This is a genomic window from Halarchaeum nitratireducens, assembly GCF_014647155.1.
Lineage (GTDB): Archaea > Halobacteriota > Halobacteria > Halobacteriales > Halobacteriaceae > Halarchaeum > Halarchaeum nitratireducens.
This window is the reverse complement of sequence record NZ_BMOQ01000003.1, coordinates 378878-434472: the sequence shown is the minus strand read 5'-3', so window position 1 is coordinate 434472 and position 55595 is coordinate 378878. Positions and strand designations below refer to the sequence as shown.

The 55595-nt window shown below is 69.5% G+C and carries 56 protein-coding genes (1 of these 56 cut by a window edge); 29 read left to right on the top strand and 27 right to left on the bottom strand.

Going from position 1 to position 55595, the window contains the following annotated elements; translation table 11 throughout:
- The 4 genes in view from pstC to phoU are tightly spaced (at most 41 nt apart) and all read left to right on the top strand, a layout consistent with a single transcriptional unit that may run on beyond the window.
- Positions 1-904 carry the 3' portion of a phosphate ABC transporter permease subunit PstC gene (gene pstC, locus IEX91_RS06850; RefSeq protein WP_188877899.1) on the top strand. The gene continues 161 nt to the left of window position 1, outside the view, so 904 of the gene's 1065 nt are visible here — the last part of the coding sequence; its start codon lies beyond the left edge, outside the window; it ends in the stop codon at positions 902-904.
- Complete coding sequence (gene pstA / locus IEX91_RS06845) at positions 901-2451, top strand: phosphate ABC transporter permease PstA (protein WP_188877897.1); 1551 nt, start codon at positions 901-903, stop codon at positions 2449-2451. The genes pstC and pstA overlap by 4 nt, the downstream gene beginning before the upstream one ends.
- A complete protein-coding gene (gene pstB, locus IEX91_RS06840; protein WP_188877896.1) occupies positions 2448-3323 on the top strand; it encodes a phosphate ABC transporter ATP-binding protein PstB in 876 nt (291 codons plus the stop codon). Before pstA ends, pstB begins: the two co-directional genes overlap by 4 nt.
- Positions 3324-3364: 41 nt before the next feature.
- Positions 3365-4045 (top strand): phosphate signaling complex protein PhoU, encoded by a 681-nt coding sequence (gene phoU, locus IEX91_RS06835; RefSeq protein ID WP_188877895.1) that lies wholly within the window; start codon positions 3365-3367, stop codon positions 4043-4045.
- 106 nt (positions 4046-4151) lie between these two features.
- On the opposite strand, the gene IEX91_RS06830 is transcribed toward phoU, so the two are convergent.
- Complete coding sequence (locus IEX91_RS06830) at positions 4152-4517, bottom strand: hypothetical protein (protein WP_188877893.1); 366 nt, start codon at positions 4515-4517, stop codon at positions 4152-4154.
- A gap of 193 nt (positions 4518-4710) precedes the next feature.
- Here IEX91_RS06830 and IEX91_RS06825 point away from each other — a divergent pair, with 193 nt between their 5' ends.
- The gene (locus tag IEX91_RS06825; RefSeq protein ID WP_188877891.1) at positions 4711-7191 is read left to right on the top strand and encodes a DNA topoisomerase I; all 2481 of its coding nucleotides are present in this window, start codon (positions 4711-4713) and stop codon (positions 7189-7191) included.
- 284 nt (positions 7192-7475) lie between these two features.
- On the opposite strand, the gene IEX91_RS06820 is transcribed toward IEX91_RS06825, so the two are convergent.
- On the bottom strand, positions 7476-7619 hold the full coding sequence (locus tag IEX91_RS06820; protein WP_188872596.1) for a PhlB family protein: 144 nt from the start codon (positions 7617-7619) through the stop codon (positions 7476-7478).
- Positions 7620-7828: 209 nt separating this feature from the next.
- Between IEX91_RS06820 and nreA the strand changes: the two genes are divergently transcribed.
- From nreA to IEX91_RS06805, 3 genes are all read left to right on the top strand, one after another.
- Entirely contained in the window at positions 7829-9100 is a 1272-nt protein-coding gene (gene nreA / locus IEX91_RS06815; protein ID WP_188877890.1) for a DNA repair protein NreA, read from the top strand.
- Positions 9101-9134: 34 nt separating this feature from the next.
- A complete protein-coding gene (locus IEX91_RS06810; protein WP_188877888.1) occupies positions 9135-9464 on the top strand; it encodes a preprotein translocase subunit TatA in 330 nt (109 codons plus the stop codon).
- Between the two features lie 70 nt (positions 9465-9534).
- Entirely contained in the window at positions 9535-10311 is a 777-nt protein-coding gene (locus IEX91_RS06805) for a CPBP family intramembrane glutamic endopeptidase (RefSeq protein WP_188877887.1), read from the top strand.
- Positions 10312-10353: 42 nt separating this feature from the next.
- On the opposite strand, the gene IEX91_RS06800 is transcribed toward IEX91_RS06805, so the two are convergent.
- Positions 10354-10731, bottom strand: coding sequence for a DUF5789 family protein (locus tag IEX91_RS06800; RefSeq protein ID WP_229772813.1), 378 nt, complete (start codon positions 10729-10731; stop codon positions 10354-10356).
- 101 nt (positions 10732-10832) lie between these two features.
- Between IEX91_RS06800 and IEX91_RS06795 the strand changes: the two genes are divergently transcribed.
- Entirely contained in the window at positions 10833-11699 is an 867-nt protein-coding gene (locus IEX91_RS06795; RefSeq protein WP_188877886.1) for a DUF7139 domain-containing protein, read from the top strand.
- Between the two features lie 4 nt (positions 11700-11703).
- Here IEX91_RS06795 and IEX91_RS06790 read toward each other — a convergent pair whose 3' ends face one another.
- From IEX91_RS06790 to IEX91_RS06780, 3 genes are read right to left on the bottom strand one after another with little or no spacing between them, the layout of a single operon-like run.
- Positions 11704-12162, bottom strand: a complete 459-nt coding sequence (locus IEX91_RS06790) for a Mut7-C RNAse domain-containing protein (protein ID WP_188877885.1) — start codon at positions 12160-12162, stop codon at positions 11704-11706.
- On the bottom strand, positions 12162-13913 hold the full coding sequence (locus IEX91_RS06785; protein WP_188877883.1) for a helix-hairpin-helix domain-containing protein: 1752 nt from the start codon (positions 13911-13913) through the stop codon (positions 12162-12164). The genes IEX91_RS06790 and IEX91_RS06785 overlap by 1 nt, the downstream gene beginning before the upstream one ends.
- A complete protein-coding gene (locus IEX91_RS06780; protein ID WP_188877882.1) occupies positions 13910-14398 on the bottom strand; it encodes a DUF5788 family protein in 489 nt (162 codons plus the stop codon). The genes IEX91_RS06785 and IEX91_RS06780 overlap by 4 nt, the downstream gene beginning before the upstream one ends.
- Before the next feature lie 164 nt (positions 14399-14562).
- On the opposite strand from IEX91_RS06780, the gene IEX91_RS06775 reads away from it, so the two are divergent.
- The 4 genes from IEX91_RS06775 to IEX91_RS06760 all read left to right on the top strand — a co-directional run bounded on the left by IEX91_RS06775 (position 14563) and on the right by IEX91_RS06760 (position 18579).
- Positions 14563-15456 (top strand): rhomboid family intramembrane serine protease, encoded by an 894-nt coding sequence (locus tag IEX91_RS06775; RefSeq protein WP_188877881.1) that lies wholly within the window; start codon positions 14563-14565, stop codon positions 15454-15456.
- Complete coding sequence (locus IEX91_RS06770; RefSeq protein ID WP_188877880.1) at positions 15457-16263, top strand: endonuclease V; 807 nt, start codon at positions 15457-15459, stop codon at positions 16261-16263.
- 187 nt (positions 16264-16450) lie between these two features.
- Entirely contained in the window at positions 16451-17272 is an 822-nt protein-coding gene (locus tag IEX91_RS06765) for an SDR family oxidoreductase (RefSeq protein ID WP_188877879.1), read from the top strand.
- Positions 17272-18579 carry a glycerate kinase type-2 family protein gene (locus IEX91_RS06760; protein ID WP_188877877.1) on the top strand — a complete coding sequence of 436 codons (1308 nt, stop codon included), beginning with the start codon at positions 17272-17274 and terminating at the stop codon, positions 18577-18579. The genes IEX91_RS06765 and IEX91_RS06760 overlap by 1 nt, the downstream gene beginning before the upstream one ends.
- A gap of 6 nt (positions 18580-18585) precedes the next feature.
- On the opposite strand, the gene IEX91_RS06755 is transcribed toward IEX91_RS06760, so the two are convergent.
- From IEX91_RS06755 to IEX91_RS06740, 4 genes are all read right to left on the bottom strand, one after another.
- Complete coding sequence (locus IEX91_RS06755) at positions 18586-19947, bottom strand: GntP family permease (protein WP_188877875.1); 1362 nt, start codon at positions 19945-19947, stop codon at positions 18586-18588.
- Between the two features lie 49 nt (positions 19948-19996).
- The gene (locus IEX91_RS06750; protein WP_188877874.1) at positions 19997-21058 is read right to left on the bottom strand and encodes an ArsA family ATPase; all 1062 of its coding nucleotides are present in this window, start codon (positions 21056-21058) and stop codon (positions 19997-19999) included.
- An 831-nt stretch (positions 21059-21889) separates the two neighbouring features.
- A complete protein-coding gene (locus IEX91_RS06745; RefSeq protein WP_188877872.1) occupies positions 21890-22987 on the bottom strand; it encodes a pyridoxal phosphate-dependent aminotransferase in 1098 nt (365 codons plus the stop codon).
- 25 nt (positions 22988-23012) lie between these two features.
- Positions 23013-23297: a DUF7571 family protein gene (locus tag IEX91_RS06740; RefSeq protein ID WP_188877871.1), complete on the bottom strand. Its 285-nt coding sequence runs from the start codon at positions 23295-23297 to the stop codon at positions 23013-23015.
- A gap of 167 nt (positions 23298-23464) precedes the next feature.
- Between IEX91_RS06740 and IEX91_RS06735 the strand changes: the two genes are divergently transcribed.
- The 3 genes from IEX91_RS06735 (at position 23465) to IEX91_RS06725 (ending at position 24923) form a co-directional block, all read left to right on the top strand.
- A complete protein-coding gene (locus IEX91_RS06735; RefSeq protein ID WP_188877870.1) occupies positions 23465-23824 on the top strand; it encodes a nuclear transport factor 2 family protein in 360 nt (119 codons plus the stop codon).
- Positions 23825-23898: 74 nt separating this feature from the next.
- Positions 23899-24414: a CinA family protein gene (locus IEX91_RS06730; RefSeq protein WP_188877869.1), complete on the top strand. Its 516-nt coding sequence runs from the start codon at positions 23899-23901 to the stop codon at positions 24412-24414.
- Positions 24411-24923 (top strand): metal-dependent hydrolase, encoded by a 513-nt coding sequence (locus IEX91_RS06725; protein ID WP_188877868.1) that lies wholly within the window; start codon positions 24411-24413, stop codon positions 24921-24923. Before IEX91_RS06730 ends, IEX91_RS06725 begins: the two co-directional genes overlap by 4 nt.
- Before the next feature lie 16 nt (positions 24924-24939).
- On the opposite strand, the gene IEX91_RS06720 is transcribed toward IEX91_RS06725, so the two are convergent.
- The gene (locus IEX91_RS06720; protein WP_229772812.1) at positions 24940-25695 is read right to left on the bottom strand and encodes a PHP-associated domain-containing protein; all 756 of its coding nucleotides are present in this window, start codon (positions 25693-25695) and stop codon (positions 24940-24942) included.
- Between the two features lie 91 nt (positions 25696-25786).
- On the opposite strand from IEX91_RS06720, the gene IEX91_RS06715 reads away from it, so the two are divergent.
- The gene (locus tag IEX91_RS06715) at positions 25787-26071 is read left to right on the top strand and encodes a hypothetical protein (RefSeq protein ID WP_188877866.1); all 285 of its coding nucleotides are present in this window, start codon (positions 25787-25789) and stop codon (positions 26069-26071) included.
- A 109-nt stretch (positions 26072-26180) separates the two neighbouring features.
- Complete coding sequence (locus IEX91_RS06710) at positions 26181-27287, top strand: zinc-binding dehydrogenase (protein ID WP_188877865.1); 1107 nt, start codon at positions 26181-26183, stop codon at positions 27285-27287.
- A 60-nt stretch (positions 27288-27347) separates the two neighbouring features.
- Here the strand turns inward: IEX91_RS06710 and IEX91_RS06705 are convergent, their stop codons facing one another.
- The 3 genes from IEX91_RS06705 to IEX91_RS06695 all read right to left on the bottom strand — a co-directional run bounded on the left by IEX91_RS06705 (position 27348) and on the right by IEX91_RS06695 (position 28496).
- Positions 27348-27785 carry a transcription elongation factor Spt5 gene (locus IEX91_RS06705; protein WP_188872009.1) on the bottom strand — a complete coding sequence of 146 codons (438 nt, stop codon included), beginning with the start codon at positions 27783-27785 and terminating at the stop codon, positions 27348-27350.
- A 3-nt stretch (positions 27786-27788) separates the two neighbouring features.
- A complete protein-coding gene (locus IEX91_RS06700; RefSeq protein ID WP_188877864.1) occupies positions 27789-27965 on the bottom strand; it encodes a protein translocase SEC61 complex subunit gamma in 177 nt (58 codons plus the stop codon).
- Positions 27966-28040: 75 nt separating this feature from the next.
- The gene (locus IEX91_RS06695; protein ID WP_188877863.1) at positions 28041-28496 is read right to left on the bottom strand and encodes an MGMT family protein; all 456 of its coding nucleotides are present in this window, start codon (positions 28494-28496) and stop codon (positions 28041-28043) included.
- A gap of 94 nt (positions 28497-28590) precedes the next feature.
- Here IEX91_RS06695 and trpC point away from each other — a divergent pair, with 94 nt between their 5' ends.
- From trpC to IEX91_RS06665, 6 genes are all read left to right on the top strand, one after another.
- Complete coding sequence (trpC, locus tag IEX91_RS06690) at positions 28591-29358, top strand: indole-3-glycerol phosphate synthase (RefSeq protein ID WP_188877862.1); 768 nt, start codon at positions 28591-28593, stop codon at positions 29356-29358.
- A complete protein-coding gene (gene trpB, locus IEX91_RS06685; RefSeq protein ID WP_188877861.1) occupies positions 29355-30623 on the top strand; it encodes a tryptophan synthase subunit beta in 1269 nt (422 codons plus the stop codon). Before trpC ends, trpB begins: the two co-directional genes overlap by 4 nt.
- The gene (gene trpA / locus IEX91_RS06680) at positions 30620-31453 is read left to right on the top strand and encodes a tryptophan synthase subunit alpha (protein ID WP_188877860.1); all 834 of its coding nucleotides are present in this window, start codon (positions 30620-30622) and stop codon (positions 31451-31453) included. Before trpB ends, trpA begins: the two co-directional genes overlap by 4 nt.
- Positions 31454-31479: 26 nt before the next feature.
- Positions 31480-32259 carry a 2-amino-3,7-dideoxy-D-threo-hept-6-ulosonate synthase gene (locus tag IEX91_RS06675; protein ID WP_188877859.1) on the top strand — a complete coding sequence of 260 codons (780 nt, stop codon included), beginning with the start codon at positions 31480-31482 and terminating at the stop codon, positions 32257-32259.
- Between the two features lie 43 nt (positions 32260-32302).
- On the top strand, positions 32303-33091 hold the full coding sequence (locus IEX91_RS06670) for an SDR family NAD(P)-dependent oxidoreductase (RefSeq protein WP_188877858.1): 789 nt from the start codon (positions 32303-32305) through the stop codon (positions 33089-33091).
- A gap of 83 nt (positions 33092-33174) precedes the next feature.
- The gene (locus IEX91_RS06665; protein WP_188877857.1) at positions 33175-34293 is read left to right on the top strand and encodes a 3-dehydroquinate synthase II; all 1119 of its coding nucleotides are present in this window, start codon (positions 33175-33177) and stop codon (positions 34291-34293) included.
- 24 nt (positions 34294-34317) lie between these two features.
- Here IEX91_RS06665 and IEX91_RS06660 read toward each other — a convergent pair whose 3' ends face one another.
- A complete protein-coding gene (locus IEX91_RS06660) occupies positions 34318-34749 on the bottom strand; it encodes a DUF7575 domain-containing protein (protein WP_188877855.1) in 432 nt (143 codons plus the stop codon).
- A gap of 102 nt (positions 34750-34851) precedes the next feature.
- Entirely contained in the window at positions 34852-36897 is a 2046-nt protein-coding gene (gene lonB, locus IEX91_RS06655; protein WP_188877854.1) for an ATP-dependent protease LonB, read from the bottom strand.
- 178 nt (positions 36898-37075) lie between these two features.
- On the opposite strand from lonB, the gene IEX91_RS06650 reads away from it, so the two are divergent.
- Positions 37076-37603, top strand: a complete 528-nt coding sequence (locus IEX91_RS06650) for a nicotinamide-nucleotide adenylyltransferase (protein WP_188877853.1) — start codon at positions 37076-37078, stop codon at positions 37601-37603.
- A 43-nt stretch (positions 37604-37646) separates the two neighbouring features.
- Positions 37647-38408, top strand: coding sequence for an SAM hydrolase/SAM-dependent halogenase family protein (locus IEX91_RS06645; RefSeq protein ID WP_188877851.1), 762 nt, complete (start codon positions 37647-37649; stop codon positions 38406-38408).
- Here IEX91_RS06645 and IEX91_RS06640 read toward each other — a convergent pair.
- The gene (locus tag IEX91_RS06640) at positions 38405-40237 is read right to left on the bottom strand and encodes a flippase-like domain-containing protein (protein ID WP_188877849.1); all 1833 of its coding nucleotides are present in this window, start codon (positions 40235-40237) and stop codon (positions 38405-38407) included. The two genes, IEX91_RS06645 and IEX91_RS06640, sit on opposite strands and share 4 nt — an antisense overlap.
- A gap of 224 nt (positions 40238-40461) precedes the next feature.
- Between IEX91_RS06640 and IEX91_RS06635 the strand changes: the two genes are divergently transcribed.
- A complete protein-coding gene (locus IEX91_RS06635; RefSeq protein WP_188877847.1) occupies positions 40462-40710 on the top strand; it encodes a DUF7123 family protein in 249 nt (82 codons plus the stop codon).
- A gap of 1 nt (position 40711) precedes the next feature.
- Here IEX91_RS06635 and IEX91_RS06630 read toward each other — a convergent pair whose 3' ends face one another.
- The 5 genes from IEX91_RS06630 to pyk form a co-directional block, all read right to left on the bottom strand.
- Positions 40712-41308, bottom strand: a complete 597-nt coding sequence (locus tag IEX91_RS06630; protein WP_188877846.1) for a winged helix-turn-helix transcriptional regulator — start codon at positions 41306-41308, stop codon at positions 40712-40714.
- Positions 41309-41352: 44 nt separating this feature from the next.
- The gene (locus IEX91_RS06625) at positions 41353-42561 is read right to left on the bottom strand and encodes an SPFH domain-containing protein (RefSeq protein ID WP_188877844.1); all 1209 of its coding nucleotides are present in this window, start codon (positions 42559-42561) and stop codon (positions 41353-41355) included.
- A 370-nt stretch (positions 42562-42931) separates the two neighbouring features.
- Positions 42932-43531, bottom strand: coding sequence for an NfeD family protein (locus IEX91_RS06620; RefSeq protein ID WP_188877843.1), 600 nt, complete (start codon positions 43529-43531; stop codon positions 42932-42934).
- Between the two features lie 494 nt (positions 43532-44025).
- Positions 44026-44250, bottom strand: a complete 225-nt coding sequence (locus tag IEX91_RS06615; protein ID WP_188877842.1) for a DUF7312 domain-containing protein — start codon at positions 44248-44250, stop codon at positions 44026-44028.
- Positions 44250-46004 carry a pyruvate kinase gene (gene pyk / locus IEX91_RS06610; protein WP_188877840.1) on the bottom strand — a complete coding sequence of 585 codons (1755 nt, stop codon included), beginning with the start codon at positions 46002-46004 and terminating at the stop codon, positions 44250-44252. The genes IEX91_RS06615 and pyk overlap by 1 nt, the downstream gene beginning before the upstream one ends.
- Before the next feature lie 109 nt (positions 46005-46113).
- On the opposite strand from pyk, the gene IEX91_RS06605 reads away from it, so the two are divergent.
- Both IEX91_RS06605 and IEX91_RS06600 read left to right on the top strand, forming a co-directional pair.
- Positions 46114-46359: a hypothetical protein gene (locus tag IEX91_RS06605; RefSeq protein WP_188877838.1), complete on the top strand. Its 246-nt coding sequence runs from the start codon at positions 46114-46116 to the stop codon at positions 46357-46359.
- A complete protein-coding gene (locus IEX91_RS06600; protein ID WP_188877837.1) occupies positions 46356-46598 on the top strand; it encodes a hypothetical protein in 243 nt (80 codons plus the stop codon). Before IEX91_RS06605 ends, IEX91_RS06600 begins: the two co-directional genes overlap by 4 nt.
- Positions 46599-46601: 3 nt before the next feature.
- On the opposite strand, the gene IEX91_RS06595 is transcribed toward IEX91_RS06600, so the two are convergent.
- From IEX91_RS06595 to proS, 5 genes are all read right to left on the bottom strand, one after another.
- Positions 46602-47660 (bottom strand): NAD(P)-dependent glycerol-1-phosphate dehydrogenase, encoded by a 1059-nt coding sequence (locus tag IEX91_RS06595; protein ID WP_188877835.1) that lies wholly within the window; start codon positions 47658-47660, stop codon positions 46602-46604.
- A gap of 67 nt (positions 47661-47727) precedes the next feature.
- Positions 47728-48717 (bottom strand): NAD-dependent epimerase/dehydratase family protein, encoded by a 990-nt coding sequence (locus IEX91_RS06590; RefSeq protein WP_188877833.1) that lies wholly within the window; start codon positions 48715-48717, stop codon positions 47728-47730.
- Positions 48718-48764: 47 nt separating this feature from the next.
- The gene (locus IEX91_RS06585; RefSeq protein WP_188877831.1) at positions 48765-49328 is read right to left on the bottom strand and encodes a hypothetical protein; all 564 of its coding nucleotides are present in this window, start codon (positions 49326-49328) and stop codon (positions 48765-48767) included.
- 66 nt (positions 49329-49394) lie between these two features.
- Complete coding sequence (gltB, locus tag IEX91_RS06580; protein WP_188877830.1) at positions 49395-53873, bottom strand: glutamate synthase large subunit; 4479 nt, start codon at positions 53871-53873, stop codon at positions 49395-49397.
- Between the two features lie 142 nt (positions 53874-54015).
- Positions 54016-55521: a proline--tRNA ligase gene (gene proS, locus IEX91_RS06575; RefSeq protein WP_188877828.1), complete on the bottom strand. Its 1506-nt coding sequence runs from the start codon at positions 55519-55521 to the stop codon at positions 54016-54018.
- Positions 55522-55595 lie beyond the last annotated feature (74 nt).

The following is a 55595-nucleotide window of genomic DNA, read 5'->3' as shown; positions in this document are numbered from 1 at the left end:
CGCCGTCGCGCTCTACGGCTGGTTCACGTATCAGGCCGAAACGGCGCGATCGTTGACGTTCCTCGCTACGGCCTCGACGCTCGTCATCCTCGGGGTGATCACCGTCTATCTGTTCGTCCAGGCGGTGCCCATCGCCCGACGAATGGGCGCCTCGCTCCTCACGAGTTCGACGTGGGACGTGCACGCGAACCGATACGGGCTCGCGACGATGATGTGGGGCACGCTCATCACCACCATCATCGCGACGCTCGTCTCCGCGCCGCTCGGCGTCGCCGGGGCCGTCTTCATCAGTGAGATCGCACCCAAATCAGTCCGAGAAGCAGTTAAGCCAGCGATCGAGCTACTCGCCGGTATCCCCTCGATCGTGTACGGATTCATCGGGTTCGTCGTCCTCAACTCCTACATGATGGATCTCTTCCGGCTCCCGACGACTGGGAGCCTGTTTATCGTCGGGCTCGTCATCGGCGTGATGGCGCTCCCGACAGTCATCTCCGTCTCCGAGGACGCGCTCAACGCAGTCCCGAACGCGATGAAAGACGGGTCGGTCGCGCTCGGCTCGACCGACTGGCAGACGACGAAGAGCGTCTCCATTCCCGCGGCGATCTCCGGGATCTCCGCCGCCGTCATCCTCGGGGTCGGACGTGCGCTCGGCGAGACGATGGCCGCCACGGTCATCCTCGCCAACGTTACGACGCTCCCCGAACCCCTGTACGACGTGTTCGGCAACACCATCACCCTCACGTCCGCGATCGCCAGCCAGTACGGGGTCGCGGCCGGCCGGCCGATGCAGCTCTCCGCGCTGTTCGCCGCCGGCGTCGTCCTCTTCATCGTCGTGCTCGCGCTCAGCATCGTCTCCCAGACCATCGAACGTCGGATGCAACAGACGCTGGGGGGTGAGCAATGAGCGAGAGCTACGGGGACGAGCGTGCGAACATCGTCGCCGAGACCTCCGCAGTCGATCAGCTCGCGGTCATCCCGGCCACCTTCGGCGCCATCGCGTTCGTCGTCGGGTGGGCGATCGTCTTCCGCTGGATCAGCGTCACCGACACGCTAGCGGGCATCGAGTACGCGACGCTGCTTTCCATCGGTCACCTCCTCGCCGCGGCCGTCCTCTGCGCCGTCGGAATCTTCTCGACGACCGGTATCGTCGACACCGAACCCGACGACTCCACGGGCCTGTTCACCGCGCTCGCCTTCGGCGCGATCGCGTTCATCGGTGTCGGGCTCACGGCCTCACAGACGCTCGGTACGGGAGCCACCGTGTGGTTCCCCACGAGTCTCGTCGCTGCCGTCCTCGTTGCGGGCGTCGTCTTGGGCGTTCCCGAGGATCTCGGCGTCACCCTCCCCGTCGCCGCGTTCGAACTCGTCGTCGGACTCGTCGTCCTCACCGACGTCATCGGGCCGTCGTGGGTGTGGAGCCCGAACGGGTTCTCGGCTTCCTTCGTCGGTCCCATCGCCATCGCGGCGTTCGCCATGGTCGGTAGTCTCCTCTGTGTCTGGGCCGGAACGAACGCCTCGAAGGGGTTCGGATCGCGCGGCCGCGAGCTGGGAGCGTACGCCCTCATCTCTACCTACGCGGTCGCGCTTCTCGCCATCCTCGCGCTCCTCATCATCTTCGTGGTACAGAACGGTCTCAATCAGGTGCTGAAGGGCGCCCAGCTCTGGCCGTTCAAGCTCCCGTTCGTCCTGAACGGCTACGGGCTTCAGTACGACGTCAACGGGATCTTCCCGGCGATCGTCGGCACCGTCTGGCTCGTCGTCGGCGCGGTCGTCTTCGCCGTCCCGCTCGCGGTCGGCGCGGCCGTCTACCTCACCGAGTACGCCGACCAAGGTCGCTTCACGCGGATCGTCGAAACCGCGACCAACGGCCTCTGGAGCACGCCGAGCATCGTCTACGGCCTCTTCGCGTTCGCGTTCCTCCTCCCGCGTATTCAGAACGACGTCACGCTCCTCACCGGGCAACTCGTCTTGGGGTTCATGCTCCTCCCGCTCGTCCTCATCACGAGCCGTGAGGCCCTACAGAACGTCCCAGACGAGTACCGCGACGCCAGCGCCGCGCTCGGTGTCACTCAGTGGCAGACGATCCGGAGCGTCGTCCTCCCCGCCGCGATACCGGGCGTCCTCACCGGGATCATCCTCGGTATCGGTCGGATCGCCGGCGAGACCGCACCGATCCTGCTCGTGCTCGTCCGCGAACCGTTCTCCGCGTCCACGCCGAGCGTACTCGGATCGTTCCACTTCACCGCCACCGCGCCGTTCATCACGAACGACGCGCTCCTCGGCCCGGCGACCGCGCTCCCCTACCAGCTCTTCGCCGTCATCACCGCCGGCGTCGGTGCGAGTCAGGAGTTCGGCTGGGGGACCGCCCTCGTCCTGCTGTGCGTCGTCATGTTCTTCTACGCCATCGGCATCACCACGCGTATCTACTTCAGGAAGAAACTCCGCCAATGAGCCAGATAGAAACGCAAACCACGACCGGAGAGACCGAAGAACAGATCCGCGACGAGTGGCTCGAATACGAATTCGACGGCGAGACCGCCCTCTCGGTGGAGGACCTCGACGTCTTCTACGGGAACGATCAGGCGCTCCAGTCCATCGACATGGACATCCCGGAGAAGTCAGTCACCGCTCTCATCGGCCCCTCCGGCTGTGGGAAATCGACGTTCCTCCGGTGTCTCAATCGGATGAACGACCGCATCGACGCCGCGCGCGTCGAAGGTACCGTTGAGTTCGCCGGCGAGAACATCTACGACGACGACGTCAACCTCGTCGAGCTGCGCAAACGCATCGGGATGGTCTTCCAGAGCCCGAACCCCTTCCCGAAGTCAATCCGAGAGAACATCTCCTACGGGCCGCGCAAGCACGGCGACATCGACACGGGGCTCGTCGCCCGCCTCCTCGGCCGCGACGACCGCGACGAGGAAGAAGAGCTCGTCGAGCGCTGTCTCCGCGGGGCCGCGCTCTGGGACGAGGTCCACGACCGGCTCGACGACAACGCCCTCGGGCTCTCCGGCGGGCAACAACAGCGTCTCTGCATCGCCCGCGCGCTCGCGGTCGGCCCGGACGTCCTGCTCATGGACGAGCCGGCGTCCGCCCTCGACCCCATCGCCACCTCGAAGATCGAGGACCTCGTCGAGGACCTCGCCGAGGAGTACACCGTCGTGATCGTCACGCACAACATGCAACAGGCCGCGCGTATCTCGGATCAGACGGCCGTCTTCCTCACCGGCGGCGAGCTCGTCGAGTACGGCGACACCGACCAGATCTTCGAGAACCCGCAGAGTCAGCGCGTCGAGGACTACATCACCGGTAAGTTCGGGTAATCCCCCGAACGCTTTACAAGACCCCACGCACACCCACAGCCATGCCACGCGAAAGTTACCAAGCGCAACTGGCGGACATGCAAGAGGACGTCCTCTACATGAGCGAGGTCGTCATCGACCGCCTCCGGCTCGCGCTCGAAGCGATGGAGCAAAAGGACGAGGAAGCCGCGATGGAAGTCATCGACGGCGACGACGAGATCAACGACCTCTACCTGGAGTTGGAGCAGGACTGCATCGACCTGCTCGCGCTTCAACAGCCCGTCGCCGGGGACCTCCGTCTCATCGCCTCCTCGTTCAAGATCATCACCGACCTCGAACGCGTCGGGGACCTCGCGGTCAACCTCGGCGAGCACACCCTCGACTCCCAACAGGACATGTTCCCCGAGGTCGACATCAACGCGATCGGCGACCTCACCGTGGAGATGCTCGAGGACGCGATGGCGGCCTACGAGACCCGCGACGACGAGGCCTGCTACGACATCGCCGCGCGCGACGACGAGCTCGACCAGCTCTGCGAGCGCGCCTCCCAGACCGTCGTCCGCGACCTCATCGAGACCGAACTCGACGCCGACGACGGCGAGGACGACGTCGAGGCGCTCATGCAGGACGTCTCCCGGATGCTCCTCACCGTCCGCGACCTCGAACGCGTCGGCGACCACGCGGTGAACATCGCCGCGCGGACGCTCTACATGGTCGAGAACGACGAGGAGCTCATCTACTGATCCGCCGGGTTCGCCTCGGGGCCGCCGGCGCGGCTCCTCTACTATTCGTACTGCGTTCACACGCAGGCGGCGACGGGGACGTCACTAGCACGGCCTCCGGGGCGGCCTACGCTTCGGGCGTCTCGAAGTAGGTGCCGCCGCGGAGGTAGTCGACGCCGAAGGCGACGAGGACGAGCCCGGAGAGCGCGAACAGGCCGCGAAAGAGCAGTCCCTGACCGGTGAGCGCACCGAGGCACATCGACGCGCCGAGACAAACGTGACCGACCCCAACGAGCCGGAGCGCGCCGACGCGTTCGCGGATCGGGTTCGGGACACCGCCGAGGAGTTCGAAGACGCCCGCGACGACGAAGACGGCGAGCTGGACGCCGGTGGCACCGTCGAGGGCTGGTGCCCCGAAGACGGCGAAGAACGCGGCGGCGAGGACGAGGAGGAACGCGCCGAGATAGCCGAAGCGGCGGAACGTGAGGGCCATGGCGTCCCCTGGGTCGGCCGTCCCCAAGTATCCATCACCTCGCGGGCGCGCGATCGAGTGCGCACACCGGCGTACGCGGAAGCGCGTACACGCCCTCAGGCGCGCGAAAACGCGCGTTTCGGGCCCGAAAGGTTTAGAAGCCCGTCCGGCATACCGGTGAGTATCGACCCGCCGCGAGGGCGGGATACCCACCGTGGAACTCATCATCACAGAGAAGGACAACGCCGCCCGTCGCATCGCCGACATCCTGAGCGACGGCGGCGCGTCCACAGAGCGTAGCGGGGGCGTCGACGTCTACGAGTGGGGCGGCCGGCGGTGCATCGGCCTCTCCGGACACGTCGTCGGCGTCGATTTCCCCCCGGAGTACAGCGATTGGCGGGACGTCGAGCCGGCGGAGCTCGCGGACGCCCCGGTGACGAAGACGCCGACGCAGGAGTCCATCGTGAACGTCCTCAAGCGCCTCGCGGGGGAGGCCGACTCGGTCATCATCGCCACCGACTACGACCGCGAGGGCGAGCTCATCGGGAAGGAGGCCTACGAGCTCGTCCGCGAGGCCAACGAAGACGTCCCGGTCTCGCGAGTGCGCTTCTCCTCGATCACGGAGAACGAGGTGAAGTCGGCGTTCGCGGACCCGGACGACCTCGACTTCGACCTCGCGGCGGCGGGCGAGGCCCGACAGATCATCGACCTGATCTGGGGGGCGGCGCTCACGCGCTTCCTCTCGCTCTCCGCGCGGCAGGTCGGCGACGACTTCATCTCCGTCGGTCGGGTCCAGTCCCCGACCCTGAAGCTCATCGTCGACAAGGAGCGGGAGATCGAGGCGTTCGATCCCGAGGACTACTGGGAGCTGTTCGCCGACCTGGAGAAGGACGAGGCGAGCTTCGAGGCCCAGTACTTCTACCTCGACGAGGACGACAACGAGGCCGAGCGCGTCTGGAACGAGGACGACGCCGACGCGGCCTTCGACGTCCTGCGCGAGGCGGCGACGGCGGTCGTCGAGTCCGTCCGACGTCGCACGCGGACGGACGACCCGCCCGCGCCGTTCAACACGACGCAGTTCATCCGCGCCGCGAGCTCGCTGGGGTACGCCGCGGGCCGCGCGATGAGCATCGCGGAGGACCTCTACACCGCGGGGTACATCACCTACCCGCGCACCGACAACACGGTCTACCCTGAGGACCTCGACCCCGCCGACCTGTTGGACGCCCTCTCCGCACAGCGCGATTTCGCCGAGTCGGTCGAGCTGCTCGAAGGGCTCGACGAGCTGACGGCGACGCGGGGCGACGAGGAGACGACGGACCACCCGCCGATCCACCCGACGGCCGACCTCCCGAGCAAGGGCGACCTCTCGGAGGACGAGTGGGAGGTGTACGAACTCGTCGTGCGGCGCTTTTTCGCCACGCTCGCCGAGCCCGCGGAGTGGGAGCACCTCCGCGTGGTGGCGGACGCGGACGGCGAGCGTCTGAAGGCGAACGGCCGCCGCCTCGTCGAGGAGGGGTATCACGCGGTCTACCCCTACTACGGAACGGACGAGAACCACGTCCCGGACGTCACGGAGGGCGAGGAGCTGGCCATCGCGGACGCCCGAATCGAGGCGAAGCAGACCCAGCCGCCCCGGCGGTACGGCCAGTCGCGGCTCATCGAGACGATGGAGGAGATGGGGATCGGGACGAAATCGACCAGACACAACGTGATCGAGAAGCTCTACGACCGGGGGTACATCGAGAACGATCCGCCCCGACCCACGCGGCTGGCGATGGCGGTCGTGGAGGCCGCCGAGGAGTACGCGGACCTCGTCGTCTCCGAGGAGATGACGGCCGAACTCGAGGCCGACATGACGGCGATCGCGGAGGGCGAGACGAGCCTCGATTCGGTGACCGAGGAGTCCCGCGAGATCCTGGATCGCGTCTTCGAGGCGCTCGACGAATCGCGCGAGGAGATCGGCGAACACCTCCGCGAGTCGCTGAAGGCCGACAAGCGCCTCGGGCCGTGTCCGAAGTGCGGCTCCGACCTGCTCGTGCGCCGGAGCCGACAGGGGTCGTACTTCGTCGGTTGCGACGGCTACCCGGAGTGTCGGTTCACGCTCCCGCTCCCGTCGACGGGCGAGCCGGTCGTGCTCGACGCGGAGTGCGAGGAGCACGGCCTCAACGAGGTGAAGATGCTCGCCGGGCGGAACACGTTCGTCCACGGTTGCCCGCTCTGCGCGGCGGAGGAGGCCGCGGAGACGGAGGACCGGATCATCGGGCCGTGTCCCGCGTGTAACGAGGAACACGGCGGCGAGCTCGCCATCCGGAAGCTCCAGTCGGGGTCGCGCCTCGTGGGCTGTACGCGCTACCCGGACTGCGAGTACTCGCTCCCGCTCCCGCGGCGGGGCGAGATCGAGGTCACGGACGAGTACTGCGAGGAGCACGACCTCCCCGAGCTCGTCGTCCACGACGAGGGCAGCGAGGAGCCGTGGGAGCTCGGCTGTCCGATCTGCAACTACGAGGAGTACCGGGCGCGACGGGGCCTCGACGGGATCGACGGGATCGGCCCGAAGACGAAGGAGAAGCTCGCCGAGGCGGGTATCAAGGACCTCGCGGATCTCGCGGACGCGGACGCGGAGGGCGTCGCCGAGACCGTCGAGGGCGTCAGCGCCGAGCGAGTCCGCGACTGGCAGGCGAAGGCGGACTGAGACTGAGCACGCGACCCCCGCGTGGGGGTCGCAGCATGGAACCGGAAAACAATGGCAGGGTAGGGCGCGTCGAGGCGCCCGGCGCAGGTCACCGACTGCTCGACTGACGTCGCGTCGGTGATCGTCGTACCGCCGTGGTTGATCAGTGACGACTCACCTCCGCGGATGGGCGGCGTGCGGGTGCCGCGTGGGCGGCCCGTCGATACGTGGGAGTCGATGGTCGATATGGCATCGGTCGGTGTGCGGTTCTGTCGGTGTGTGTCTCGTTCGACTCCATGAGTGTCTCAACGGGCCTCGATGTCGAGGCTCCCGCAGGCCGGGCAGTTCTCCCGCGGCGCTTCGTACGCCTGCCCGCAGAGCCGACATTCGAAGTCGTGATCCGTGGGATCGGACAGGAGTTGCGTCGCGAGGTGTGTGATCGTAGCCATCGTCCTTCACGACGTACTGTGTGCCACACCCACTAATAACTATCGGCTGTACGTTCGGTAATTTGATCGTTCTCATGGTGTACTAGCGTAGTATTCCCCCAATTACCGTACGATTTGTGTATATTGTCCCGTATATCGCCACGTAGATCCAATCCGACAGTCGCGTGCGGGCCGTGGGCTTAAGCCCGCCGCGGCCCAACCCCGTCGCGATGCGGCTTGACGACTACGTCGAGGGGCTGAAGCCCGACGAGGAGTACGAGCGGCGGAAACTCGCCGAGGAGAAGTCCTACGCGATCACGGACTACCTCGACGACGCGCGCGCCTCCTTCGAGGCCGTCAAACAGGGCGACTCGCTCTACGGGGCGACCGCCCCCTCGGTCTTCGTCGGCCGCTCGTCGTACCCGAACGTCTCCGCCGGTATCCTCTCGCCCGTCGCCGAGGAGTCGGGGGCTGACGCGGACGACTACGCGACGAGCGGTGCGTGGTACGAGCGCGGCCTCGGCATCGACAACGTCCTCCAGTACCGGACCGGGTTACTGAACTCCCGGCGCTCGGCGGACGTGAACGTCGAGGACGTCTGGGACGGCTTCGTCGGCACGCAACGCGAGGTCGCCATCGCGGACCGGCCGGTGGACGTCGAGATCGGCCTCGCCTCGACGCCCGACTTCGATCCCGACCAGTACGCCCAGCCGACGGCGAACGCGCCGAGCGGGCCGAACGCGTCCGTCGAATCGGCCGACCTGACCGAGAACCCTCACGTCCCGCGCGCGGTCGAGAAGACCCTTGAGGACGACGACTGGCGCGCGCAGGGCGCGATGGTCTACCTCTACGAGCACGGTCTCGACGTCTACGACGTCAACCGCGTGCTCTCCGTCGGCGCGCTCGGACAGGGCGAGAACAGGAGACTGGTCCCGACGCGCTGGTCGATCACGGCCGTCGACGACACCGTCGGGCAATACCTCCGCGGGCAGATCCGCGACGCGCCGAGCGTCGACGGCGTCGAGGTGCGATTGAACGAGTACATGGGGAATCGCTACTGGGTCGTGCTCGCGCCCGGGAGCTGGGAGTTCGAGCTCGTCGAGATGAAGTCTCCGGGGAGCGTCTGGAACCCCGATCCCTCGGGGGACGTCTGGATGGCGGCCGCGAGCGAGGGATACGAGGGGCGCTCGGGCTACGTCGAGGAGACGGCGGGCGCGTACTACGCCGCCCGGCTCGGCGTCCTCGAACACTTAGCGGAGCGGGGCCGGCAGGCGAAGGCGCTCGTCCTCCGCGAAGTGAGCGACGACTACTGGGCGCCCGTCGGCGTCTGGCAGGTCAGAGAGAGCGTCCGGCACGCCTTCGAGCGCGAGGCCGCCGACGCCGAGACGCTCCACGGCGCGGTTCGAGACCTCGCCGAGCACCTCCCCGTGAGCCTCGCGGCGCTCCGCCGGAAGTCGACGATGGTCGCCGGCCTCCAGACCGGACTGGACGATTGGGCGTAGAAGACTTACAACGGACGGCGCACTACGGACGTGTATGAACGCCCTCCACGCGCTCGCTCCGCCCGCGCCGGCCTTCCTCGGCGGGTTCCCCGGTGGGATAGAACTGCTCGTGATCCTCCTCATCGCCGCCTGCGTCTTCGGCATCCCGACGCTCCTCCTGCTCGGTGGCGGCGGCTATCTGTTCGCGCGCTCCTCGCGGCGCGACGAGCGTCTCGAAGAGCTCGAACGCGAAGTCGACGCCCTCCGCGATCGCGTGGGCGACGACGAGGACGACGGACGCGATCGCGCCGAGGACGACGGGAGCGACCGCGACGAGAGCGAACGGGCCCCGGGCGACGCGCCGCCGCGAGGGGACGGGCGGTGACGTCGCGCGTCGCGCTCGGGGCGTGCGCAGAGAGGAGTACCTTTGTGGGCCCCGCTCCAACCGCACGCTAATGGCACGTCCCTCCGCAGCCCCCGATCGCGGGGCACAGGCGAAGACGTTCGCGCTGGCGACCGGCGTCGGACTCGGCGGCCTCGCCTTCGGCTTCGCGCTCACGCTCGCCGCGGCCGCCGGCGTCCGGTTCGCCGGGTTCACGCTCACGCCGTCGCTCTCCATCGTCCTCAGCGTCGTCCTCCTGCAGGGCGTCGCGTTCGGCACGGTCGCGTACGCCTACGCGAACTACCGCGACGACCCGGGTCGGTTCATCACCTTCCGCGTCCCGACGATCCGCGAGGTCGGGCTCGCCGTCGCGGGCTGGCTCGGCGCGCTCGGTGCGCTCGTCGTCATCTCGCTCGTCCTCCAGTCGGCGAACGCGCCGACGGCGAGCAACGAGGTGGCGAACTACGGTCTCGAACATCCCGAGGTCCTGTTGGTCCTCGTCCCGCTCTCCTTCCTCCTCGTCGGACCCGGCGAGGAGTTGCTCTTCCGCGGCGTCGTTCAGGGGACGCTCCGCGAGCGCTTCGGACGCGTCCCCGCGGTCGTGCTCGCCAGCCTCATCTTCGCCAGCGTTCACTTCACGTCGCTCTCGGGCGCGCTCACGGGACGGGTCGTCACGATCGGCGCGCTCTTCGTCATCTCGCTCGTCCTCGGCGGCCTCTACGAGTACACCGGCAACCTCACCGTCCCGGCGCTCGTCCACGGCGCGTACAACGCGACGCAGTTCGGACTGCTCTACGTCTCCATCGCGTACGGCGATCAGCTCCAGCAGGCCTCGGGCCTGCTCGGCTGAGACGCGAGAATCGGATCGGATCGGATCGGATCGGATCGGTCGTTACTCCCCGGCGTCGTCGCTTTCCGCGTCCGCAGTGCCGTCCGCACCGTCGTCGCTTTCCGCGTCGGCGTCGGTCGCCGTCTCGTCGCCCGCCGCGCCCGCGGGCACCGGCCCGTCGCCGATCTGTTCGCGCACCGTCTCGACGAACTCGCGGCGCGACTCGAAGTACGGGACGTCGCAGTGCGCGAGGACGTCCGCGAGACGCCGGGGACCCGTCGGCGTCCGAATCGTCGTCTCGCCGTCGCGGCGGACGATCTCGCTCCGCTGGATCCCCCACGTGAAACGCGAGGCGACGCGCGCGATCGGCGCGCCCTCGACGGGAGCGCCCGGACCGAGTTCGACCGCGGGCTCCGCCGCCTCCTCGTCGTCGTCTGCCATACGTGAGGTGTCGGCGGGCCGCCGATTAGGGCTTTCGGTGCGCGCGCCCGGGGACCGGCGTCTGACGTACCGTTTTTACGCTCGGGGTCGTATGTGGAGGTATGACCAGCCTCGCGGACGCGTATCAGCGCGACGCCAACGGCGCGAGCCAGCGTCGCGTCTACGCGGGGACCGCGCTCTTCGGGGCGGGCGCGCTGCTCGTGGTCGCCGGCATCCTCGCCGGGGCGACCCACCTCGTGATGGGGCCGACCCCCTCGACGGCCGCGAAGTTCGCCGCGCGCGAACTCGGCTTGACGCTCGGGTGCCTCGGCGTCCCCGCCATCTTCGTCGGCGTCTTCACCGTCCTGCCAGCGAGTCGGTTCTACCGCGTCGCGGCCGCCGCGGGCGCGCTCGTCGCCGTCGCCGGGACGCTCGTCCTCCGCTATGCCTACCCGACGCGGTGGTACGCGGGCGGCGGCTCCGTCCCCTCGACGACGGCGCTCGCCGGCGCGCTCGTCTACGTCTTCGCGCTCATCGTCATCTTCTGGTGTCTGTTCACCGCCGTCGCCACGTTCAAGACCCGAAACGCCCCCGGCGGAACCGTCACCCTCACCGTCACCGAGGACGGGCGGACGAGGACCGTCGAGGTACCCCGCGAGGACCTCGACGCGCGCACCGCGGTCTCGGGCGACGACACGGGCTCGTTCGGCGGCGTCGGCGTCTTCGGCGGCGTCGAGCGCGAGGACCACGGTCCACGGCCGACATCCGACGGCGGCGCGACGACGCCGGACGTTCGGGACGTCCCGAACGGGGAGCGCGAGGCCGAATCGTCGGAGTCGGAACCCGACGTCGGTCCCGACCGCTACTGCGGGAGCTGTACCCACTTCGACTACGTCCGGACCGACGACGGCGACATCCGACCGTACTGTGGCTACCACGACGAGCTCATGGACGACATGGACGCCTGCGAGCAGTGGACGCGAGAGTAGGGCGTCAGAGCGACGCCAACCGCGCTCGGACGTCGTCCCAGTGGCTCCCCGTCCAGTAGCGTTGTCCGCAGTCGACGCAGCGCCACACGCGCTCCGCGTCGTCGGGGACGTGTTCGGGATGGGGCGGATCGGCGTCCGCCAGCCGGCCGTTGCAGGACGCACACCGCTCGGGTTCGTTGGGGAGCGAGAGGGCGAACCCGCGCTCGTCGAGCTCCGCGAGCTGGTCGTCGACGTGGCGCGTCCGTAAGAGGACGCTCTCCGGCGTGCGCCGCGCCAGCTCCTCGTCGCGCGTGAGGAGCGTGCGTCCCTCGCGGGCCGCGATCTCGCGCAGCCGATCGTCGTCCTCGACGCCGCGATCGAGGGCGTACGCGGCGTCGTAGCCGCACATGCGGAGGACGCGCGCGAGCGTTCCGAGCATGACGTCGAGCAGCAGCGGTCCGTCGCCGTCGCCGTTGCCCGCCATCAGTCGAGGAACGCGCGGAGCCCGTCGGCGTCGCGCGCGTTCAGCACGTCGCCGGCTTCGGCCCACCCGCGCCGGGCGGTGTGGACGCCGTAGGGTCGTTGGGCGTACTCCGCGGGCGAGTGCGCGTCGGTATCGACGGCGATGGTCGCGCCGGCGTCGACGGCCGCCCGGACCGCGGTCCCCCACAGATCGAGGCGGTGGTAGTTGGCGTTCACCTCGAGCGCCGTCCCGGCGTCGGCGGCCGCGGCGGCGAGCGCGGCGGCGTCGAACGCCATCGCCGGCCGCTCGGTGAGCAGGCGACCCGAGGGGTGTCCGAGGACGTCGACGCGCGGGTGCTCGACGGCCGCGACGAGGCGGGCGGTGCGATCGCCGCCGTCGTCTCCCAACCCCGAGTGGGGGGAGGCGATCACGAGGTCGAGATCGGCGAGGACGTCGTCGCTCACCGAGCCCACGTCGCCGTCGGCGTCGACGTTCGCCTCGACGCCGTGGAGCACCTCGACGGCGACGTCGTCTCGGACGTCGTCGACGGCGTCCATCTGCTCGCGGAGGTCGGCGTCGCTCAGTCCGGAGTCCCCGAAGACGCCCGGACCCTCGGCGTGGTCGGTGATGCAGACGTAATCGTGGCCGAACTCGGCCGCGGCCTCGATCATCTCGCGGAGCGAGTGCCCGCCGTCGGACCAGTCGGTGTGGACGTGGAGGTCGCCCCGGAGGTCGTCCTCGGCGACGAGGTCCGGAAGCGCCCCCTCGCGCGCGGCGTCGATCTCCCCGCGATCCTCACGGAGCTCCGGCGGGATCCACGGCAGGCCGAGCGCGTCGTACACGCCCGCCTCGGTCTCGGCGGCGAGCAGGTCGCCGACGCGCTGGCCCGCGTCGGGGTCGTCGACGTCAGCAATATCGAAGGCGCCGTACTCGTTGACCTTCTTGCCCTGTGCGATGGCGTGGTTGCGCAGCGTGACGTTGTGGGCCTTCGAGCCCGTGAAGTACTGGAGCGCCGCGCCGAACTCGGCGTCGACGACGACGCGGAGGTCGACGCGCAGGCCGTCGACGCGCACCGAGGTCTTCGTCTCGCCCGTCTCGATGACGTCGCCGACGCGCTCCCAGTCGGCGAGGTGATCGCCGACGCGCTGACCCGCGTCGCTCGCCGCGAGGACGTCCACGTCGCCGTTCGTCTCGCGCCACCGGCGGATCGAGCCCGCGATCGCCGCGCGCTCCACGGCGTCGTGCGTTTCGAGATGGTCGACCACGTCGTCGGCGAGCGGGCGCGTCTCGCCGAGGAGGGCGCGCTCGCCGGCCTGACGGGCGAACGGGATGCCCTCGCGGATGTTCGCCTCCGTCTTCGCGCCGAACCCCGAGACCCCGCTGATCTCGCCGCTCTCTGCCGCGTCTTCGAGGTCGTCGAGGGTCGTCACGCCGAGCGCGTCGTAGAGCTTCTTGACGGTCTTCGGCCCGACCCCCTCGACGCGCGTCAGGGCGTCCATCTCGACCGGGAGTTCGTCACGCGCGTCCTCGAGTTCCGCGAAGGAGCCCGTCTCGACGTAGTCGACGACGTGATCCGCGATCCCCTCACCGACGCCGTCGATCCGTTCGACCGCGTCGGCCCCCTCGTCGACCAGGTCCTCGATGGCCTCGGGGTGATCGCGGACGTTGTCGGCGGCGCGCCGGTAGACGCTCGGGCGGTAGTCGTCGCCCATCGCCTCCAGCAGGTCGGCGTACTCATCGAGGACGGCGGCGACCTCGGCGTTCCGGCTCACCGTCGCCCCCCGCCGTGTCCGGCACCGCCGACGCCGTTCCCGCGACCGCGGCCGCGGCCCCGCGAGCCGTCGTCGTCGCGTCCGAGCGCCTTCTTCAGGAAGGTGTGCCAGCGTTTCGTGTCGGCGGCCTCCTTCGCCTCGATCTCGCGTTCGATGTCCGCGGTGTCGAGCGATTCGAGCGCGTTGAGCGCGCGATCGATGCCGATGACCTCGTCGGCGAGCGTCTCGCCCTCCGCGTAGTCGATTTCGGCCTCCTCCAAGCGCTCAACGCGCTCGCGGCGCGCGCGTCGGAGCGTGCGTTTCGCGTCCTCGACTTCCTCGCGGCGCTCGGGGGGGATCCGATCGAGCCCGCTCGTCTCGAAGACGAACTCGCGGAGGGGGAACGACTCGCCACTGAGGGCGATCTCGTCGGGGATCGTCGCGCCGACGGTCGCGGACTCGCGTCCGATACGCTCCAAGAGCCCCTTGCGCTCGTACTCCTTCATGCGTCCGTGGACGTCGGGTGTGGCCTTGTAGGCTGGGGGGAGAGCGTGGGGCCGAACGAACGTGAGGGCCCACGAAAACGCGAACGGGGAGCGACGCGACCCGTGAGCGAAGACCGATCGCGGGACCGAAGTCACTAACCGGGAGCCGTCCCGACACGTCGGTAATGGCGACGTGTGACCGCTGCGGAAGACAGGTGGGGATGCCCTATCGGTGTCGGTTCTGCGGCGGCACGTACTGCGAGGAGCACCGCCTCCCGGAGAACCACGACTGTCCGGGCCTCGACGAGTGGGACGACCCGGCGGGCGTCTTCGGGCCGGAGGAGACCGGCCGAGAGGAGAAATCGCGCGTCGAGCGCGCCGTCCAGTCGGTCGGTGCGACGGGCGGGCCGCTCGGCTACCTCCGAGGGAACGTCGCGTACGTCTTCCTCGGGCTGATGGTGCTCACGGTCGGGCTCCAGGGGGTCGTCTCGACGCTCGGGATCTCATCGGTCTCCGCGCAGAACCTCTTCACGCTGAACACGACGAACCTCCTCTGGGTCTACCCGTGGTTCACCTCGATCTTCGCGCACGGCGGGTTCGCCCACCTTCTCGTCAACGGGATCGCCCTCTACTTCTTCGGGCCGACGGTCGAGCGACGGGTGGGATCAGGGCGCTTCGCCGCGCTGTTCCTCGGCGCGGGCGCGCTCGCCGGCCTCGCGCAGGTCGGCACCGCGGCGTTCCTCGGACAGTACGCGGCGGTCCTCGGCGCGAGCGGCGCGATCATGGCCGTGATGGGCGTCCTCACCGTCTTGAACCCGAGCCTGCGGGTGTACATCTACTTCATCCTCCCCGTCCCGCTCTGGCTGTTCACGCTCGGGTTCGCCGCCTACTCCCTGTTCGTCACCTCGGTCGGCGGCATCGGGAGCGGCGGCGTCGCGCAGGTCGCGCACCTCGCCGGCCTCGCGGTCGGCCTCGTCTACGGCGCGTACCTCAAGTCGCAGGGCGGGCGTGCGCCGGACGAACTCACGCTCGGCGGCGGGCCGGGCGGCCCGGGTGGACCCGGTCGGGGGCGCATCTGAATGGAGGTCGTCCGTCCGGCGTACCTCCCGGACCCCGCGCTCGACGCCGCGGCGATGGAGGCGATGCAGCGCGATATCGCCGCGGACGCGACGTTCGCGGACGACCACGGCCTCGCTCCGGACGCGATCCGGGTCGACGACCGGATCGAGGCGGGAGAGTCGGTGGAGCCTGCGCAGGCGACGCTCGACGGCGACGGGCCGGTCGTCGCCGGCGTCGATCAGGCCTTCCGGGAGGACGAGGCCGTCTCGGTCGCGGTGGCGCTCCGCGGCGGGCGGGTCATCGAGCGGGCGGTCGGGCGCGCGCCCCTCGAAATCCCGTACGTTCCCGGGCTGCTCGCCTTCCGCGAGGGCAGCGCGATCGTCGACGCGCTCGAATCGCTCTCGGTCGGGCCGGATCTGCTCGTCCTCGACGGGAGCGGGCGGATCCACTACCGCGAGGCCGGTATCGCCACGCACGTCGGTGTGCTCTTCGACGCCCCGACCGTCGGCGTCGCCAAGAACCTCCTCTGCGGGACGCCGGTCGCGGACGTCGAGGGCCGCTACCTCGACGCGGGCGAGCGCGTCGGTATCGAGGCGAACGAGGAAGTCGAGACGTGTCCGGCGGGGACGACGATCGGCCACTTCTACCAGTCGCGTCAGTACGATCACCCCGAGCGCCGCCACGTCAATCCGCTCGTCGTCAGCCCGGGCCACCGGGTGGCGACGGGGACGGCGACGGATCTCGTCGCCGCGACCTGCGCGGGGTACAAGCTCCCCGAGCCGACCCGCCTCGCGGACGCGGCCGTCGGTGACGTGACGGGAGAGTAGCGTGGCGACGAGGGACTAGCGAGTCGCCACGAGGAAGCGAGCGGGAGCACCGAGAGCGACACGCGAGTAGCGTGGCGACGAAGGACTAGCGAGTCGCCATGAACGCATCGACCGGAGCGGGGCGTGCGGAGCCGCGGACGGGACCGCTTCGCCCACGCTTAACTGCCCGGCGCGCGACCGGACGCGTATGACAGACGAGACCATACTCATCACGGGCTGTTCGTCCGGGATCGGACGGGCGACGGCGGAGGCGTTCCTCGCGGCGGAGTGGACGGTGTGGGCGACGGCGCGCGACGAGAGCGATCTGGCGGCGCTCCGCGAGGCGGGTGCGCGCACCGCCGAGCTGGACGTGACGAAGCCCGCGCAGTGCCAGGAGGTCGTAGAGGAGCTCGTCGCGGCGGAGGGACGCCTTGATTGTCTCGTGAACAACGCGGGCTACGGGCAGATGGGCGCGGTCGAGGACGTCCCGACGCGCCGGGTGCACAAGCAGTTCGACGTGAACGTCTACGGGCCCCACCGGCTCGTCCGCGCGGTGCTCCCGCACATGCGCGAGCGCGAGGCGGGGACGATCGTCAACGTCTCCAGCGTCGTCGGGCGCGTCTCGACGCCCGGACAGGGCGTCTACGCCGCCTCGAAGTTCGCGCTCGAAGCGCTCAGCGACGCGCTGCGCGGCGAGGTCGAACCCCACGGCATCGACGTCGCGCTGATCGAGCCGGGACCGGTGGACACCGAGTTCGGCGAGCGCGTCAGCGAGGAGCTCGAACCGGTCGGCTCCTCGGGTGCGTACGATCGCGTCTATCGGTTCCTAGAGGGCTTCGATACCGTCTCGAACGGGTTCGCGACGAGCGCGCCCGAGGACGTCGCGGCGGCGGTCCTCGAGGCGGCGAGCACGACCCGACCCGCGGCGCGATACCCCGTCGGCCCGGCGGCGAAGGCGATGAGCCTCGCGCGCTACCTCCCGGATCGGCTGCGCGATCGCGTCGTGAACGCGCTCTACGATCTCGCCTGATGGTCGCGAGCGACGCCGAGGCGCGCCGGGACCTCGCGCGCGAGTGCGCGCTGGCGGGATTCGAGGCCGCGCATCCGGCGACGGTGGTCCGCGAGGAAGTCGCGCTGGACGGCGGACGCCTCCGCATCGGCGGGGCGACGATCGACTGCGACGACTACGAGACGGTCGTCGTCCTCGGCGGCGGCAACGCGGCCTCGCAGGTCGCGGCGGCGCTCGAAGACGTCCTCGGAGACGCGCTCGCGGGCGGCGTCGTCGTCACGGACGATCCGGCGGAGACCGAACGCGTCGACGTGCGACCGGGCGATCACCCGGTGCCGAGCGAGCGCGGCGTCGCGTCGACACAGGCGTTGTGCGAGGCGGCCGACGCGGTCGACGAGCGGACGCTCGTCCTCGCGGTGATCACGGGCGGCGCGAGCGCGCTCCTCCCCGCGCCGGCGGCGGGGCTCACGCTCGCCGACCTCCGCGCGACGACGGACGCCCTGCTGGACAGCGGGGCGACGATCAACGAGGTGAACGCCGTCCGCAAGCACTGCTCGGCCCTCAAGGGCGGCCGCCTCGCGGCGCGTCTCGCGCCGGCGCGCGTCGCCACGCTCGTCTTCAGCGACGTCGTCGGCGACGACCTCTCGGTCATCGGAAGCGGGCCCACGGTGGCGGACCCCTCGACGTACGCGGACGCGCTCGCCGTCCTCGACGACTACGACGTAGCGGTACCCGAGGCGATCCGCGGGCACCTCGAACGCGGTGCCGCCGGTGAGCGCGCGGAGACCCCCGGCGCGGACGATCCGGCGTTCGAACGCGTCTCGACGCACGTCTTGGCGACGAACCGGACGGCGGTGGACGCCGCGGTCGGGCGGGCGCGCGAGGCGGGCTACGAGCCGCTCGTGCTCTCGACGCGCGTCCGGGGCGAGGCCCGCGAGGCCGCGAAGACCCACGTCGCGATCGCGGAGGAGGCGCTGGCGACGGGCGATCCGCTCTCCCCGCCTTGCGTCGTCGTCTCCGGCGGCGAGTGCACGGTGACGGTGCGGGGGGACGGCGAGGGCGGGCCGAACCTGGAGTTCGCGCTGTCGGCGGCGCTCGAACTCGACGGGGAGACGGCGCTCTGCGCCGTCGATACGGACGGCATCGATGGCGCGACGGCCGCGGCGGGTGCGGTCGTGGACGCGGCGACGCTCGCGGACCGGCGGGCGGCGCGGCGGGCGCTCCGCGAGAACGACGCGCTCCCCGTGCTCGACGACGCGGACGCGCTCGTCACGACGGGGGCGACGGGGACGAACGTGAACGACCTCCGGGTGCTCGTCGTCGGGTGACCCGCGTCAGGCCACGGCGACGACGATGTTCTTGAGGATGACGATCCAGACGATGCTGACGATCCCGAGCGCGAGCGTGGCGAGCGTCCACGCCTGGTAGGCCGTCGCGGTCTCCATGTCGGAGAACTCGGTGATGATCCAGAAGTAGGAGTCGTTGGCGTGGCTGACCGTCATGCTCCCCGCGCCGATGGCGAGGACGGCGAAGACGCTGCCCCACGTGCCGGCGAGGCCGAGGTTGGGGAGGAGCGGCGCGACGATCCCGGCGGTGGTGAGGATGGAGACGGTCGAGGATCCGAGCGTCGTCTTGAGCGCCGCGGCGAGGACGAAGACGGCGATCAGGCCGAGGCCGAGGCCGCCGAGGGCGTTCCCGACGAAGTCGCGCAGCGGGAGTGCGCCGAGGACGCTACCGAAGGCGCCGCCCGCCCCGGTGACGGCGAGGATGACGGCGGCGTTCGTCAGCCCCTCGCTCACCCACTCGCTCGACATCTCGTCGGTGTACGTGGGGACGGTGGCGAAGCCGACGAACGCGCCGATGATGAGCGCGACCGAGGGGTCGCCGACGAACTGGAGCGCGCTCTGGAGCTGGCCGGTGACGAACGCGGGGTCCTCCGCGCTCGGGTAGGTGGCGACGCTCCCGACGGCGATGAGGACGATGGGGACGACGAGCGGGGCGAACGCCGCGGCCGGCGAGGGGAGGTGTCCGTATTCGGCCTCGATCTCCTCGACGGTCGTCTCAGGTGCGGGGTCGATCTCGTAGTTCGAGGCGACGCGATCGGCCCACTTCGCGGCGGCGAAGATCACGGGGATGCTGACGACGATCCCAGCGAGCATCACGAGCCCGATGGGAGCGTGGAGGATGCCCGCGGCCGCGATGGGGCCGGGCGTCGGCGGGACGAAGACGTGCGTCGTGTAGAGGCCGCCGGCGAGCGCGACGGCGACGGTGGCGAGCGACAGCGACGAGCGCTCCGCGATCGCGCGGTTCAGCCCGGAGAGGATGACGAACCCGGAATCGCAGAAGACGGGAATGCTGACGAGGCCGCCCGTGGCCGCGAGCGCCTCCGTCGTCAGGTCCTCACCGAAGAGGCCGAGGACGGTCTCGGCGATGACGATCGCGCCGCCGGACTTCTCCAGGATGGTGCCGATGATCGTGCCCGCGAGGATAACGATCCCGATGTAGCCGAGCGTCCCGCCGAAGCCGTCGGTGACGAGCGTGGCGGCCCGCGCGGGATCGATTCCGCCGAGGAGCGCCGTCCCGTACGCGGCGACGAGCAGCGTCAGGAACGCGTGCAGTTCGAGGCGCGCCGTCGCGACGACGATGAACGCGACGGCGAGGAGCAAGAGCGCGAGGAGTGCGTATCCCTGTAGCATACGCACGGGAGTGCGTCACCCCTAGTAATAATCATTATCGTTTCGCCCGTCAGGCGAGACACGCCGCGACGACCCGGAGCGCGTCGGGGCCGCGGACCTCCTCGGCCAACAGCGGGACGCGTTTCACGTCGTGACCGCGGAAGAGGTCGTGGGCCTCCGCGAGCGCGTCCTGCTGGACGTCCCAGCGGCGTTGGCAGAACTCACACTCGTCGAGGTTCGGCGAGACGAACGTCTCCGGGGGGATCTCAGGCACCACGTCCACGAGCGGCTCCATCACTTTGTTGACGACGACCGTCGAGACCGGGATGTCGAACTCGGCCAAGCGCTCGCGTAAGCGCGTCGCCTCGACGACGCTCATCCCCTCGGGGACGGTGACGATCCGGAAGTCCGTCCGCGCGGGGTCGGTCAGGACGGCGCGCAGACGCGTCACGCGCTCGCGGACCTCCTCGACGCCGGCCGTCCCCGCGTCCGCGCCCGCGTCGTCACCGGCGCCGAACATCCCCTTCATCGAGTCCATCATCCCGCCCATCTTCTCCCGGAACTTCAGCATGCGGCCCATCATCGAATCCATCAACTCGGGGAGTTCGAGCAGGCGGAGCGTGTGACCGGTCGGCGCGGTGTCGACGACGACGCGCTCGAAGCGATCGTCGTCGAGGTACTCGACGAGCAACTGCATCGCCGCCGCCTCGTCAGCGCCCGGCATCGGTCCGCCGAGGGGATTCGCCGACTCCCCGCCCGCACCGCCCAGCAGGTCGCCGAGGCCGCCCATCGGTCCCGCGCCCGCACCCTCCTCGCCGCCGAGGCCCATCGCGCCCGCGCGCTCCATCGCCTCGTCCGGGTCGATCTCGACGCCCCAGAGCGGGACGTCCTCGCGGAGCCGCCCGGGTCGATTCGGCACGTCGACCCCGTACGTGTCGGAGAGGCTGTGCGCCGGGTCGGTCGAGACGACGAGCGTCGGCGTCCCGTCGGTCGCGCTCGCCAGTCCCGTCGCCGCCGCCATCGTCGTCTTCCCGACGCCGCCCTTCCCGCCGTAGAGGACGTACTCCGCCGTGCCCGCCGCGACGCTCGGCGCGTCGAGGTCCTCGACGGCCTCCACTTCGAGTTCGCTCATACGTGGATGAGGGAGTTCCGGAGGGGTAGGCTCTCTGGTCCGCGCGAGCGAAGTAAGTAAGCGACTAGCGGGGCCGGAGGTCCCGCGAGGGGGAAAACTCCCGGTCGCTGGAGGCGACCGATGAAACTCGCGCCGACAGAGCGAGTACGCTGAACCGCAGACCACACCGGGAACGTTCGACGTAGAGCAGCCATTGAACGTTCGATAGAGGGCGGATCAGCCTACTGCGTGGACACGACCGCGTCATACGTGTGGTTGTCATATCTCACGTAGCGGTAGTGAGTCCACGGGTGGACACTGACATTCTTCGGCACGTCAGCGATCCCCTTCTGAAGCGCGTGCTTGAAGACCCGCTGTTGGGCAGGAGTCAGCTCATCGAATTGGACCGCATCGCCGGATGAAACGTTCCCGTCTGCTTGCTGAACGTGAAGGTGGTACTGTGAGTTCTGGTTGTTCGATGGCGATAGAGGGTTTATAGCGGCACAGCCTGCAAGGACGATTAAGCACACTGCAACGAAGGTGTGGAGGGAGACACGGACCATATACTGAGCTGATGGTTATCTGTCAGATACTTTCAGGGGGTGTTCCTACTCAGTCATTCGATAGGCAACAGACCGGACGCCCGTTCCACGACGAGCGACGGCGAGTCGAACGACGCGGGCCAGCGTTCGCGGGACGAGTGGTCCGACAGGACCCGGTAGTCCCGCGATTCACTCGCGGCTTCGCCGCGAGGCGCGAGGACCCCTGAAGGGGGTCCGATGCGCTTTTGTCGTAGCTTTTGCCAGCGAGTGAGCGAAGCGAACGAGCGCGGCAAAGGGTACGTTAGGTCGTTTAGAAGTACTCAGCCAGTCGTTCGGCGGCGGTGTCGACGCGCGGGGAGACGAGCGCGAAGCGGAGCCAGTCGCTTCTGGCCGCTCCGAATGCCTCGCCGGGCATCCCGGCGACGCCGGCTTCGTCGATGAGGCGCTTCGCGTTCGCCATCGTGCCGGGGTAGTCGGGGAAGCGCGCGAGGACGTAGAAGGCCCCCTCGGGCGTGGTGTACGCCGCGCCGGCGCGATCGAGGGCGGCGGTGAAGGTCTCGACCCGCTCGCGGAGGCGCTCGCGGTTCGCCTCGTGGTAGGAGGCGTCCGTCGTTCGCAGCGCCTCCAGGACCGCGGCCTGCGCGGGGCGGCTCGTCGCCACGTTCGTCAACATGTTCCGCGTCCGGGCCGCGGGGGCGTCGCGCGCGGGGAGAACCACGTAGCCGACGCGGAAGCCCGTGATGGCGTACGTCTTCGAGAAGGAGTTCGTGACGACGACGTGCTCCGAGTTGAGCGCGAGCGCCGACGTGAACTCGCCCGTGAAGTCGAAGTGGTCGTACACCTCATCAGAGACGAGCATGGCGTCGTAGTCCTCGGCGACGGCGGCGAGTTCGCGCATCGTCTCCTCGCGGTAGACGGCCCCCGTGGGGTTGTTCGGCGTGTTGACGACGATGCAGGCCGTCTCGTCGCTCGCCGCGGCGCGGACGTCGGCGGCGTCGAGGCAACCCGTGTCGTCGACGGGAACGAAGCGCTGGACGCCGCCGAGCATCTCCGCCTTACCGGGGTAGTAGGGGTAGACGGGATCGGCCATCAGGACCTCGGAGCCGTCGAAGCGTTCGAGGGCGCGCGCCATCCCGAGCGTGTTCGCCATCCCGCCGCCGTTCGTCACGATCACGCGCTCCGTGGCGACGCCGCGGCGCTCGGCGATTCGCTCGCGGAGCTCGCGGAGGCCGGCGCTCGGCGGATACTGGAACTGTTCGCCGCCGGTGTCCGCGTAGTCGTGGAGGCCCTCGCTGATCCCGTCGGGCGCGCCCCAGTCGGGGTTCCCCGACACCATGTCGACGACATCGCGCTCGGCGGCGTCCGCGTACTGCATCACCGTGAAGAAAAGCGGTTCCTCGTACTCCATACGGGGGAGCGCGGCCGCGAGGCGGTTAAGCGCTTCCCGACGAGGACGAGGCCGCGTCGCGCGTCCACCCGGGATCGCGCCCGGTCCGCGCGATGCGCCCCGCCCGGCACGCCGGGCAGTAATCGGGGGCCTCCTCGGCGCTCCGCGGGACGTACACCGCACCGCCGCACTCGACACACGCGTCCGCGACGACCGTCGCGCAGTCGGCGCAGACGTTGAAGTCGTCGACCGTCAGGTCGCGGAGGGGTTCGAGTTGTTTGTCCAGGACGTACTCGTCGATGACCGACTCACAGTTCTGGCACGGTTGCATGGCGATCCGTATTGCCGTCTGTTGGCATGAACCATATAGCTGTCCCCCGATCGGGCGGACGGCGCGGTGGGGGAGTGGGTAGGTGAGTACAGCGCGCACGTCGGCCAATAGGACCGTCGCGCCGCGGGGCCGAACCGCTTAGGTAGCCGACGCTCCCCATCACGGGTATGACGGACAACGCGGACCCGGACGCGGCGCGACGCTACTACGACCTCGTCGACGACGAGGACTACGAGGGGTTGCTCGGCCTCTTCAGTCCCGATGTCGTCTACGAACGCCCCGGACAGCCGGCCATCGAGGGGCTCGCGGACATGGAGGCGTTCTACGAGACCGGCCGCCCGCTCGAAGACGGCGAGCACACCGTCTTCGACGTCGTCGCCGACGGCGACACCGTGGCCGTCCGCGGACGCTTCGAGGGCGTACAGGACGGCGAGTCGGTCGCCTTCGGCTTCGCCGACTTCCACGAGTTCGACGGGGAGGGGTTCATCGCGCGGCGCTACACCTACACGGATCGGGACACGGTCTGAGGACAGTACGACAGTGCCGCGGCGAGCGCGGGACGCCCGCAACTGCAATACCCTCCCCGCGACTACGCCGGGGTATGCGTGACTACGCCGACGACCCGCCGATCGAGGAGCGCCTCGGCGACGCCCTCCGTTCCGCCGGTGACACGATCGCCACGACGGAGTCCTGCACGGGCGGCCTCGTCGGGTCGCTCCTCACGGACGTTCCCGGCTCCTCGGACTACTTCGATCGAACGTACGTCACCTACACGTACGACGCGAAACTCGACACGGGCGTCTCCCGCGAGGCCCTCGACGGCCACGGCGCGGTGAGCGAGCCCGTCGCCCGCGAGATGGCGCGCGCCGTCCGCGACGCCGCGGGGACGACGTGGGGCGTCTCCACGACCGGGATCGCCGGCCCGACGGGCGGGAGCGGGGAGAAACCCGTCGGCACCGTCTACGTCGGCGTCGCGCACGCCGGCGAGTGGGGTGCGGACGACACCTACACGACCGTCGAGCGCTACGTCTTCGACGGCGATCGCACCGAGATCAAAGAACAGATCGCGCGGCGGGCGCTCGACGACGTCCTCGCCGCCGTGGAGGCCCGCGAGTGAACAAGAAAGACCACATCCTCAACGGCGGCCTGCTCGGGATCGGCCTCGGCTTCGTCCTCCACCCGGAGGGGAACGTCCAGACGCTCGTCACGATGGCCGCCGTCTTCGTCCCCGTCGTCCTCGGCGCGCTGGTCCCCGACATCGACACCGAGTTCGGCCGGCACCGAAAGACCCTGCACAACGTCTTCGTCGTCGCCGTCCTCTACGGCTACACGATCTACTTCTCGAACCTCCAGTGGGTGTGGATCGGCGTCGTCTCCCACTTCGTCCTCGACGTCCTCGGCTCGAAGCGCGGCATCGCGCTCTTCTACCCGCTCTGGGACGAGGAGTTCGGCACGCCCGTCGGCGTCACGACGTCCTCGCAGTACGCGACGGTGATCACGATCGTCATCACGCTCGTCGAGCTCGGCGCGATCTACGCCCTGCTGACCTACGCGCCGAGCGTCATCCCGACCGTCGATCTCTCCGCGGTCTCCGTCTCCGTGCAGGCCCTGGGGTCGGGGGTCTGAGGGAACGGTCTCGGTTTCAGTAGACCCGCACGTCGTCGAAACGCTCCTCGTACGCGATGTGGCGCGGGTGCGTCGGTTCCATGCCCGAGAGAAGGATGCGATCCGCCTTCTCGTAGGTGTTCTCCCACGCGAGGTGGCAGAACTCCGCGCGACAGCGGAGGGTGTGTCGCCAGCCCGTCCGGTGTTCGACGCGCCGCGGCGCACCCGCCTCGAAGGCCGCACAGAGGTCGGCCGCGCTCTGGATGTCGCGCTCGAACGTCGTCCACACCTCGCCGACCGTCGCGCGCCGGTGGGCGTAACTCGACCCGAAAGCGGTGAGGCCGTGCGCCTCGACGAGTTCGCGGGCGCGATCGTTCTGGTACGGCCACTGCTTGGGGTTGTACACTTCGCCGGCGGCGATCCGATCGCCGTAGCGCTCGACGTCCGCGGACCCGAGGCTCACCGTGGCGAACGTCGGGTGGGGCGCGAGCACCGTCGCGTCCTGCGCGTCGAACGCCTCGAACGCGCCGTCGAGCGTGATGAAGTCCGGGACGGGATCGTCGAGACCGAGCGCGAGCACGTGTCTGCGCTCCTGCCACGGGCCGGTGAACACCTCGCGCGCCGGCACGACGAGGAGGTCGTCGTCGGTGAACGCGTCGGCGCGCTCGCGGATCGCGGGGAGGCGCGTGAAGTGCGGTGCGTACACGAGCACGTCGATGCCGCGGGCCTTCGCGCGCGCCGCGACGTCGGCGTCCAGGACTTTCACGTGTGGATCGACGCGGGTCTCCGTCACGCGACGGCGTACGCGGGGCGAGGCTTTTAGCGTTACACTTTCGCGCGCCCGGCCGGACGCTTTTTCTACGCGCCGCGAGACGCTACCGATCATGCCCGACGACTGGCGCGACGACGACATCGACGCCGTGCTCCGCGTCCTCTCGCAGGGCGCGATCGGCGTCTCACCCGCCGGAATCGCCGCGAACGCCGACGCGCTCCTCGACGAACACCTCTCGATCACCGACGTCGAGGCGGCCCTCGACGCCCTCGCCGAGCGCGACGTGGTCGAGACGCTCGACGCCGGCGCGGCGGGCGCGTACTACCGACTCACCGATCACGGTCGGGATTACGTCGACGCCGAGTTCGCGGCGAACGCCTTCGGCTACGTGGATTAACCGAACGGAGCCGCCACCGCGCCGTCAGCGGACGGCACGGCCGTGAGCGAGTGGAAAGCGGGTCGTTCGCGGGGCAAGGACTATACCGCTCGTTCGTATCGATACCGGTGTGCCGACGAACGCCACGGGCCGACTCGCGTACCTCGCAGGCGAACGCGAGGTCGAGATCCGCGAGTATCCGGTCCCCGACCCCGAACCGGGCGCGCTTGTCACCGAAGTCGTCCGCGCGAACGTCTGTGGCTCCGAGCTGCACATCTGGAACGGGACCCATCCGCTCCTCGACCGGATGGTGCTCGGTCATGAGGCCCTCTGTCGCGTCAGCGACCTCGGCGAGGGCGTGACGACCGACTACGACGGCGAACCGATCGCGGAGGGCGACCTCGTCGCGCCCACCTACTTCGTCGCCTGCGGGAAGTGCGCGGCGTGCGGCCGCGGGGAGTTCCGCTCCTGCGAGAACGCCCTCTCCCACTGGGTGAAACACCCCGACGAGTTCCCGCACTTCCACGGGACCTTCGGGACGCACTACTATGTCCACCCCGAACAGTACTTCTACAAGGTCCCGGAGAACATCCCCGAGGGCGTCGCGGCGGCCGCGAACTGCGCGCTCACGCAGGTGCTCTTCGGGCTCGAGGAAGTGGACCTCTCCTACGGCGAGACCGTCGTCATCCAGGGCGGCGGTGGCCTCGGGCAGAACGCCATCGCCGTTGCGAACGAGTTCGGCGCGGAGACGATCCTCGTCGAGGGCGTCGAAGAGCGCATCGAGCGCGCGCGCGACTTCGGCGTCGACCACGTCGTCGACTTCCGCGAGTACGACACCGTCGAGGCCCGCGCGGATCGCGTCGCCGAGCTCACGGACGGCCGCGGCGCCGACATCGGCGTCGAGGTCGCGGGCGTCCCCGAGGCCTTCGCGGAGGGCCCACACCTCCTGCGCAACGGCGCGCGCTACCTCGAGATCGGGAACATCACGCCCGGCCACACGACCGAGTTCGACCCCGCGCTCCTCACGCGCAAGAACATCCAGGTGACGCCGACAATGCACTACGACCCGTGGTATCTCGGCAAGGGCCTCGACTTCCTCTCGCGCACCGTCGAGCGCTACCCCTACGCGGAGTTGATCGACGCGGGGTTCGACCTCGTCGACGTCTCGACGGCGCTGCAGAAGGCCGACGACCGCGAGATGACGCGTCCGTCGCTCGTTCCCGGTCACGAGCACTGACGAATCGCGCACGGGTCGACTCGTCCCGCGCTCGTATCGCCGAGGAGCGCTCCGCTCTGCTCAGCGTTCCTCGCTGTCGAGCACGCGGATCTGGTCGCCCCGGACCGTGACCGGGATGGGGACGGTCGCCTCGTAGAGTTCGACGGTGACCTGATCTTTGCCCTCGTCGATGCGCTGGACCTGCGCTTTTTCGCCCTTGAACGGGCCGGCGATGAGTTCGACGATGTCCCCCTCCGCGATGCCCTCGACGTCGGGCTTCGGGCTGAGGAAGTGCTCGACCTCGCTGATCGAGGACTCGCCGGGCACCATGCTGCGCGCGTGCGGGATCTCCTCCATGACGCGCGAGATGACGGCGTCGTTGTCCGCCTCGACCATCACGTAGCTGGTGAGCGCGTCGGGCGCGAGAACGGCGTGGATCTCGTTCTCCTCGCGGTTGGCGATCATGCTGGCGACCGTCTGCTCCTGACTCGCGGTCGTCTTGACGGCGAACACTCCCATGCGTCAGACACCCGTCCCGGGGATGAAGCCCATGACGAGGAAGATGACGAAGCCGATGATGCCGATGAGGAGGATACCGGCCCCGGCGATGAGGGCGATCTGGGAGAACTCCTCCCACTCCGGGGTGCTCGCCAGTTTCAGCACCCGCGTGTACGCTGAAAGCTCTAGGGGAACGTCCATACGGGAGGTTCGTCGTCGGTCCTTTTCTATCTTCCGCAACGGTCCGCGCCAGCGTGGTGGGGCGTCGACGCGAGGTTACAGGCCTTCGAGGCTCCGGAGTTTCTGCTCGACCTCCGGCGGCGCGCCGCTCGGGGCGTCCCGAACGCGATGATCGGGGACGACGAGCGGAACGGGGTTCTCCGCGAGCGCGGTGCGCGCCAGCTGGCGGTCGGCCTCCTCGTCGGCGTCGAGACCGGCCGTCATACGGGTGAGCGTCTCGACGGTGACCTGCTCGCCGTAGCCGATCTGGCGCACCGTTTCGAGGACGGCGCGCTGGTCGGTCGCCATCGTGAGCCCGACGGCGACGTCGGCGAAGTCGTCGGCCACGCCCTCGAAGTAGGCGTTCAGTCGCTCGAAGAGCGGGTGGTCGTCCCGCGCGTCGTCGTCCGGGTCCTTGGGGAAGGAGACGTCGATGATGCGGTCGCCGGCGACGCCGAGTTGCACGTAGCGATCGAGGTACGTCGGGGCGAACGCGTAGATGCCGGCGTCCATACGGGTCCGGTCGGCCAGCGCGGACTTCAAGGTTCGTGGTCCGGGCGATCGGAGGGAAACGCTCTTGTACAGATGCGTGCATTAGTGTACAGTAATGGACGATGATTTCGCACCACAGGTGCGCTCGATCCTGCGCGCGGCGCGCGAGCGCGACGTCGCGGGCGGCCGGGTGTCGGTCGACCCGCGCTCGCTCGGAGCGGCCGTCGCGGACGCCAAGGCGGACGGACGGGTGCCCGTGATCGCGGAGGTGAAACCGACGAGCCCGACGACCGAGGGCGAGCGACGCGACGACCCCGTCGAGCTCGCCGAGGCGATGGTCGCCGGCGGCGCGAGCGCCCTCTCGGTGCTCACCGAGCCCGAGCACTTCGGCGGCTCGACGGCGAACCTCGAACGGATACGGGCGGCCGTCGACGTCCCCGTCCTCCGCAAGGATTTCGTGGTGCGCGAGGCGCAACTGGACGCCGTCGAGGCCGACGTCGTGCTCCTCATCGCGCGGTTCGTCGGCGACGACCTCGGACGCCTCCACGACGCGGCGCGCGAGCGTGGCTTTCAGGTGCTCGTAGAGGTCCACGACCGCGAGGAGGTCGCGCGCGCGCTCGACGCGGGCGCCGAATACATCGGCGTGAACAACCGCGATCTCGCCGAGCTCGACGTCGACCTCGGGACGTTCGAGGAAGTGGCACCCGCGGTCCCCGACGACGTGACGCTGATCGCGGAGAGCGGGATCACCTCGCCCGCGGACGTCCGACGGATGCGCGCGGCCGGCGCGGACGCGCTCCTCGTGGGCTCCGCGATCATGGACGGCGACGTCGCCGCGAACACCGAAGCGTTGGTGAACGCGGAGGTGGTGGAGTCCACATGAGCCGACGCGAGACCGCCACGGACGCGAGCACGAACGCGGACGATGGCGCGGGGAAGTTCGGTCGCTACGGCGGCCAGTACGTCCCCGAGGTCCTGATGCCCGCGGTCGAGGAACTCACCGACGCCTACGAGCGATACGTCCTGAACAACGAGGACGGCTTCGTGGACGACTTCCGCGAGCGCCTGCGCGACTTCGGCGGGCGACCCACGCCGCTGGGACGCGCGGACAACCTCTCCGAGCGGTACGGCCTCGACGTCTACCTCAAGCGCGAGGACCTCCTCCACGGCGGCGCGCACAAGCTGAACAACGCGCTCGGGCAGGTCCTCCTGGCGAAGTACATGGGCAAGGAGCGGATCATCGCGGAGACGGGCGCGGGCCAGCACGGCACCGCGACGGCGATGGCCGCCGCGTACCTCGACATGCCCTGCGAGATATACATGGGCCGGACGGACATCAACCGCCAGCGTCCCAACGTCTTCCGGATGCGCACCCACGGCGCCGAGGTCAACCCCGTGACCGTCGGTTCTGGGACGTTGAAGGAGGCGACGAACGAGGCGATGCGCGACTGGGCGACGACGGTCGAGGACACCCACTACGTCATCGGCTCCGTCGTCGGACCCCATCCGTTCCCGACGATGGTGCGCGACTTCCAGTCCGTCATCAGCGAGGAGGCCCGCGAGCAGGCGCTGGATCAGCTCGGCCGGCTCCCGGAAGCCGTCGTCGCCTGCGCGGGCGGCGGCTCGAACACGATGGGCGCGTTCCACGAGTTCGTCGACGACGAGGACGTCGCCCTCTACGCGGTCGAAGCGGGCGGGTCCGGCCTCGGCGTCGAGGCATCTGAGGAGTACGCGCCGAACTCCGCGAGCCTCGGCACCGGTACCGTGGGCGTGCTCCACGGCGCGAAGACGAAGCTCCTCCAGACGGCGGAGGGACAGATCGTCGAGTCCCACTCGGTCTCCGCCGGCCTCGACTACGCGGGCGTGGGCCCCGAGCTCGCGCACCTCGTCGATTCGGAGCGCGTGACGCCCGTGAACGTCGATGACGACGCGGCGCTCGCGGCGTTCCACCGGCTCTCGCGCGAGGAGGGAATCATCCCCGCCTTGGAGTCGAGCCACGCGATCGCTTACCTCGAACACTACGAGGGGGACGGCCCCGTGATCGTGAACGTCTCCGGGCGCGGCGACAAGGACCTCGACACCGTCATCGAGGAGTCCGAGAAGCGGGACCTCGAGGAGGCCCCGGACATGGAGGTGTTCCGCGCGTGAGCGCCGACGACGTCACCGCGGCGTTCGCGGACGGCCCCGCGCTCGTGCCGTACGTCGTCGCGGGCGATCCGAGCGCCGACGCCACCGAAACGTACGTCGAAGCGCTCGTCGAGGGCGGCGCGGACGTGATCGAGCTCGGCCTCCCGTTCAGCGAGCCGATCGCGGACGGTCCGACGATCCAGGAGGGCATCCGGCGCGCGCTCGACGCCGGAATGACGCCAGCGCGCTACCTCGACCTCGTACGCGACCTCGACGTCGACGTCCCCATCGTCTGCATGACGTACTACAACCTCCTCCTGCAGTACGGCGAGGGGGACGGGGTCGACGCGTTCGTCGAAGCCGCCGCGGACGCGGGCGTCTCGGGGCTCATCATTCCCGACCTCCCCGTGGAGGAGTCCACGGCGCTCGAAGCCGCCTGCGAGGCACACGACGTCGCGCTGATCTTCATCGTCGCGCCGACCACCACCCCGGAGCGCATCGAGCGCATCCTCGAACGCGCCTCGGGGTTCATCTACGTGCAGGCGCGCATGGGGACGACGGGCGCGCGCACCGACGTCTCCGAGGACACCTACGAGAGCCTGGAGCGCCTCCCCGAGGGGGATCTCCCCTACGCGGTCGGCTTCGGCGTGAGCGAGCGCGAACACGCGAGGGCGATCGTCGAGGGCGGCGCGGACGGCGTCGTCGCCGGCAGCGTCTTCGTCGACGCGATCGCCGCGGCGGAGAGCGTGGAGGCGGCCGCCGACGCCCTCCGCGAGAAGGCGGCGGAGCTGAGCGCCGGGATCGAGGACGCCACGCGGGGCGAAGCGCCCGAACCGGAAACGACAAAGTAGCCCGTACGGTACCACGTACCAACACGATGCACACGGGTACACGGGCGCGCCTCGACCGGATCGGCACGGACGGCAACTACCTCACAGTCCCGATGGACCACGGGGTCACGCTCGGGCCGGTCGCGGGCCTGCGCGACATCGAGACCACGATCGACGCGGTGACGCGCGGCGGCGCGGACGCCGTCCTCACGCAGAAGGGGATCGCCGAGCGCGTCCACCCGAACAAGAACGACGCGGGCTACATCGTCCACCTCAACGGCTCGACCGTCATCGGCCCGGACGAGAACGACAAGCGCCAGACGGGCACGGTCGAGGACGCCGTGCGCGCCGGCGCGGACGCCGTCTCGTTCCACATCAACGTCGGGAGCGACCACGAGCCCGAGCAGCTCACCGCGCTCTCCGAGGTGACGAGCGAGGCCCATCGGTTGGGACTGCCCGTGCTCGCCATGGCGTACGCCCGCGGTCCCGGCGTCGACGGCCACGACCCCGAGTCGCTCGGGCACGCCGTCCGCCTCGCCGAGGAGCTCGGCGCGGACCTCGTGAAGACCGCCTACTCGGGCGACACCGAGAGCTTCGAGCACGTCGTCGGCTCCACCGCCAAGCCCGTCATCATCGCCGGTGGCAGCCCCGAGGGAGATCGCGCGACGCTCGCCGCCGTCCGCGGCGCGATGGACGCCGGCGGCCGCGGCGTCTCCATGGGGCGCTCGATCTTCCAGCACGACGACCCCGAGGCGATGGCGCGCGCCGTCTCCGCCGTCGTCCACGACGACGCCAGCGTGGACGACGCCCTCGCGTACTTCGACTGAAGCCCGCCGGTTCCTTTTTTCCCCGCGGCGCCGATCGGTCACCGTGGGACGACTCAGCTACGACTTCGAGGGCGAGACGGTGATCGTGACCGGCGGGAGCTCCGGCATCGGGCGCGCGGTCGCCACGCGCTTCGGCGACGCGGGCGCGACGGTACTCGTCGCCGACGTGGACGAGGAACCGCACGACGTGGACGCCGTCGTGCCGACCGCACAGCGTATCCGCGACGACGGGGGCGAGGCGCACTTCGTCGAGACAGACGTCTGTGATCCCGACGAGGTCGAGAGCGTCGTCGACGCCGCTCACGAGTTCGGCGGCGTCGACGTGATGGTGAACAACGCGGGGATCAGTCGACAGGCGCCGTTCCTCGACATCGACCCCGACGACCTCGACGCGCTCTACGGGGTGAACGTGAAGGGGGTCTTCGTCGGCACGCAGGCCGCGGGCCGCGACATGATCGAGCGCGACGATCCGGGCTGTGTCGTCAACACCTCCTCGATCAGCGCGGAGGTGAGCCAGTTCGGCCAGTCCGCCTACGACGTTTCGAAGGCCGCGGTGGGGATGGCGACGCGCGGGGCCGCCCTCGAACTCGGCGAGCACGGCGTCCGCGTGAACGCGGTCGCGCCCGGCCACATCGGCACGGAGATCACCGAGGGGTGGACGGCGGAGGCGCGCTCGTACGACCGCGAGAGCGACCTCCTCAAGCCCCTCCCGCTCGGCCGCGCCGGCACGCCCGCGGACGTCGCGGGCGCGTTTCTCTGGCTCGCGAGCGAGGACGCGGGCTACGTGACGGGCGAGACGGTGACCGTCGACGGCGGGTGGCTCGTGACCTGACGGCGTCGGCCGCGTCCCCACGCGACGGCCCGAGCGTGGCCGTAGTCGCCACGTTCAAGCCGTCGCGTACTGAGGTGCAACTAATGACACGCGAAGTGTGGCTGAAGGCCGACGGCGCCGTCGGCGACTGGGAGGCCCGGAAGCGACGGATCACCGCCGGTCTCGAAGCCGGCGTCGACTGGGTGCTCGTCGACGAGGCGGACGTCGCGCGCGTCCGCGAACTCGGGCAGGTGAACGTCGCCGCGTTCACGAGCGAGGACGCCGACGTGATCGGCGAGGCCGAGGACGACGGAACGGTCGAGCTCCCGAGCGACTTCTCCGGGAGCGCCGACCTCACCACGCTGCGCCGGAACGACGAGGTGGCCGGTGCCTACGTCCGCATCCTCGGGACGGAGTACGAGTCGTTCGCCGAGGCCGCCGCCGCCGACGCCGACTACACGTTCGTCGTCGGTGAGGACTGGACGATCATCCCCCTCGAGAACCTCATCGCACGCATCGGCGACGAGACCACGCTCGTCGCGGGCGTCACCACCGCCGAGGAAGCCGACACCGCCTTCGAGACGCTCGACATCGGCGCCGACGCCGTCCTCCTCGACAGCGACGACCCCGACGAGATCCGCCGCACCGTCGGCGTCCGCGATCGGGCCGAGCGCGAGACGCTCGACCTCGAATGGGCGGAGGTCGTCGAGATAGCCGAGGCCGGCGCGGCCGATCGGGTCTGCGTCGACACGGGAACGCTCATGGACGGCGACGAGGGGATGCTCGTCGGATCGATGAGCCGCGGGCTCTTCTTCGTCTACGCCGAAACGGCGGAGTCACCGTACGTCGCCTCCCGTCCCTTCCGCGTGAACGCCGGCGCGGTCCACGCTTACATCCGGACGCCCGACGGCGGGACGAAATACCTCGCCGAACTCGAGAGCGGCGACGAGGTGCAGGTCGTCGACGTCGAGGGGCACACCCGCGAAGCCGTGGTGGGGCGCGCGAAGATCGAGCGCCGCCCGATGTTCCGCCTCACCGCCGAGACCGACGACGGCGATCGGATCGACACCCTCATCCAGAACGCGGAGACCATCAAAGTCGAGACCGAGGACGGACGCACCGCCATCACCGACGTCGAGGCCGGCGACCGCGTCAAGGTCTTCACGCAGGAGGGCGGGCGTCACTTCGGCGAGCAGGTCGAAGAGCGGATCATCGAGAAGTAGCGAGCCCCGACCGCACGCGGGCCGCTACGCGTCCCGCGTCTCCTCGCCCGGATACTCCCACTCGAGTTCGGTCGTACACCACGGGCAGAAGTCGAGGTCGGTGTCGAGTTCCTTCCCGCAGACGGGACACGTCGGCTCGTCGCTCGCCGTCCGCGCCGGCGTCGACTGCCGGACGGCGACGAAGTAGGCATCGATAACGTTACAGAGTCGGACGACCAGCAGCGCGGCGGCCGCGTCCGCCGGAAGCGCCGCGGCGCTGAGCGCGCCGAAGTCGCCGTTCGAGAGCGCGACCTGGTACGTCTGGATCAAAGAATCGGGCACGAGGACGTACGCGGTGGCGAACGAGAGCACGATCCAGCCGACCGCGCGGAGCCACGCTCGGAGGTACGCGTGTCCGATCCCCGGATAGATCACGGAGAGGGCGGCCGCGACGACGCCCCGACGGTTGACACTCACGGTTACGCGGTATAGAGCGGGGTGGCTCTTAAACGCGGTCCTCTCACTCGACGGAGCGGAGAGAAGCGAGGGGCGGGCGCGAACGCGCGGGTTGGGGCGTCGCTACTGCGGCGACGGGCTCCCGCCCTGCGCGCCGGCGCTGCTCTTGCCCTTCTCCAAGGCCTCACCGGTGATGTTCTTCAGCCGAGCGACGAGCGAGTCCTTCTCGGGCTCGCCGACGAGCGCGAGATCGAGGACCTCGCTGATGTGGCTGACCGGGATGACCTCGATCTGGTCTTTGTACTCGTCCTCGATCATGACGTCCTGTTCGTTCGCCTTCGGGATGATGACGCGATCGCAGCCGGCCTTCGCGGCGGCCTCGATCTTGTGTGTCACGCCCCCGACGGGGAGGACGTCCCCGCGCACGGACAGACTGCCGGTCATGGCGAGGTCCTGTGCGATCGGGATGTTCTCGAGGGCGCTGATGACGGCGGTGGCGACCGTGATGGAGGCGGAGTCGCCCTCGACGCCCTCGTAGGACTGCACGAACTGGATGTGGATGTCCTTGTCCGCGATGGATTCGCCCGTGTACTTCTTGATGATCGCGGAGACGTTCTCGACGGCCTCCTGGGCGATCTCCTGGAGTTTCCCGGTCGCGTAGATCTCGCCGCCCTCGCCCTGGCGGGGCGTGACTTCGGCCATGACGGGCATCATGATGCCGGAGTCCCCGCCCATGACGGCGAGGCCGTTGACGCGGCCGACGGCTTCGCCGTCGGAGGTCTTCAGCTCGTAATCCTTGCGGCGCGCGATGTAGTTGTCCGCGACCTGCTGCTCGATGGAGCGCGAGCGCTTTTTCGCCTCCAGGACGTCGTCGCGCTCGGTGTGCTCGTGGCCCTTCGAGCGGGCGATGTCGCCGGCGACGCGGACGAGCCCACCGAGGTTACGCAGTTCGAGCGTGAGGTGCTCCTTGCGGCCCGCGCGGCGCTTCGCCTCGAGGATGACCTCGCGGACGGCGTCCGGCGTGAAGTCCGGGAGCTGGCCGTCGCGCTCGATCTCCTGGGCGACGAAGCGCGCGAACTTGCGGCGCATCTCCGGGGTGTCGTCGATGGTGTCGTCCATGTACACCTCGTAGCCGTACCCCTTGATGCGCGAGCGCAGCGCCGGGTGCATGTTCTCCATCGCGTCCATGTTCCCCGCGGCGACCATGATGAAGTCACAGGGGACGGGCTCGGTCTGCACCATCGCGCCCGAACTACGCTCGGACTGGCCGGTGATGCCGAACTCGCCCTCCTGAATCGCCGTCATCAGGTGCTGCTGGGAGCGGACGTCGAGCGTGTTGATCTCGTCGATGAACAACACGCCCTTGTTGGACTTGTGGATCGCGCCGGCCTCGACGCGCTCGTGGGCCGGGGTCTCCATGCCGCCGGACTGGAACGGGTCGTGCCGGACGTCGCCGAGGAGCGCGCCGGCGTGCGCACCGGTCGCGTCCTCGAAGGGCGCCGTCTGACGCTCGGCGTTGTTGATCAGGAGCTTCGGGATCATCGCGTCGCTCCCGCGGTTCGAGTAGCGGAACGCGAAGTAGATGATCCCCGCCGCGAGGATACCGAGAAGGATCGCGCCCTCGACGAGGAAGGCGTAGCCGACCACGACCGCGAGGACGATCCACATGAGGAACGTGCGCATCTGGTTGCGCTTTCGCACTTCCTCCTGGTGGGCCTCGACGATCTGGTCGCCCTTCCCGGCGGGGACGGTCCGGACCTTCGGTTCGTTCGAGTCGTCCGGGTTGTGGTAAACGAGGACGTCCTGCAGGCTCTCCTTCGGGAGGAGTTGGCTCATCGCCTTCGCCAGCATGGACTTCCCCGTCCCCGGAGTGCCGATCATCATCACGTGACGGTGCTGTTTGGCCGCGCGCATCACGATGTCGCGGGCCTCCTCCTGGCCGATCACCTGATCGACCAGTCGCTCTGGCACCTTGATGTCCGCCGTCGAATCGACCTTGAGGCCGCCGAGGAGGTCGTCCTCCGCGGCGTCCTCGTCGATCTCGACGTCGCCCTCGACGTCCACTTCACTGCCGAGGTCGTCGAGGTCGCCGTCGGGCGAGGGGTCCGGGCGGGTGTCGGTGTCGTTCTCCCCCTCGTAGGGAGTGTCGGTCGTACGGTCGTTGCTCATAGAACCCTTATCGCTAGGTGATGGAAGGGGAGCGCGATTGATATACTTTCTCCCTCCGAGGAGCGACGAAAACGCCGGACACCGGCGCGGAGAAGCGGATATTCGCGGGTCGGTGACGCCGCCGTCGCCACGCTTATGCGGGCCCGGCGGGTGGGTGTGGGTACCGTAACAACCGATCATGACTCGTGGGTTCTACATCGGGCGGTTCCAGCCGTACCACCAGGGTCACCACCGCGTCATCGCGGACATCGCCGAGGAGGTCGACGAGCTCGTCGTCGGCATCGGAAGCGCGGATCAATCGCACAGCGTCCGCAACCCCTTCACCGGCGGCGAACGGATCATGATGATCACGAAGGCGCTGGCCGACCTCGACCTCGTGACGTACGCCGTCCCCCTAGAGGACATCAACCGGAACGCCGTGTGGGTGAGTCACGTCCGATCGATGAGCCCGAACTTCGACGTCGCGTACTCCAACAACCCGCTCGTCGTCCGCCTCTTCGAGGAGGCCGGCATCGAGGTCCGCGGGTCGCCCATGTTCGACCGCGAAGTCCTGCGCGGCACCGAGATCCGCGAGCGGATGGTCGCGGGCGACGACTGGTCCGACCTCGTCCCCGACGCCGTCGAGCGCGTCGTCTCGGAGGTCGACGGCATCGAGCGGATCAGACGGGTGAGCGACACCGACGTCGAGGCCACCCCGAACGACTGACCGATCCCCTCGCTTTTGTCCCTCGCTCGCGTTCGCACCCGACGTGATCACGCTCGCCTCCGACTTCGGATCGCCCTATCCAGCGGCGATGCGCGGCGTCCTCTGCTCGCGCACCGACGCCCGCCTCGTCGACGTCGCGCACGACTTCCCCAGACAGGACGTCCGAACCGCCGCGTTCTGGCTCCGCGAACTCCTCCCCACCTTCCCGGCCGCCGTCCACCTCGCCGTCGTCGACCCCGGCGTCGGCACTGACCGTCGACCGATCGTCGTCACCGCCGGCGAGCACGCCCTCGTCGGCCCCGACAACGGCCTCCTCCTGCCCGCCGCCCGCGCGCTCGCCGAGGGCGACGACGGCGCGGCCGTCTCGTGCTACGAGGTCCCCGTCGACGACCCCGAGAGCACGACGTTCCACGGCCGCGACGTCTTCGCGCCCGCCGCGGCCGCCGTCCACGAGACGGGACCCGACGGCCTCGACTACCCCACCGTGGACGATCCGGTCGATCTCGCCTTCCCGGAGGCCACCGTCCGGGGCGGCGAGGCACGCGGCGAGGTGCTCGTCGTCGACGGTTTCGGGAACGCCATCACGAACGTCCCCGGCGACTTCCTCGCCGGTCGCCGGGGAGCGTACGCCCGCGTTGACGGTGAGCGCGTCCCGGTCGCGCGAACGTACGACGCCGTCGAGACGGACGAACGACTGGTGACGGTCGGGAGTCACGGCAACGTCGAACTCGCGGTGAACCGGGGACGCGGCGACGCGGCGTTCGGCGTCGAGGCCGGGAGCCGGATCCGACTCGCGCTCCCCTAATCGGTCGTTCCGGCCTCAGTCTCCATCGCGTCCGCGCCCGGCCCCTCGACGGCCTCGGTGAGCGAGACGTTGAGCGTGAGCATGCTGACGACGCCGCCGACGACCGTGACGGCGTTCTTCACGGCGTGATCGACGAGAGCGACCGCGAGCGCCGCGGGCGCGCCGATCGGCGTGAGCGCGACGACGAGCAGCGTGAACGCCCCCTCGTAGAGCCCGATCCCACCCGGCGAGAGCGGGAGGACCTTAGCGAGGTTCCCCACGGAGACCGCGAAGAAGCCCGTGGCGAGGAGCGTCGAGAGCGGGAGGTCGACGCCGAACGCGAGGAGCACGCAGAGCGCGGTGAGGACGTCGATCGCCCAGACGAGAACGCTCGTCGCGCCGACGCGCGCGAACGCCGGCCCGTCCGCCGCGACGGTCTGCACGTCGGCGACGAACGACTCGACGACGCCCGCGACGAGTTCGACGTAGCCGTCGTCGCTCGCCCACTCGATCAGGCGACGGGCGTAGCCGCCGTCCATGCGTGCGGACGCGACGATGGCGACGACGGCCGCGACGGCGAGCGCGCCCACGAGCCCCGCGACGGCGAGGGCGGTCTCCGCGCTCCGCTGGTCGGCCCCGAGCGCGTCGCCCGACACGGCCCCGGCGATCGCCGCCACCTGCTCGGGCGCGAAGGCGGCGAGGCCGAGCAGGACCGATCCCGCGAGGAGCGTGATCGTGAGCAGGTCGAAGACGCGCTCGACGGCGAGCGACGCGAACCCGGAGGTGTAGGGGACGCGCCGCCGGGCCTTCACGACGTACGCGCGGATGAAGTCGCCCCCGCGCATCGGGAAGACGAGGTTCCCCGTCTGCGAGACGAACACCGCCCCGGTGAGGAACCAGACGTCCTCCCTGTAACCGAGTTCGGAGAGGATGTCCCGGTAGCGCAGCCCGCGCAGCGGCCACGAGAGCGCGTAGACGACCGCCCCGAGCGCGACGATCGCCGGGTCCGCGTCCGCCATCGCGGCGAGCACCGAGCTCGGATCGAGGTAGAAGAGCATCAGCCCGAGCGCGACGAGCGTGAGCACGATGCCCGCGAGCGCGCCCGTCCGCCGCGTCACGTACGGCTCGACGCTGAACTCCCACCAGCAGCGCACGACCTGCGAGCCCATCCCGAAGACGTCGCGCACGAGATCAACCTTCGAGTCGCCCTTCGGCTCCCAATCGACCGGGAACTCGTGGACGCGGAGACCCGCCCGCTGTGCGCGGACGAGCATCTCCGTGTCCCAGAACCAGTGTTCGTCCTCGACGTCGGGTTCGAGACGCTCGAACGCCTCGCGCGAGAACGACTTGAAGCCGCACTGGTGATCGCGCAGCTCGGACCCGAGGAAGAGCCGCGCGGCCAAGTTGAAGCCGCGGGAGGGGATGCCGCGCTTCGCCGGGCGATCCGCGACGTTCTCGGACATCCACCGCGATCCCGTCGCGACGTCGTAGTCGCCCGAGCGGACGCTCTCGACGAGGTGTTCGAGGTGGCGCATGTCCGTCGCCATATCCGTGTCGAAGTAGACGAGGACGTCGCCGTGGGCGGCCGCGAAGGCCGCGTCGAGCGCACCGCCGCGGCCGAGACGCTCGTCGCTGTGGAAGTGTCGAACGTCGTCGAACGCGGCGGCGAGTTCGTCCGCGATGTCGGGCGTTCGGTCGTCGCAGCCGTCCTCGGCCACGACGACCTCGTAGCTCCCGGCGGGGAGGAACGCACCGAGCGCGTCGCGCGTCGTGCGGACGGTGTGTTCGATCGTGTCCTCCTCGTTGTACGCGGGGAGGACGACGCTGACCTCGGTCTGCCGGTCGCTCATCTACCACTACTCGCCACGCTCCGAGTAAGTACCTTCTGCTCTCCGCCATCGGCGGTCGGGGTCGGCGGCCTGTTTCGCCATCCTACCAGGCCGGCCCCGAACGGCCGTTCGCGGGCACACGCAGTTCACTCTAATGCCCCGTTTTGTGGCCCCTTACCCCTCAAATACGGCGTTTTAACGGACGTACCAAACCCCCTATAGCCGATCGACCCCTCTCGTCACGTATGAGCACGAGCACGAGCGCGACCGCGGCGACGAGCACCCTCACCCCGAAGCAGGAACGGATCCTCGCGTACCTCCGCGAACACGCGGGCACGCGCACCTACTTCAAATCGCGGCTCATCGGCGACGCGCTCGATCTCTCCGCGAAGGAGGTCGGGACGAACATGACGGCGCTCCAAGAGGGGGAGTACGGGATCACCGTCGAGAAGTGGGGGTACTCCTCCGCGACGACGTGGAAGGTCTCGGTCTGAGTCAGGGGTCGTAGGCGACGAGCGCGTCGGCCTCGCGCGCGAGGGCGGCCGCCGCGTCGCCGAACGAGTCCGCGTAGCGGACGACGAGGACGAGCACCATCTCGGGCTGTGTGATCGCGTATCCGTCGTCTCGAGAGAGGAGGCCGACGCCCTCGAGCTCCGCGGCGTACTTACTGATCGTGCCGCGCGAGACGTCCGCGGCGTCGGCGAGCGCCGCGCCGTCCGCGTCCGGGTCGCGGAGGAGGGTGACGAGCATCGATCGGGGCGTCTCGCGGCGGAGGTAGCCGAGCGTGATCTTCTCGAGGTCGGCGAACTCCCCCGCGGGGTAGAACCGCCGATAGTCGCCGTCCCGGTAACTCTCGACCGCGCCGGCATCGACGAGCCGGCGGAGGTGGTGTTGGGCCTCGCCGGTACCGAGCTGGAGGTCGTCGCGGAGCTTCGAGAAGTGTGCGCCGGGCGTCGTCGTCAGATAGCCACCGATCGCCCCGGGGACGTCGCTCTCGCCCGCCGCCTCGTCGGCGAGACCGACGAGCGGGCTCGCGGCTCCGACCGCCGCGAACCGCCGGAGGGTCGCGCGCTTGCTCTCGTCGATCCCCATTCGGGCACGAGTACGTCGGGCTCGCGCAAAAAGTTTCGGACGCGCTACGACCGCTCCGTCTCGGTCTCGGCGTCGTCGGTCGCGTCGGGGGTCGTCGACCCAGACGTCTCCGCGGGTGACGCGCTCCCGGTATCGCCGCCCTCGAACTCGGCGTCCATCTCCTCGATGACCTGATCGGTCTCGGTCGCGCCCGTGTCCTGTCCGGCCATCACTTCCTCGGCCTGCTGTTCGAGCTTCTCCGGATCGACGTCCGCCTCCTCGCTGATCTCGTTCAGCAGCTCGTCGATGCTGTCGAGCCCGAGGAGTTCGCGCGTCTCCTCGTCGAAGTCGAGGCTGTCGAGCCCCTCGGCCTGCGTCGCCACGTCGCTGTCCGTGAGGTGCTTCCCGTATCGTCCGACGAGGCTCGTGAGCTCCTGCGGGAGGACGAACGTCGTCGACTCGCTCTCGCCCATGCGCTCGATCGCCTCCATCCCCCGCTCGATGACGGCGCGCTCGCCCATCGATTCGGCGGACTTCGCGCGGAGGACGGTCGAGACGGCGTCACCCTGCGCTTCGAGGACTTGAGACTGCTTTTGCCCCTGCGCGCGGATGATGTCCGACTGCTTCGCACCCTGCGCCTCCTCGATCGCGGACTGGCGTTCTCCCTGCGCTTCGAGGATCATCGCGCGGCGCTTGCGTTCCGCGGACGTCTGTTGCTCCATCGCCTGCTGGACGTCCTTCGACGGATTGACCTCGCGGACCTCGACGCTCTCGACGCGGATCCCCCACTCGTCCGTGGGTTCGTCGAGCTCCTTGCGGATGCGCGCGTTGATCTCCTGACGCTTGTTGAGCGTGTCGTCAAGCTCCATGTCGCCGATCACGGCGCGCAGCGTCGTCTGCGCGAGGTTCGAGACGGCGCGCTTGTAGTCGTCGACTTCGAGGAAGGCGCGTTTGGCGTTCATCACGCGGATGTAGACGACGGCGTCCGCCGTCACCGGCGAGTTGTCGCGCGTGATCGCTTCCTGTCGCGGCACGTCGATCGTCTGCGTCCGCATGTCGAACGTGTACGTCCGCGAGACGAACGGCGGGATGAAGTTGATACCCGGTTCCAAGAGGCCGCGGTACTCCCCGAAGACCGTGAGCGCCTTCTTCTCGTAGGCGTCCACGATCTCCACCATCTGATAGACCGTGACCGTCGCGAGCGCGACGAGGAGCACTGCCACGATCGTGAGCGGCAGGCTCCCGCCGAGCTGCAGCGGGGTGAGTGGGACCATGCGTAAACGATCACACAATTCGGGGATAAAGCTTCGCCCCGACCTTTTGCCGCGCGCCTTCGGCGCTTGCGAAAGCTCGACCATCGCCGGAAATCTTCGATTTCTGTCTATGCAGCGAGATCGTTCGAAAGACGCGACGCGTCTTTCGTGATGACGAGACGGCTCCGCCGTCTCGAACCACGCCGAAGGCGTCTCGCACGCAAAATGTCCGTCAGACCCCTCCACGGGAGGGGTCTTCGGACCTCGCGGCGAAGGCGCGAGCAGGATCGCTCGCGGTTCCCGTACCGCATCCGCCCACCGCCCCCGCATCCGCCTACCACTCCCGCATCCGCCTACCGCCCCCGCATCCGCCTACCACTCCCGCATCCGCCTACCGCTCCCGCTCCGCCTCGCCGTCCGTCTCCTCCGCCTCCGCGTTTCGTTCCGCGTTCGCCTCCGCTTCTCGTTCCGCCGCCGCCTCCCGTCCCGTTGCGAGTTCGCGGTCGATGTCGTCCGCGCCGTCGGTCTCCGCGACGGTGAGTACGTTCCCACCCCCAGGGTCGACGACGATCACGTCCGTTCCCTCCTCGATCGCGTCGGCGCCGTCGATGGTGCGGGCGGCGTACGTCGGGTCGAACCCCCCGGCGTCGGTCAGTCGAATCTGTCCCGACGAGCCCGTGACCCGGTCCGTGACGACGCCACGCGCGCCGCGCAGCGACGTCGATCCCTCCGTCTTCCCGCGACCGCTTCCCTCGTACAGTTCGAAGCGCCGGTAGCCCCAGAGCGCCAGCACGCCCACGACGAAGACGAGGAGGGCGAGCACGACGGGCGTGACGACGCCCGGAAGGAGCACGCCGGCGAGGCCCGCAACGAGGAGCGCGACGCCGATGACGACGAAGTGGGCACCGGGCGCGAACGCCTCCGCGATGCAGAGCGCAACGCCCGCGACGACGAGGACGAGCGAGAGCGACGCGCCGAATAGGTCCGCCATACGGGTACTCGGGGTGCGACCGGGAAGAACGTTACCCGCGACCTTTTGCTGCGCTCGCCTTCGGCTCGCTGGCAAAAGCTCGACCAAAAGCGCAGCGGACCACCTTCGGTGGTCGTTGCGCCCGAGCGCTTCGCGCTCGGTGGCTTCGCAAGTGAGTACCGCGAACGAACGCGATCGGCGCGACGGAGTCGCTCCGGAACCGGCGGGCGTCACGCGAGGCCGCAGGGCCGAGTGTGACTCAGAGAGAACGGAGTTCTCGCCCGACTCCGGGTCTTGACGGACTACTCGATCGCCGAACGCTTATACCGTGGTTTGACCACGTTTCGGCTGCCGAACGTTCCAACTGGTCAGCGTCCGCGCGACGAGCGGTCGCCGCTCGTCGCGCGGTTCACTCGCCCGGAGGGCGAGGCCGACGAATCCCCGTCAGGGGGCGAGGAAGGCTTTTTGTCGAGTTTTTGCAAGCGCGCATAGCGCGCGCTGCAAAAGGTCGTGCGTCAGCCGACGAGCAGGAGTGCGAAGACGCCGACCGCGAGCGCGACGCCGGCGACGAAGAAGACGACGTTCTCGGAGCTCGGTGAGCCGGGTTCGAGCGGCGATGGCTCCGGACGCTCGGATTCCACGACGCCGTCCTCGCCGACCTCGTTGACGCCGAAGCGCCACTGCTCGTCGCCGGCGTCCGCGTCGTCGCCACCGTCGTCCGCGCGGTCGCTCCCGGCCATCACCGCTCACTCTCGCCGCCACTGATACTGCCGGCGTAGACGACGCCGCGTTCACCGTCGATGGTGACGACGTCACCGTCCGCGACGTCGTCGCTGAGCGCCGCGCTGCCGACCATCGGGAGATCGAGTTCGCGCGCGACCATCGCCGCGTACCCCGTCAGCCCGGTGTCGGCGCTGATGACGCCCGCGAGCCGTTCGAGGTCGCCCTCGAGCTCGCCCTCGAAGTCGGCGGAGAGGACCGCGATTGCGTCGTCGGGGGCGTCCGCAAGGTCGCCGTTCGTGACGCGGTGGACGGGACCGCTCACGCGGCCGCCGACCACCGACCGCCCCGTGGCGACCGTCTCGGCGGCGACGTGGACCTTCAGGGTGTTCGTCGTGTCCGTCCCAGCGATTTCTGTCATCATCCCGGAGATGACGACGACGGTGTCGCCCGACTCGACGACCCCCGCGTCGATCGCCGCGGAGACGGCGTTCTCGATGACCGCGGAGGCGCCGCCGTTCGTGTAGTCGGCGTACTGCGGCGCGACCCCGCAGGAGAGCGCGAGCTGCCGGCGGACGTCGTCGTTCGGCGTCGTGGCGACGACCGGCATCGCGGGGCGGAACTTCGCGGCCTTCCGGGCGGTGTACCCGGACTCCGAGGCGACGACGACCGCGGTCGCGTCCACGTCGCGCGCGAGGTAGCGCGCGGAGCGCGCGAGCGCGTCCGTTCGCGACTCGTCGGCCTTGGGCACGCGCTGCTCTCGCAGTTCGTCGTACTCGTCGCTCGCCTCGGCCTCGCGGACGATGCGGTCCATCGTCTCGACGACGTGCACGGGGTCGTCGCCGACCGCGGTCTCGGCGGAGAGCATCACGCCGTCCGTCCCGTCGAGGACGGCGTTGGCCACGTCGCTCGCCTCCGCGCGGGTGGGGCGCCGCGAGTGGACCATCGAGTCCAGCATCTCCGTCGCCGTGATGACCGGCGATCCCGCGTTGCGGCACTTGCGGATGATTCGCTTCTGCGTCACGGGGACGTCCTCCATCGGGCACTCGACGCCGAGGTCGCCGCGCGCGACCATCACGCCGTACGCGGCGTCGATGATCTCGTCGAGGTTCTCGACCGCGCCCGCGCGCTCGATCTTAGCGATGATCGGGATGTCCGCGCCGAACTCCTCCAGCGTCGAGGAGATCTCGTAGACGTCGTCCGCGCTCCGGACGAACGACGCCGCGACGAAGTCCGCGTTCTCCTCGGCGGCGAGCCGCAGATCGCGTCGGTCCTTCTCCGTGACGATGTCGAGGTCGAGTTCGACGCCGGGGACGTTCACGCCCTTGCGCGACCCGAGCGTGCCGCCGCTGACGACGGACGCGGTGATGACGCCGTCGTCGACGGCCTCAACGTGCGTCTCGATCCGGCCGTCGTCGAGCAGGACGACGTCGCCGGGTTCGACCGCCGTGATGTCGTTCGAGAGGCCGATACGCTCGGGCGTCGCGGTGTCGCCGACGACGAATTCCACGCGCGCGTCCGTCTCGATTTCGATCGGGTCGTCGATCTCCGCCGTCCGGACCTCCGGACCCTGCGTGTCGAGCATCACGGCGAGCGGTTCGTCGGTGACGTCGTCGACCTGCCGAACGGTGTGGATCCGCTCGCGGCGGTCCTCGACCGTCCCGTGGCTCGCGTTCAGTCGCGCGATCGACATACCGGCGTCGGCGAGTTCGCGGATCGTATCCCGGGCGTCCGTCGCCGGGCCGAGCGTACAGATGATCTTCGCGTTCCTCATTGCCGCTCGCTTCGCTCGCCGCGAGGTAAAAGGTCGGGGGTTACTAGGAGCCGAGTTACTCTTTTCGAGCCGGCGCCACGTTCTTGCTCCTCCGGCGCTTCCTCAGCCCATGAGCCAGCGAATACGGATCGTCAGCGTCCTGCTCGTCGCTGCGTTCCTCCTCGCCATCGCGCCCGGAAGCGCCGCAGCGGCCGACGACTGTACCACCGGCGGCGTCAACGCGTCTGACGTCGAGGCGTTCGTCGACGGCTACAACGACAGCACCGACCGACTGCCCGGGATGCTCCGCGATCGGCTCGCCGACGAGCGCGTCGCCGTCGACGTCACCGGCGTGAACGACACGTACACCTGGTGACGAACGGAAGCGCGCACGTCGCGGAGATCGAGAACGGCAGCGTCGACCCGACCCTGCGCGTCACGACGACGGCGCCCGTCCTCTGTAACGCGACGGCGTCCGAGGACCCCGCTGGCTCCATGCTCGACGCCTACGACCGTGGCGACGTCGACATCGAGGGCGTCGGGATCGTTCGCGGCGCCGGCGTCACCGTCGCCAAGGCCGCCTACGGCGTCGGGAGCGCGCTCGGCGTCTGGTGACCGTCAGATGACTCCGGTCTTCGCCACGGCCTCGCGCGCCGCGGCCTCGCTGAGACCGTTCCCGAGGATCGTGTAGCGGTCCCTGATCTCGTGGGCCGTCGTGAGCGCCTCTAGGAGGAGCTCGTCGTCGATCCCGAGTCCCGCCGCGGTCGTCGGCGCGTCGATGGCGTCGAGGGCGTCGCGGACGGCGCGCCAGTCGCCGCGCTCCCCGCTGTGGAGGTACTCGGTGACGATGGCGGCGACGCCGACCTGGTGGCCGTGGAGGGCCTTCCCGGGCGCGATCCGATCGAGCTGGTGGCTCACGAGGTGTTCGGCGCCCGACGCCGGCCGCGAGGAGCCCGCGATGCTCATCGCCACGCCCGAGGAGACGAGCGCCTTCACGACCATCCACGCGGCCTCCTCCAGACCCGGACGGACGCTGTCGGCGCTCTCCACGAGGAGTTCGGCCGTCATCTCCGCGAGCGCCGCCGCGTACTCGCTGTACTCGACGTTCTTCAGCCGATTGGCGAGCCGCCAGTCCTTCACGGCGGTGTAGTTCGAGATGATGTCCGCACACCCAGCGGTCGTGAGCTCCCACGGCGCGTCGGCGAGCACGCCCGTATCCGCGACGACGGCGACCGGCGGATCCGCGGCGACACTGTGACGCGTATCGCCCTCGGGGACCGAACCCCGCCCGGAGACGATGCCGTCGTGGCTCGCCGCCGTCGGCACGGAGACGAAGCCGAGGTCGCAGCGGTCGCTCGCCATCTTCGCGATGTCGATCGCCTTCCCGCCGCCGACGCCGATCAGGTACGCGGCGTCGCTCGCTTCGGCGGCGTCGATGACGCGTTCGACGGCGTCGAAGCTCGCCGTGTCGACTTCGACGATCGCGGGGTCCGTGCCGCCCGCCTCGTACTGCGCGACGATGTCGGCCGCCGCCACCTCGTGGGGCGTCGGGCTGGTGACGACGAGCGGACGGCCGCGGAGGTGCGTGTCCGCGACGACGTCCCGAACCTCCCCGAGGACGTCGTGGCCGACCACCACGTTCCGCGGGAGCTTGATCCACGACGTTTTGGTGAACATACCGGTTCGTCGGCGGCCCGCGACAAAGCGGTTGTCCTCTCTTCTCCCCTCCGCTCCCACGGCCCCCTCAGATCGTTTCGAGGACGTCGAGGACGGTCTCCTCGGCCGCGCGCTCCGGGCCGTTCTCGACCCCCGTTCGGTCGCCCTCGCGGTGCTCCCGCGCCGTGGTCGCCATCGCTTCCGCGACCGGCGTCGAGTCCCAGCCGAGCGCGGCCAGCTTGTGCGTGTCGAGCAGGTGCGGCGCGGGCCGGTAGAGCGGGAACGACCCGAGTTCGAGGCCGACCGTCGAGAGTTCGCGGTCGCTCGCGCGGACGAGTTCGACGTCCGTATCGAGGGCGTCCGCCGCCGCGCGCAGCGTGTCCGCGAGCGTGAGCGCGTTCCGATCCCCGACGTTGTACGCCTCGCCGGGCGTTCCCGACTCGGCGACGAGCCGAAGCGCCGACGCGACGTCCGCGACGTAGGCGCGCTGCCAGAGGTTCGTCCCGTCGCCGGGGACGACGACGCGATCGTACTCGTCGACGCGGTGGAGCCAGTAGTCGAGGCGCTCCGTGTAGTCGTGGGGGCCGTAGACGACCGTCGGGCGCACCGCCATCGCGTTCACCCCCCGCTCGGCCGCGCGGAAGACCATCCGATCGCCCTCGGCCTTCCGGTTCCCGTACGTCGCGTCCGTGTCGTCCGCGGCCTGATCCGCCGAGCAGTCGCACAGCGGCGTCTCGTCCTCCCGCTTCGGGACGTCCTCGGCCGCGTACGCCGCCCCGGAGGAGACGTAGACGTACGCGCCGACGTCGGCGAAGACCTCCGTCGCCTTGCGGACGTCGCGCGGGTGGTAGGCGACGCAGTCGATCACGACGTCGGGTTCGACCTCGCGTTTCGCCGTCAGGAGCTCGCGGTCGTTCGTCCGGTCGCCCGCGTAGTGATGAACGCCCTCGCGGTCCGCGAAGGGGGACGCGTGCTCCCCGCGGTTGAAGACCGTCACGCGGTAGTCGTGATCGAGTAGCTCCTCGACCGTGTGGCGACCGATGAATCGTGTCCCGCCGACGACGAGCGCTTCGTCCATACCGGCCGATCGTGCGGCCCGCAAAAAGGGGTGACGGGACGACGGACTCAGGCGACGCGGAAGCGCGCGACGTACGCCGTCCACGCGCCGTCCGCCCGGGCGACGACGCTGAACGCATAGGTTCCGGCGCCGAGAGTGAGCGGGCCGCAGACGACCGTCTCGTTCGCGGGCGACGCGTGCGACGCGCCGACCTGGAGCATCCACGCCTGCGACGCCCCCGGCGGGATCTCGCGCCACGGCTCGATCGTCGCGTCCGGCGCGACGCGCTCCCAGCCGTCCGCCGTCTCGCGGTGGACCGCCCAGTCGTAGGGGTTCATACCGAGCGTCGACTCGCCGCCGTTCGACAGCGTGAACTGGAGCGTCCCCGGCGCCGTGACGGTCGTCGCCGACGGCCGGAGGACGACGGGCGCGTCCGCGTTCGCCGCACAGACCGTCGCGTCGGCGGCACGGAGCGACGGGCACTCCCCGAAGGGCGGCGTCGTCCCGTCGCCGTCGTCGCCGTCACCATCACCGTCGTTCCCGCCGGCCCCGCCCGAACAGCCGGCGAGCGCGACGCTCACGGTTCCGGCGAGCGCGCCGCACAGTCGGCGTCGTGAGAGCTGTGTGCCCATACCGTCGGTAACGCGACGGGCGAGAAAAGCGATTTCGGGGACTGAAACGGGCGTTTCAGTCGGATCTCAGTCCGCGTGACCCGGTTCGGGTTCCGCCGCGGGCGCCGGGAGCGACTTGCGCGCGTCGTCCTCCGGGCGCTCCGCGATGGCGTCGGCGTAGGCGTCCGGCATCACCTTCACGAAGTCGTCGCGGGCCGCCGACCAGGTGCCGAGCAGGGTGGAGGCGCGATCGGAGTCCGTGTAGGTCTCGTGGTTCTGGACGAGTCGACGGAGCATCGCCTCGTCCTGGTCCGTGAGTTCGGTCTCCAGGGAGACCATCCCCCGGTTCGCCTTCTCGGCGAGTTCGTCGTCGGGGTCGTAGACGTAGGCGACGCCGCCGGACATCCCGGCCGCGAAGTTCCGCCCGACGTCGCCGAGCACCGCGACGACGCCGCCGGTCATGTACTCGCAGCCGTGATCGCCGACGCCCTCGACGACGGCCTTCACGCCCGAGTTCCGGACGGCGAATCGTTCGCCGGCCGTGCCATTCACGTACAGCTCGCCGTCCGTCGCACCGTAGAGCGCGACGTTCCCGATGAGGGTGTTCGTCGCCGGGTCGAAGGGCGCCTCGTCGGGCGTGTTCACGACGATCTTCCCGCCGGACATGCCCTTGCCGACGTAGTCGTTCGCCGCGCCCGTGAGGTTCAGCGTGACGCCCTGTGCGAGCCACGCGCCGAAGGACTGCCCGGCGATGCCGTCGAGGTCGAGCGACACCGTGTCGTCCGGGAGGCCATCGCCGCCGTGCGCCGTCGAGACGGCGTTCGAGAGCACGCCGCCGACCGCGCGATCGACGTTCGTCACGTCGGTGTCGACGCTGACGGAGTCGCCGGCCTCGATCGCGTCGCCGACGTCTTCGAGGACGTCCCAGTCGAAGTGCTCGTCGTGGTCCGTGTCCTGCTCGCGGGTGCGGTAGCGGTCGTCGTTGTCGACCGGGTCCGCGATGACGCGAGAGAGATCGAGCGTGCGGGCCTTCGGGTGGTCGACGTCGCGCTGGTCGAGCAGTTCGGTCCGCCCGACCATCTCGTCGAGGTCCGTGAAGCCGAGTTCCGCCATGATCTCGCGCAGCTCCTGCGCGATGAACATCATGAAGTTCACGACGTGTTCGGGCTGGCCGGGGAAGCGCTCGCGGAGCTTCTCGGACTGCGTCGCGATCCCGACCGGGCAGGTGTTGGCGTGACACTGTCGCGCCATCACGCAGCCGGAGGTGACGAGACTACCCGTCCCGAACGCGAACTCCTCGGCGCCGAGGAGCGCGCCGATGGCGACGTCGCGGCCCGTCTTGAGCCCGCCGTCGACGCGGAGCGTGACGCGCGAACGCAGGCCGGTCTCGCGGAGGAGCTGGTTCGCCTCGGCGAGGCCGAGCTCCCACGGGAGGCCCGCGTGCTTGATCGAGGTCTTCGGGGACGCGCCCGTCCCGCCCGCGTGCCCGGAGATGTGGATGCAGTCCGCCTTCGCCTTTGCGACGCCGGCGGCGATCGTACCGATGCCGGCCTCGGAGACGAGCTTGACGTGCACGCGCGCGTCCGGGTTACCCGAGCGCAGGTCGTAGATGAGCTGCTTGAGGTCCTCGATGGAGTAGATGTCGTGTTGGGGCGGCGGGCTGATGAGACCGACGCCGGGCGTCGAGCAGCGGACGCCGGCGATCATCTCGTTGACCTTCGAGCCGGGGAGGTGACCGCCCTCGCCGGGCTTGGAACCCTGCGCCATCTTGATCTGGAGATCCTCGGCCTCGGAGAGGTACTCCGAAGTGACGCCGAAGCGCCCGGAGGCGACCTGCTTGATCTTACACTCCCGCTCGGTGTTGAAGCGCTCGGGCGGTTCGCCGCCCTCGCCGGTGTTCGCCTTCGCGCCGATGGAGTTCATCCCCTTCGCGTTGTTCTCGTGGGCCTCGGGGCTGAGGCTCCCGAGACTCATCGCGGCCGTCGAGAAGCGCTCGACGATGTCCTCCGCGGGCTCGACCTCGTCGAGCGGGACGGGGTCGCGCTCCGAGCCGTCGATGTCGATGAGGCCGCGCAGCGTCTGGAGCTGCTGGGTCTGATCGTCGATCAGGTCCGAGAACTCCCCGAACTGCTCGTAGTCGTCGGAGCGGACCGCGGACTGCAGGGCGTTGACCGTCTGGGGGTTCCACTGGTGGAACCGACCGTTCGAGGTGTTCGTGAACTCGCCCTGTCGTTCGAGGTCGACCTCCTCGCTGGCGTACCCCTGCCGGTGGCGCTCGCGGAGGTCGGCCTCGATCTCGTCGAGCCCGATGCCGCTGGTCTTGTTCGGCGTCCCCTCGAAGTACTCGTCCACGAGGCCGTCGTTCAGGCCGACCGCCTCGAAGATCTGCGCGCCCCGGTAGGACTCGACGGTCGAGATGCCCATCTTGGACATGACCTTCAGCAGGCCCTGTTCGAGGGCGTCGACGTACGTGTCGACGGCCTCGGCGTCGTCCATCCCGTCCGGGCCGGCGACGAGGTCCGTCACCGTCTCCATGGCGAGGTAGGGGTTGACCGCGCCCGCGCCGTAGCCGACGAGCGTCGAGAGCTGGTGGACGGTCCGGGGATCGCCGGACTCGACGACCAGACCGGCACGCGTGCGCAGGCCCTCGCGGACGAGGTGGTGGTGGACGGCGCTCGTCGCCAGCAGGCTCGGGATGGCGAGGCGCTCCGCCCCGACGTCCCGATCGGAGAGCACGACGATCTCGGCGCCGTCGCGGATCGCGGCCTCGACCGTCGCGCGAACGTCCTCGACCGCGTCTTCGAGGTCCGTCTCGGGGTCGTAGGTGATGTCGACCGTGACGTCCGGGACGTCGGTGTCGCGGACGCGATCGAGGTCCCCGTCGGTCAGGATCGGGGAGTCGAGGACGACCTGATTGGCGTGGGCGGCCGTCTCGTCGAGGAGGTTTCGCTCCCGACCCAGTCGGGTCTGGAGGGAGGTGACGACGTCCTCGCGGATGTAGTCGATCGGCGGGTTCGTCACCTGCGCGAACATCTGGCGGAAGTAGCTGAACAGCGGGATGTTGAACTTCGAGAGGACCGCCAGGGGCGTGTCGTCGCCCATGGAGCCGACCGGGTCCTTCCCGGCGTCGAGCATCGGCTCCAACACTTCGTTCAGTTCGTCGTGGGTGTAGCCGAAGGCGGCCTGTCGGGCGCGCAGCGCGTCGCCGTCGCCGCTCGGGAGGGGGTCGGCGGCGTGCCCCTCGTAGTGCGTCTGCTCGGCGTCGACCCACTCGCCGTACGTCTCGTCGGTGAGGTCCTCGAAGACCTCGTCGTCGGGGACGACGCGCCCCTCCTCGGGGTCGGCGACGAAGAGCTGGCCGGGCTGGAGCCGGCCGCGCTCGGCCACCTCGGCGGCGGGCGTCTCGACGGCGCCCGCCTCGCTCCCCATGACGAGCGTGTTGTCGGTCGTGATCTCGTAGCGACACGGGCGGAGCCCGTTGCGATCGAGGGCCGCACCGACGCGTTCGCCGTCGGTCCCGACGACGAGCGCGGGGCCGTCCCACGGTTCGATGAGCGAGGCGTGGTAGTCGTACCAGTCCCGGCGCTCCTCGTCCATCGCCTCGTCGCCCTCCCAGGCTTCCGGGATGAGCATCCGGAGGGCGTGAGGGAGGTCGCGCCCGCCCTGCATCAGCAGCTCGAGGGCGTTGTCGACGCTCGCGGTGTCGGACTGGTCCGGGTCGGGGATCACGGGGCGGATCGTGTCGAGCTCGGCCTCGCTGAAGCGCTCGCTCTCGACGTCGTCCTCGCGGGCGCGCATCCAGTTGACGTTGCCCTTGATCGTGTTGAACTCGCCGTTGTGGACGATGTTCCGGTAGGGGTGGGCGAGGTGCCACGCGCCGAGGGTGTTCGTGGAGAAGCGCGCGTGCACGAGGACGAACGTGGAGGTGAGACGCTCGTCCTGTAGGTCCGGGTAGTAGTCGCGTACCTGATCGCCCTTCAGGAGACCCTTGTAGACGAGCGTCTGTCGGTCGAGCGAACAGACGTAGAATCGCTCGTGGTCGACCGCCTTCTCGACGGCGCGCCGGCCGACGTAGAGCGCGCGATCGAAGTCGTCGTCGTCCATGTAGTCGTCGGGAGTGACGACGAGTTGGGCGACGTGGGGTTCGGAGTCGAGGGCGGTCTGTCCGAGGTCGGCGTTGTTGGTCGGGACGTCGCGCCACGCGACGACGTCGAGACCGTGCTCGTCGAGGGCGGCGGCGACGGCGTCCTTGCTGTCTGCGCGTTCGTCGGCGTCCTGCGGGAGGAAGAACGATCCGATGGCGTACTGCTCGGGGAGGTCGTCGATCTCGTCGGCGAAGAAACCGTCCGGGATTCGAAGGAGGATGCCGGCCCCGTCGCCGGTCTTCTTCTCAGCGCCGGTCGTCCCGCGGTGTTCGAGGTTCGCGAGGAGGTCGAGACCGTCGGAAACGACGTCGTGGCCGCCCTCACCGTCGAGGTCCATGACGACCCCGACGCCGCAGTTCGAGCGTGCCTCGGCCGGGTCCGCGAGGCGCCGGCCGCCGCTCCGTGCGTCGTGCTCAGTCATATGTGACTGTAAGACACGGGTCGTCGCATAAAACACCTTCCATCAGCACCTTAGGACATATAACCACAGCCTTAGACAATATTAGGAGATGGGTATGGCAACAAACGAAAGCGGTCGAGTGGAAGGGCGAAGAACCGGGGGCTCAGTACGATCGGGCGAAGTACGCCGTCTCGACCGCGTCGTCGCCGCAGACCGTACACTCGTCGCCCGGTTCGTGGACCGCCTCCGCGCGGTGGGCGTTGTCGCGGTGGTCGCCCTCGACGGCCGACTCGTCGAGCGGAACCGCGACGATCTCTGCGTGGACCTTCTCCTTGATCGCCTCCTCGCAGGCCTCGTCGCCGCACCACGGCGTGCGGACGTAACCGCCGTGCTGGCCGATGGTACCCATGATCTCCTCCGGGCTGTCGGCCTCCCGGACGTTCTCCTCCAGGTTCTCCTCGGCGGTCGCGTAGAGCTTCGCGTACACCTCGTCGAGATGCGCCTCGACGTCCTCGACGAGCGTGTCGCGCGCCGTCGTCGTCTGCTCGCCGTCGGGGCGATGGACGGCGGTGATCTCCCCGTCCGCGACCTCGTTCGGGCCGATCTCCAGGCGCAGGGGGACGCCCTTGAGCTCCCACTCGTTGTACTTGAACCCGGGGTTGCGCTCGTCGCGGTCGTCGAGGTGGACGCGGACGCCTGCCTCCTCCAGTTCCGCCGCGATCTCCGCCGAGTACTGGAGGACTGACTCCTTCGTGTCCTCCTGCCAGATCGGGACGATCACGACCTGCTCGGGCGCGACCGTCGGCGGCAGCACGAGCCCCTGATCGTCGGAGTGCGTCATGATGAGCGCGCCGAGCGCGCGCCACGAGAGCCCCCACGACGTCGTGTGCGCGACGCGCTCCACCTCGTCCTCGTCGCTGAAGGTGAGGTCGAAGGCCTCCGCGAAGGACTGTCCGAGGTTGTGCGACGTCGCGCCCTGCACGGACTTCCCGTCCGGCATCAGCGCCTCGACCGTGGTCGTGGTGTCCGCGCCCGGGAACTTATCGTGGTCGGGTTTCGCGCCGCGCATCACGGGCATCGCGAAGACGTCCTCGTAGAGGCGCTGGTACTGATCGAGTCGCGTCAGGGTCTCCTCCCACGCGCCCGCTTCGTCCTCGTGGGCGGTGTGGCCCTCCTGCCAAAGGAACTCCTTCGTCCGGAAGAACGGCTTCGTCTCCGTGGCCTCCCAGCGGACGACGCTACACCACTGATTGAGTCTGAGGGGTAAGTCGCGGTGCGAGCGCACCCACTGGGCCATGTAGGGCGCGATGATCGACTCGGAGGTCGGGCGCACGGCGAGGCGCTCCTCCAGCTCGTCGTGTCCGCCGTGGGTCACCCACGCGACCTCGGGATCGAACCCCTCGACAACGTCCTTCTCGCGTTCGAGGTAGTCCTCGGGGATGAACAGCGGGAAGTAGGCGTTCTCGACGCCGGTCTCGTCGAACCACCGATCGAGGTTGTCCTGCACGCTCTCCCAGAGGCTGTACCCGCGCGGGCGCGTGACGATGAACCCCCCCATCCCCTCCGGGGCGTAGCTCGCGAGTTCGGCCTTCTCGACGACCTCGGCGTACCACTCGCCGGGGTTGTACTCCTTCTGCTCGGTGATGCCGAGCTCCTGATCCTCACTCATTGTCGGTTTCGAGGCCGACTGCGGCCTTAAATCTCCTGAAGGGGCCCGCCGACCGGACGGGGGACAGGCTTAAG

Excerpts from the sequence above, each read along its gene's own strand:
- IEX91_RS06590 (WP_188877833.1), bottom strand. The coding sequence starts at position 48,717 with ATGGACGAAGCGCTCGTCGTCGGCGGGACACGATTCATCGGTCGCCAC.
- IEX91_RS06780 (WP_188877882.1), bottom strand. The coding sequence starts at position 14,398 with ATGAAGGAGTACGAGCGCAAGGGGCTCTTGGAGCGTATCGGACGCGAG.
- IEX91_RS06630 (WP_188877846.1), bottom strand. The coding sequence starts at position 41,308 with ATGGGGATCGACGAGAGCAAGCGCGCGACCCTCCGGCGGTTCGCGGCG.
- gltB (WP_188877830.1), bottom strand. The coding sequence starts at position 53,873 with ATGACTGAGCACGACGCACGGAGCGGCGGCCGGCGCCTCGCGGACCCG.
- IEX91_RS06765 (WP_188877879.1), top strand. The coding sequence starts at position 16,451 with ATGACAGACGAGACCATACTCATCACGGGCTGTTCGTCCGGGATCGGA.
- phoU (WP_188877895.1), top strand. The coding sequence starts at position 3,365 with ATGCCACGCGAAAGTTACCAAGCGCAACTGGCGGACATGCAAGAGGAC.
- IEX91_RS06605 (WP_188877838.1), top strand. The coding sequence starts at position 46,114 with ATGAGCCAGCGAATACGGATCGTCAGCGTCCTGCTCGTCGCTGCGTTC.
- IEX91_RS06795 (WP_188877886.1), top strand. The coding sequence starts at position 10,833 with ATGACCAGCCTCGCGGACGCGTATCAGCGCGACGCCAACGGCGCGAGC.
- IEX91_RS06790 (WP_188877885.1), bottom strand. The coding sequence starts at position 12,162 with ATGGCGGGCAACGGCGACGGCGACGGACCGCTGCTGCTCGACGTCATG.
- pstB (WP_188877896.1), top strand. The coding sequence starts at position 2,448 with ATGAGCCAGATAGAAACGCAAACCACGACCGGAGAGACCGAAGAACAG.
- IEX91_RS06745 (WP_188877872.1), bottom strand. The coding sequence starts at position 22,987 with ATGGAGTACGAGGAACCGCTTTTCTTCACGGTGATGCAGTACGCGGAC.
- nreA (WP_188877890.1), top strand. The coding sequence starts at position 7,829 with ATGCGGCTTGACGACTACGTCGAGGGGCTGAAGCCCGACGAGGAGTAC.
- IEX91_RS06805 (WP_188877887.1), top strand. The coding sequence starts at position 9,535 with ATGGCACGTCCCTCCGCAGCCCCCGATCGCGGGGCACAGGCGAAGACG.
- IEX91_RS06595 (WP_188877835.1), bottom strand. The coding sequence starts at position 47,660 with ATGTTCACCAAAACGTCGTGGATCAAGCTCCCGCGGAACGTGGTGGTC.
- IEX91_RS06810 (WP_188877888.1), top strand. The coding sequence starts at position 9,135 with ATGAACGCCCTCCACGCGCTCGCTCCGCCCGCGCCGGCCTTCCTCGGC.
- IEX91_RS06740 (WP_188877871.1), bottom strand. The coding sequence starts at position 23,297 with ATGCAACCGTGCCAGAACTGTGAGTCGGTCATCGACGAGTACGTCCTG.
- trpC (WP_188877862.1), top strand. The coding sequence starts at position 28,591 with ATGGACGATGATTTCGCACCACAGGTGCGCTCGATCCTGCGCGCGGCG.
- IEX91_RS06675 (WP_188877859.1), top strand. The coding sequence starts at position 31,480 with ATGCACACGGGTACACGGGCGCGCCTCGACCGGATCGGCACGGACGGC.
- IEX91_RS06640 (WP_188877849.1), bottom strand. The coding sequence starts at position 40,237 with ATGAGCGACCGGCAGACCGAGGTCAGCGTCGTCCTCCCCGCGTACAAC.
- IEX91_RS06735 (WP_188877870.1), top strand. The coding sequence starts at position 23,465 with ATGACGGACAACGCGGACCCGGACGCGGCGCGACGCTACTACGACCTC.
- pyk (WP_188877840.1), bottom strand. The coding sequence starts at position 46,004 with ATGAGGAACGCGAAGATCATCTGTACGCTCGGCCCGGCGACGGACGCC.
- IEX91_RS06755 (WP_188877875.1), bottom strand. The coding sequence starts at position 19,947 with ATGCTACAGGGATACGCACTCCTCGCGCTCTTGCTCCTCGCCGTCGCG.
- IEX91_RS06615 (WP_188877842.1), bottom strand. The coding sequence starts at position 44,250 with ATGGCCGGGAGCGACCGCGCGGACGACGGTGGCGACGACGCGGACGCC.
- lonB (WP_188877854.1), bottom strand. The coding sequence starts at position 36,897 with ATGAGCAACGACCGTACGACCGACACTCCCTACGAGGGGGAGAACGAC.
- IEX91_RS06695 (WP_188877863.1), bottom strand. The coding sequence starts at position 28,496 with ATGGACGCCGGCATCTACGCGTTCGCCCCGACGTACCTCGATCGCTAC.
- IEX91_RS06705 (WP_188872009.1), bottom strand. The coding sequence starts at position 27,785 with ATGGGAGTGTTCGCCGTCAAGACGACCGCGAGTCAGGAGCAGACGGTC.
- IEX91_RS06625 (WP_188877844.1), bottom strand. The coding sequence starts at position 42,561 with ATGGTCCCACTCACCCCGCTGCAGCTCGGCGGGAGCCTGCCGCTCACG.
- IEX91_RS06770 (WP_188877880.1), top strand. The coding sequence starts at position 15,457 with ATGGAGGTCGTCCGTCCGGCGTACCTCCCGGACCCCGCGCTCGACGCC.
- IEX91_RS06760 (WP_188877877.1), top strand. The coding sequence starts at position 17,272 with ATGGTCGCGAGCGACGCCGAGGCGCGCCGGGACCTCGCGCGCGAGTGC.
- IEX91_RS06730 (WP_188877869.1), top strand. The coding sequence starts at position 23,899 with ATGCGTGACTACGCCGACGACCCGCCGATCGAGGAGCGCCTCGGCGAC.
- pstA (WP_188877897.1), top strand. The coding sequence starts at position 901 with ATGAGCGAGAGCTACGGGGACGAGCGTGCGAACATCGTCGCCGAGACC.
- IEX91_RS06715 (WP_188877866.1), top strand. The coding sequence starts at position 25,787 with ATGCCCGACGACTGGCGCGACGACGACATCGACGCCGTGCTCCGCGTC.
- IEX91_RS06830 (WP_188877893.1), bottom strand. The coding sequence starts at position 4,517 with ATGGCCCTCACGTTCCGCCGCTTCGGCTATCTCGGCGCGTTCCTCCTC.
- IEX91_RS06620 (WP_188877843.1), bottom strand. The coding sequence starts at position 43,531 with ATGGCGGACCTATTCGGCGCGTCGCTCTCGCTCGTCCTCGTCGTCGCG.
- trpB (WP_188877861.1), top strand. The coding sequence starts at position 29,355 with ATGAGCCGACGCGAGACCGCCACGGACGCGAGCACGAACGCGGACGAT.
- IEX91_RS06820 (WP_188872596.1), bottom strand. The coding sequence starts at position 7,619 with ATGGCTACGATCACACACCTCGCGACGCAACTCCTGTCCGATCCCACG.
- IEX91_RS06800 (WP_229772813.1), bottom strand. The coding sequence starts at position 10,731 with ATGGCAGACGACGACGAGGAGGCGGCGGAGCCCGCGGTCGAACTCGGT.
- IEX91_RS06635 (WP_188877847.1), top strand. The coding sequence starts at position 40,462 with ATGAGCACGAGCACGAGCGCGACCGCGGCGACGAGCACCCTCACCCCG.
- IEX91_RS06665 (WP_188877857.1), top strand. The coding sequence starts at position 33,175 with ATGACACGCGAAGTGTGGCTGAAGGCCGACGGCGCCGTCGGCGACTGG.
- IEX91_RS06650 (WP_188877853.1), top strand. The coding sequence starts at position 37,076 with ATGACTCGTGGGTTCTACATCGGGCGGTTCCAGCCGTACCACCAGGGT.
- IEX91_RS06700 (WP_188877864.1), bottom strand. The coding sequence starts at position 27,965 with ATGGACGTTCCCCTAGAGCTTTCAGCGTACACGCGGGTGCTGAAACTG.
- proS (WP_188877828.1), bottom strand. The coding sequence starts at position 55,521 with ATGAGTGAGGATCAGGAGCTCGGCATCACCGAGCAGAAGGAGTACAAC.
- IEX91_RS06750 (WP_188877874.1), bottom strand. The coding sequence starts at position 21,058 with ATGAGCGAACTCGAAGTGGAGGCCGTCGAGGACCTCGACGCGCCGAGC.
- IEX91_RS06585 (WP_188877831.1), bottom strand. The coding sequence starts at position 49,328 with ATGGGCACACAGCTCTCACGACGCCGACTGTGCGGCGCGCTCGCCGGA.
- IEX91_RS06775 (WP_188877881.1), top strand. The coding sequence starts at position 14,563 with ATGGCGACGTGTGACCGCTGCGGAAGACAGGTGGGGATGCCCTATCGG.